General features: G+C 71.3%; 44 protein-coding genes, 2 tRNA genes, 1 rRNA gene and 3 pseudogenes (1 of these 50 only partly in view). 21 read left to right on the top strand and 29 right to left on the bottom strand.

Annotated features, from left to right (window positions below; translation table 11 throughout):
- The first annotated feature begins 207 nt into the window (after positions 1–207).
- From rrf to chrA, 3 genes are all read left to right on the top strand, one after another.
- Positions 208–323, top strand: a 5S ribosomal RNA gene (rrf, locus tag MKK50_RS14775).
- A 110-nt stretch (positions 324–433) separates the two neighbouring features.
- Positions 434–510 (top strand) — tRNA-Met (locus MKK50_RS14780).
- Positions 511–944: 434 nt separating this feature from the next.
- A complete protein-coding gene (chrA, locus tag MKK50_RS14785) occupies positions 945–2,105 on the top strand; it encodes a chromate efflux transporter (protein ID WP_499023358.1) in 1,161 nt (386 codons plus the stop codon).
- A 102-nt stretch (positions 2,106–2,207) separates the two neighbouring features.
- On the opposite strand, the gene bcsN is transcribed toward chrA, so the two are convergent.
- From bcsN to MKK50_RS14820, 7 genes are all read right to left on the bottom strand, one after another.
- Positions 2,208–3,221, bottom strand: a complete 1,014-nt coding sequence (bcsN, locus tag MKK50_RS14790) for a cellulose biosynthesis protein BcsN (RefSeq protein ID WP_499023361.1) — start codon at positions 3,219–3,221, stop codon at positions 2,208–2,210.
- Complete coding sequence (locus MKK50_RS14795) at positions 3,218–5,302, bottom strand: hypothetical protein (RefSeq protein WP_499023366.1); 2,085 nt, start codon at positions 5,300–5,302, stop codon at positions 3,218–3,220. Before MKK50_RS14795 ends, bcsN begins: the two co-directional genes overlap by 4 nt.
- Positions 5,287–6,549: a family 8 glycosyl hydrolase gene (locus MKK50_RS14800; protein WP_499023369.1), complete on the bottom strand. Its 1,263-nt coding sequence runs from the start codon at positions 6,547–6,549 to the stop codon at positions 5,287–5,289. Before MKK50_RS14800 ends, MKK50_RS14795 begins: the two co-directional genes overlap by 16 nt.
- A complete protein-coding gene (locus MKK50_RS14805; RefSeq protein WP_499023371.1) occupies positions 6,549–9,209 on the bottom strand; it encodes a cellulose biosynthesis cyclic di-GMP-binding regulatory protein BcsB in 2,661 nt (886 codons plus the stop codon). The genes MKK50_RS14800 and MKK50_RS14805 overlap by 1 nt, the downstream gene beginning before the upstream one ends.
- The gene (gene bcsA / locus MKK50_RS14810) at positions 9,206–11,671 is read right to left on the bottom strand and encodes a UDP-forming cellulose synthase catalytic subunit (RefSeq protein WP_499023374.1); all 2,466 of its coding nucleotides are present in this window, start codon (positions 11,669–11,671) and stop codon (positions 9,206–9,208) included. Before bcsA ends, MKK50_RS14805 begins: the two co-directional genes overlap by 4 nt.
- Positions 11,672–11,957: 286 nt before the next feature.
- A complete protein-coding gene (gene bcsS, locus MKK50_RS14815; protein WP_499023377.1) occupies positions 11,958–12,770 on the bottom strand; it encodes a cellulose biosynthesis protein BcsS in 813 nt (270 codons plus the stop codon).
- Positions 12,771–12,902: 132 nt separating this feature from the next.
- Positions 12,903–15,329, bottom strand: coding sequence for a response regulator (locus tag MKK50_RS14820; protein ID WP_499023380.1), 2,427 nt, complete (start codon positions 15,327–15,329; stop codon positions 12,903–12,905).
- Between the two features lie 417 nt (positions 15,330–15,746).
- Between MKK50_RS14820 and MKK50_RS14825 the strand changes: the two genes are divergently transcribed.
- Positions 15,747–17,330 (top strand): amidase, encoded by a 1,584-nt coding sequence (locus MKK50_RS14825; protein ID WP_499023382.1) that lies wholly within the window; start codon positions 15,747–15,749, stop codon positions 17,328–17,330.
- A 148-nt stretch (positions 17,331–17,478) separates the two neighbouring features.
- Complete coding sequence (locus MKK50_RS14830) at positions 17,479–18,231, top strand: DeoR/GlpR family DNA-binding transcription regulator (RefSeq protein ID WP_499023384.1); 753 nt, start codon at positions 17,479–17,481, stop codon at positions 18,229–18,231.
- Between the two features lie 24 nt (positions 18,232–18,255).
- On the opposite strand, the gene cydX is transcribed toward MKK50_RS14830, so the two are convergent.
- The 3 genes from cydX to MKK50_RS14845 form a co-directional block, all read right to left on the bottom strand.
- Positions 18,256–18,387, bottom strand: coding sequence for a cytochrome bd-I oxidase subunit CydX (cydX, locus tag MKK50_RS14835; RefSeq protein ID WP_499023386.1), 132 nt, complete (start codon positions 18,385–18,387; stop codon positions 18,256–18,258).
- A 59-nt stretch (positions 18,388–18,446) separates the two neighbouring features.
- Entirely contained in the window at positions 18,447–19,601 is a 1,155-nt protein-coding gene (gene cydB, locus MKK50_RS14840) for a cytochrome d ubiquinol oxidase subunit II (RefSeq protein WP_499023388.1), read from the bottom strand.
- Between the two features lie 67 nt (positions 19,602–19,668).
- The gene (locus MKK50_RS14845) at positions 19,669–21,258 is read right to left on the bottom strand and encodes a cytochrome ubiquinol oxidase subunit I (RefSeq protein WP_499023391.1); all 1,590 of its coding nucleotides are present in this window, start codon (positions 21,256–21,258) and stop codon (positions 19,669–19,671) included.
- Between the two features lie 99 nt (positions 21,259–21,357).
- On the opposite strand from MKK50_RS14845, the gene MKK50_RS14850 reads away from it, so the two are divergent.
- The 3 genes from MKK50_RS14850 (at position 21,358) to MKK50_RS14860 (ending at position 25,774) form a co-directional block, all read left to right on the top strand.
- Entirely contained in the window at positions 21,358–22,992 is a 1,635-nt protein-coding gene (locus MKK50_RS14850; RefSeq protein ID WP_499023393.1) for an ATP-binding cassette domain-containing protein, read from the top strand.
- Entirely contained in the window at positions 22,992–24,623 is a 1,632-nt protein-coding gene (locus MKK50_RS14855; RefSeq protein ID WP_499023396.1) for an ATP-binding cassette domain-containing protein, read from the top strand. The genes MKK50_RS14850 and MKK50_RS14855 overlap by 1 nt, the downstream gene beginning before the upstream one ends.
- A gap of 398 nt (positions 24,624–25,021) precedes the next feature.
- Positions 25,022–25,774 (top strand): Crp/Fnr family transcriptional regulator, encoded by a 753-nt coding sequence (locus MKK50_RS14860; RefSeq protein WP_253373702.1) that lies wholly within the window; start codon positions 25,022–25,024, stop codon positions 25,772–25,774.
- Positions 25,775–25,849: 75 nt separating this feature from the next.
- Here MKK50_RS14860 and MKK50_RS14865 read toward each other — a convergent pair whose 3' ends face one another.
- Positions 25,850–26,176, bottom strand: a complete 327-nt coding sequence (locus MKK50_RS14865) for a c-type cytochrome (protein WP_253373703.1) — start codon at positions 26,174–26,176, stop codon at positions 25,850–25,852.
- The gene (locus tag MKK50_RS14870; protein ID WP_499023400.1) at positions 26,176–26,988 is read right to left on the bottom strand and encodes a universal stress protein; all 813 of its coding nucleotides are present in this window, start codon (positions 26,986–26,988) and stop codon (positions 26,176–26,178) included. Before MKK50_RS14870 ends, MKK50_RS14865 begins: the two co-directional genes overlap by 1 nt.
- A gap of 167 nt (positions 26,989–27,155) precedes the next feature.
- Here MKK50_RS14870 and MKK50_RS14875 point away from each other — a divergent pair, with 167 nt between their 5' ends.
- Positions 27,156–27,992 (top strand): 3-oxoadipate:acetyl-CoA acetyltransferase, encoded by an 837-nt coding sequence (locus MKK50_RS14875; RefSeq protein WP_499023403.1) that lies wholly within the window; start codon positions 27,156–27,158, stop codon positions 27,990–27,992.
- Between the two features lie 12 nt (positions 27,993–28,004).
- Here MKK50_RS14875 and MKK50_RS14880 read toward each other — a convergent pair whose 3' ends face one another.
- Genes MKK50_RS14880 through MKK50_RS14910 form a run of 7 tightly spaced genes read right to left on the bottom strand, consistent with a single transcriptional unit; the run spans position 28,005 to position 34,491 of the window.
- Entirely contained in the window at positions 28,005–28,901 is an 897-nt protein-coding gene (locus MKK50_RS14880; RefSeq protein WP_499023407.1) for an STM4011 family radical SAM protein, read from the bottom strand.
- A gap of 2 nt (positions 28,902–28,903) precedes the next feature.
- Positions 28,904–30,256, bottom strand: coding sequence for an STM4012 family radical SAM protein (locus tag MKK50_RS14885; RefSeq protein WP_499023411.1), 1,353 nt, complete (start codon positions 30,254–30,256; stop codon positions 28,904–28,906).
- A complete protein-coding gene (locus tag MKK50_RS14890; RefSeq protein WP_499023415.1) occupies positions 30,253–31,056 on the bottom strand; it encodes an STM4013/SEN3800 family hydrolase in 804 nt (267 codons plus the stop codon). The genes MKK50_RS14885 and MKK50_RS14890 overlap by 4 nt, the downstream gene beginning before the upstream one ends.
- The gene (locus MKK50_RS14895; protein ID WP_499023418.1) at positions 31,053–32,201 is read right to left on the bottom strand and encodes an STM4014 family protein; all 1,149 of its coding nucleotides are present in this window, start codon (positions 32,199–32,201) and stop codon (positions 31,053–31,055) included. Before MKK50_RS14895 ends, MKK50_RS14890 begins: the two co-directional genes overlap by 4 nt.
- The gene (locus MKK50_RS14900; RefSeq protein ID WP_499023421.1) at positions 32,198–33,124 is read right to left on the bottom strand and encodes an STM4015 family protein; all 927 of its coding nucleotides are present in this window, start codon (positions 33,122–33,124) and stop codon (positions 32,198–32,200) included. The genes MKK50_RS14895 and MKK50_RS14900 overlap by 4 nt, the downstream gene beginning before the upstream one ends.
- Before the next feature lie 38 nt (positions 33,125–33,162).
- The gene (locus tag MKK50_RS14905) at positions 33,163–34,173 is read right to left on the bottom strand and encodes a DUF6745 domain-containing protein (RefSeq protein ID WP_499023425.1); all 1,011 of its coding nucleotides are present in this window, start codon (positions 34,171–34,173) and stop codon (positions 33,163–33,165) included.
- Between the two features lie 21 nt (positions 34,174–34,194).
- Positions 34,195–34,491, bottom strand: a complete 297-nt coding sequence (locus MKK50_RS14910; protein WP_499023430.1) for a DUF8820 family protein — start codon at positions 34,489–34,491, stop codon at positions 34,195–34,197.
- Between the two features lie 457 nt (positions 34,492–34,948).
- Between MKK50_RS14910 and MKK50_RS14915 the strand changes: the two genes are divergently transcribed.
- Together MKK50_RS14915 and MKK50_RS14920 are read left to right on the top strand one after the other, a co-directional pair.
- Positions 34,949–37,141 carry a M48 family metallopeptidase gene (locus tag MKK50_RS14915; RefSeq protein ID WP_499023433.1) on the top strand — a complete coding sequence of 731 codons (2,193 nt, stop codon included), beginning with the start codon at positions 34,949–34,951 and terminating at the stop codon, positions 37,139–37,141.
- Entirely contained in the window at positions 37,138–37,656 is a 519-nt protein-coding gene (locus MKK50_RS14920) for a hypothetical protein (RefSeq protein WP_499023436.1), read from the top strand. Before MKK50_RS14915 ends, MKK50_RS14920 begins: the two co-directional genes overlap by 4 nt.
- Before the next feature lie 18 nt (positions 37,657–37,674).
- Here MKK50_RS14920 and MKK50_RS14925 read toward each other — a convergent pair whose 3' ends face one another.
- Positions 37,675–38,001, bottom strand: a complete 327-nt coding sequence (locus MKK50_RS14925; protein WP_499023440.1) for a hypothetical protein — start codon at positions 37,999–38,001, stop codon at positions 37,675–37,677.
- A 50-nt stretch (positions 38,002–38,051) separates the two neighbouring features.
- On the opposite strand from MKK50_RS14925, the gene MKK50_RS14930 reads away from it, so the two are divergent.
- The 5 genes from MKK50_RS14930 (at position 38,052) to MKK50_RS14950 (ending at position 41,018) form a co-directional block, all read left to right on the top strand.
- Entirely contained in the window at positions 38,052–38,801 is a 750-nt protein-coding gene (locus tag MKK50_RS14930) for a hypothetical protein (protein ID WP_499023444.1), read from the top strand.
- Between the two features lie 68 nt (positions 38,802–38,869).
- A complete protein-coding gene (locus MKK50_RS14935; RefSeq protein WP_499023449.1) occupies positions 38,870–39,370 on the top strand; it encodes a hypothetical protein in 501 nt (166 codons plus the stop codon).
- Positions 39,367–39,987 carry a hypothetical protein gene (locus MKK50_RS14940; protein ID WP_499023452.1) on the top strand — a complete coding sequence of 207 codons (621 nt, stop codon included), beginning with the start codon at positions 39,367–39,369 and terminating at the stop codon, positions 39,985–39,987. The genes MKK50_RS14935 and MKK50_RS14940 overlap by 4 nt, the downstream gene beginning before the upstream one ends.
- 66 nt (positions 39,988–40,053) lie before the next feature.
- Positions 40,054–40,341 carry a hypothetical protein gene (locus tag MKK50_RS14945; protein WP_253373718.1) on the top strand — a complete coding sequence of 96 codons (288 nt, stop codon included), beginning with the start codon at positions 40,054–40,056 and terminating at the stop codon, positions 40,339–40,341.
- Between the two features lie 8 nt (positions 40,342–40,349).
- On the top strand, positions 40,350–41,018 hold the full coding sequence (locus MKK50_RS14950) for an HD domain-containing protein (protein WP_499023456.1): 669 nt from the start codon (positions 40,350–40,352) through the stop codon (positions 41,016–41,018).
- Between the two features lie 170 nt (positions 41,019–41,188).
- Here MKK50_RS14950 and MKK50_RS14955 read toward each other — a convergent pair whose 3' ends face one another.
- Entirely contained in the window at positions 41,189–41,431 is a 243-nt protein-coding gene (locus MKK50_RS14955; RefSeq protein ID WP_015821983.1) for a hypothetical protein, read from the bottom strand.
- A gap of 194 nt (positions 41,432–41,625) precedes the next feature.
- Positions 41,626–42,103 (bottom strand): annotated as a pseudogene (locus MKK50_RS14960) (transposase family protein); the annotation flags it as partial.
- Positions 42,104–42,398: 295 nt separating this feature from the next.
- Here MKK50_RS14960 and MKK50_RS14965 point away from each other — a divergent pair.
- Positions 42,399–45,734 carry a helicase-related protein gene (locus MKK50_RS14965; protein ID WP_499023459.1) on the top strand — a complete coding sequence of 1,112 codons (3,336 nt, stop codon included), beginning with the start codon at positions 42,399–42,401 and terminating at the stop codon, positions 45,732–45,734.
- A gap of 85 nt (positions 45,735–45,819) precedes the next feature.
- Here MKK50_RS14965 and MKK50_RS14970 read toward each other — a convergent pair.
- The 4 genes and pseudogenes from MKK50_RS14970 to MKK50_RS14985 form a co-directional block, all read right to left on the bottom strand.
- Positions 45,820–46,128, bottom strand: a pseudogene (locus MKK50_RS14970) (integrase core domain-containing protein); the annotation flags it as partial.
- Between the two features lie 214 nt (positions 46,129–46,342).
- Positions 46,343–46,459, bottom strand: a pseudogene (locus tag MKK50_RS14975) (IS3 family transposase); the annotation flags it as partial.
- A gap of 262 nt (positions 46,460–46,721) precedes the next feature.
- Positions 46,722–46,798, bottom strand: a tRNA-Arg gene (locus MKK50_RS14980).
- Positions 46,799–47,207: 409 nt separating this feature from the next.
- The gene (locus MKK50_RS14985; RefSeq protein ID WP_499023461.1) at positions 47,208–47,582 is read right to left on the bottom strand and encodes a hypothetical protein; all 375 of its coding nucleotides are present in this window, start codon (positions 47,580–47,582) and stop codon (positions 47,208–47,210) included.
- An 18-nt stretch (positions 47,583–47,600) separates the two neighbouring features.
- Here MKK50_RS14985 and MKK50_RS14990 point away from each other — a divergent pair, with 18 nt between their 5' ends.
- From MKK50_RS14990 to MKK50_RS15000, 3 genes are read left to right on the top strand one after another with little or no spacing between them, the layout of a single operon-like run.
- Positions 47,601–48,224: an endonuclease domain-containing protein gene (locus MKK50_RS14990; RefSeq protein WP_499023463.1), complete on the top strand. Its 624-nt coding sequence runs from the start codon at positions 47,601–47,603 to the stop codon at positions 48,222–48,224.
- Positions 48,221–48,892 (top strand): hypothetical protein, encoded by a 672-nt coding sequence (locus tag MKK50_RS14995; protein WP_499023465.1) that lies wholly within the window; start codon positions 48,221–48,223, stop codon positions 48,890–48,892. Before MKK50_RS14990 ends, MKK50_RS14995 begins: the two co-directional genes overlap by 4 nt.
- Positions 48,889–52,134, top strand: coding sequence for a helicase HerA domain-containing protein (locus MKK50_RS15000; RefSeq protein WP_499023468.1), 3,246 nt, complete (start codon positions 48,889–48,891; stop codon positions 52,132–52,134). The genes MKK50_RS14995 and MKK50_RS15000 overlap by 4 nt, the downstream gene beginning before the upstream one ends.
- A gap of 490 nt (positions 52,135–52,624) precedes the next feature.
- Here MKK50_RS15000 and MKK50_RS15005 read toward each other — a convergent pair whose 3' ends face one another.
- Genes MKK50_RS15005 through MKK50_RS15015 form a run of 3 tightly spaced genes read right to left on the bottom strand, consistent with a single transcriptional unit; the run spans position 52,625 to position 55,498 of the window.
- Positions 52,625–53,416: an ABC transporter ATP-binding protein gene (locus MKK50_RS15005; protein ID WP_253373740.1), complete on the bottom strand. Its 792-nt coding sequence runs from the start codon at positions 53,414–53,416 to the stop codon at positions 52,625–52,627.
- Positions 53,410–54,405: an ABC transporter permease gene (locus tag MKK50_RS15010; protein ID WP_499023470.1), complete on the bottom strand. Its 996-nt coding sequence runs from the start codon at positions 54,403–54,405 to the stop codon at positions 53,410–53,412. The genes MKK50_RS15005 and MKK50_RS15010 overlap by 7 nt, the downstream gene beginning before the upstream one ends.
- 10 nt (positions 54,406–54,415) lie before the next feature.
- Complete coding sequence (locus tag MKK50_RS15015) at positions 54,416–55,498, bottom strand: ABC transporter substrate-binding protein (protein WP_499023473.1); 1,083 nt, start codon at positions 55,496–55,498, stop codon at positions 54,416–54,418.
- Positions 55,499–56,022: 524 nt separating this feature from the next.
- Here MKK50_RS15015 and MKK50_RS15020 point away from each other — a divergent pair.
- On the top strand, positions 56,023–56,538 hold the 5' portion of the coding sequence (locus tag MKK50_RS15020; protein ID WP_499023474.1) for an acyl-CoA dehydrogenase family protein. The gene runs 630 nt beyond the window's last position; only the first 516 of its 1,146 coding nucleotides appear in the window; its start codon is at positions 56,023–56,025; its stop codon lies beyond the right edge, outside the window.

A 56,538-nucleotide genomic window follows, 5' to 3' on the forward strand; every position in this document is an offset into this window, starting at 1 on the left:
ACGCGTTGAGCTGACCGGTACTAATCGCCCGATCGGCTTGATCGCTCTCATGATCCGTGTCCGGTGCTGATCGACAGCCGTAAGGATGACGAACAGACACCACACCAAAACGTCACGACCAAAGACCAACCGACACCGAAACGGACGTCGGTCCCTGCTTGCCCGAACAAACCCCAAGAACACGAAACCCCACTTATGCTGCGCCGGCCTGGTGGCCTGAGCGGTGTGCCCAGAACCCGATCCCATCTCCAACTCGGCCGTTAAACACACCAGCGCCCATGGTACTGTGCCTCAATAAACAGGAGAGTCGGTCGCCGCCAGGCCTGCCCAGCACAAGCCAACCCCCCCACATTCCCTCACACGCGATCCCGGTCGTGACCCGATCCCGCCGCTCGGCACCCCGAGCCGCCAACGGGCCCACGAAACACCTTGGCGCGGGGTGGAGCAGCCCGGTAGCTCGTCAGGCTCATAACCTGAAGGTCGCTGGTTCAAATCCAGCCCCCGCAACCAATACACACACCAGACCAACACACCGACATCCCCGCACACGATCCCAAGCCCGCAGACCCCAGCCGGTCGCGGGCTTCGTTGCGTTCAGGCCAACCGACAGGGCAGACCGCGCCGATGCAGCGTGACGGTCGCCCGATCGCCGAACGCCAATGAATCACCCTGCGCCATGCCCGCTCCGGCAGGGGAGAGGGCTTCAGGGTGTCTGTGCGGCCCTCGCTCTGCACGATGCCCGTACTGCCTGGCATGACCATGGGGGCGTTGGCGGCAAACGCGCGCGCCCGGCGGATCGGCGACTTGGCCGGCCTGCGCTTCGAGCGTTATCCCCCATCATGCGCATGTGAAAAAACGGTGAGGACGTCACGGTGAGCAACGCCCCATCGGCTCCGGCGACAGCGGATGCCGGGCATTCCGCCGAACCGGGAAGCCCTGGGGAGGTGTTTCTCGTCTTCCTCAGGCTCGGCTTCACCGCCTTCGGCGGCCCGATCGCCCATCTCGGATATTTCCGGCAGACCTTGGTGACGCGTCGCCGCTGGATCGACGAGGCCGGCTATGCTGATCTCGTTGCGCTGTGCCAGTTCCTGCCGGGCCCCGCCTCGAGTCAGGTCGGGTTCGCTCTCGGCCTGCTGCGAACCCGCAGCCTGCTGGGTGGGATCGCCGCCTGGACGGCGTTTACGCTTCCCTCGGCCCTGCTGCTCCTCGCCTTCGCCTATGGCGCGCACGCGCTCGCTGGTCCCTCCGCACAGGGCCTAATCCACGGGCTCAAGCTCGTCGCGGTGGCGGTGGTCGCTCAGGCGGTCTGGGGGATGGCCGGTTCGCTCGCGCCGGATCGTCTGCGGGCGTCGATCGCCGTCGCAGCGCTCCTGCTGGCGGTGTTCGTCCCCACAGTGTTCAGTCAGATCCTGGCGATTGCCCTCGGTGCTGTCGCGGGACTCGCGCTGTGCCGCTCGAATGATGCGCCGGGCACCAGCCATCGCGCCGTCCCAATCTCGCGCCGGGCCGGCGGCGTCGCGCTGGCCGTCTTCCTGATCCTGCTGATCGGGCTGCACCTGCTCGCGGACGCCCTCGGCGCCCATACCCTGGCGTTGTCGGATGCGTTCTATCGGTCCGGGGCATTCGTCTTCGGCGGCGGCCATGTCGTCCTGCCGCTTCTGCGATCCGCGCTGGTCGATCCGGGCTGGGTGTCGCCGGATGCCTTCCTTGCCGGATACGGCGCGGCCCAGGCCGTGCCGGGTCCGCTCTTCACGGTCGCCGCCTATCTCGGCGCGGTGGCGCACCCGGCGCCGAACGGTGTTCTCGGGGCCGCCATCGCCCTCGTCGCGATCTTCCTGCCGGGCCTCCTGCTCGTCTACGGGATGCTGCCCTTCTGGGATGCCGTCCGGGCGCGGCCGGCGGCGCGGGCGGCCATGCGCGGCACCAATGCCGCCGTGGTCGGCATCCTGGGTGCTGCCCTCTACGATCCGGTCTGGACCGGCGCGGTCGGCTCGCCCCGCGATTTTGCCCTCGCGTCTCTTGCCTTCGTGCTGCTGACCGTATGGAAGGCGCCGCCCTGGTCTGTCGTCGTGCTGACGGCGCTGGGCGGTCTCGCCATCGGTTGAGTGCGCGCTCCCAAGGCACGCTCGCCTAAGGTGGGGGCTCGGCGCACATGAGCGGCGTGCGGTCTCCCTGTGAAGCACCCGCCCGTCGCCTCGGTCAGCCGGTCATGGCCCGTCGCGGCTCGGGGCGGGCCGGTACGCCTCGGCCGGGAGATCGCGCGACAGGCTCTCGCCGGTCGAGCGGCCTGGAGCCGGGCTCGGCATCAGGCCGCCGCCCGCCCCCTCTGCCGGTTTCGGCACATCGGTGATGTAGCGCTGCGCCCCGCCCGGCGCCGGATTCGCGACCGGCGGTTCGGAGGCCGGGGCGGCGCCCTGCGGCGTGGTGGGGGCGAGGTAGCGGCGGCCACCGCTCTCCGGCGGCGTGGGCGTCGGCGGACGAAGCGGTGGTGCGGCCTGTGGCGGAGCGGCCGGTGCCGGCTTCGGCGCGGCCTCGGCGGGCGGCGCGCTTGGCGCGGGCCGCGTCGCCTGCCGCTTCACGGGGGCGGGCCTTTCGCGCCGGATCGCGGAGGGACGGGATCGGGACAGGGCGGACCGCGCCCCGGGCTCGCCGGGGAGGGAGATGGTCATCCGCTCAACGGCGGCGACGAGATCGTCGAGGCTCGCCTGCGCCGTGCGGCACAGCCGGATCCGCAGGGACAGGGCGCGCCGGCCCGCGGTCGGGGAGAGCGACGCGTCGAACAGGCCGCCGCGGCTCGCGGCGCGCTGGGCCGCGCTCGCCCGCTCGAACCATTGCCACGCGTAGAGGCAGTCGCTCCCGAGCGCGAGGCCGACCGGTCCGTAGCCGTTGCGCCGCGGCGCGACCACGCGCAGCACCTGCCCCGGAAAGCGGACCGCGATCTCGCCGTCGATGCCGAACTGGCTCGGCTTGGCCAGCCGCGGCGGAAAGGCGAGCAGAAGGTCGCCGGTCTCGTTGCGCAGGGCGATCTCGGCATGGTTGCGGCCGTCGCCGCCCTCGAAGCGGATGCGCTGATCGAACCCGTCGCGCACCCGCGTCTCGACCACGCCCGCGACCGTGCCGGCGCCGGGCAGGCGCAGGACCGGCGCGGTCTGCGCCAGGGCCGGACCGGCGAGAAGCAGGGCCGGGACCGCCGCGAGGAGGCCAAGGAGACGCGATCTCACGGAAAACCCTTCCCGTTCGGCCCGTTGCCCGACGAGACGCGGGAGGGCACGGAGAAGCGGTCGCTCTCCGGCGTGGTGGCGGCCCGGCCGCGCTCGGCCTGCTGGTCCTGCCAGAGCGTGCCCGGCGGGGGCGGGGAGAGGCCCTCCGGCTTGTCGAGGCCGTTATAGCCCGGCAGCAGGGCAAAGCCGTAGCGCTCGTAGGGCATCGCGCCCGCCCCGTTGACGCGCCGCGCCACCAGGGGCGGTCGCGCGGTCACGGGCTCGCGGGCGTAGCTGCCGGGCGCGGCCGGCTCGGTGAGCGCCCGCTGCAGCGAGGCCGGCGGGTAGCGTAGGGGATTGTCGAGGGGTACGCTCAGCGGGAACTCGTTGCGCTGCACCGCCGCCGGCACCGCACCGGTCTGGGTGCCCATCGTGGCCGCGTCCGGCCGGGGTACGCGGCCGTAGGAGGGGGCTTCGGGTTTCGGCTCGGGTCGCGCCTCCGCCCGCGCGGGCGGCCGAGGCGGGGGCGGCTGCGGCGCGGCGCAGGGCAGCGGCGGCCCGCCCGTATCCTCACGGAACAGCATGTCGACGACCTTCGGAAACAGGCCGTCGTAGCGGTTCACGGTTTCGAGATAGGGGCGCTGGCGCTTCAGCCGTTGCAGTGTGAGGGCGTAGCCGAACACCGTGGTCTCGCTCGGCATCCAGGCGACGGCGCGCTGGAACCACTCGAGCGCCGTGTCGAACTGGCAGGAATTGTAGGCGTACCACGCCAACCCCTGCGCGCCCTCACCGGAGGCGGAGGCGATGACGACCTTGGCGTAGCGCTCGATCCGCGCGGGCTCGATGAAGGGCGGGTTGGCCAGCGTCAGCTTGCGTTCGAGCACGTCGATGAACAGCAGCTCGTTGCCGACGAAGCGGTCGCGCCAGGCATAGGCGACCTCTTCCGCCTCGCGCAGCATGTTGAGTTCGCGCAGGGTATGGGCGAGGCCGTGGGCGACCATGGCGTCGCCGCCGCGGCCGATGGCGAGCTTGAACCATTCCAGCGCCTCGCGGAACTGGCGCCGCTTGTAGGCGTACCAGCCGAGCAGCCCGGTCTGGCTCGGGTCGCCGCTCTTGCGGGCGTAGGTCTGGAAGGCGGTGAGGTCGGCCAGCGTCGGCGTCTGGGCCGGCTCGTCGTGCAGGAAGGCGGCGATGCGGGCGCGGGTGATATCGAGGCGGATCGCGTCGAATTCCGAGGCGCCCTCCGAAGCGGTGCGCCCCATGGCGATGAGCCGCTCGGCCTGATCCATCTTGAGATGGCTCATCGCCTTCTGGATCGTGGCGAGCCGCGCGCCCGCATCGGCAGGGCCGTCGAGGACAGACTTGTAGAGATCGAAGGCGTCCTCGCCCGCCCCCGTCGTGGCGAGCGCGTCGGCGATGATCCAGAGACTTTCGAGGTCCGACGTCTCGAGGGCGCTGGGATCGGCGCGGTAGAGGGCGACCACCTCGTCGGCGTTCTTGCCGAGTTCGTTCTTGCCCGTCCCGTTCTTCTCCGCGGTGGCCTTGATGCTGTTGCGGAACTCCGCCCGGCGCAGTTTGCGTGCGAGTTCGTCCGAGGGCTGCCAGTTCGGTTCGAGCGAGCGCCGCGCGGCGATGGCCGCGCGCAGATCTTGGAAGCGTCCGGCGGTGAACAGATCCCACAGCGGCGCTTCTTCGGGCGGGCTCGGCTGCAGGGTGTCGAGATCACCCGGCTCGGTCCAGCCGGGATAGAGCCGCTTCAGCCGCGCGATCTCGGCCCTCATCCGGGCGGTCTGCTTCTGCGAGGCGTAGTAGCGCAGCGCGCTCTCATCGACCATGCCGGGCGTGACCCCGGTCTCGGGATCGACCACGATCGCGGGCGCGCGGGCACCGTCGCCGTAGATGAGGCGCGTGGACGATTCCGGCGCCGCGCCGCCCTGGGCCATTGCGGGCGCCGCACCGGCGAGCAAGAGCGCGCCGAGGAGCGCGCCCGACCGCGTGACAACGGCCAGCGGTCCGGCCGTTTGACCCCGGCGCATTCTCTCCCGCCGGGCCGGCAGCCCTTTCGGTGGAGGCCGCCGCGGGGGCGTCAGGATTTCACGCATGACGGATACCGCATCCGGGCCGCGATCAGCGAGAGGAGTTGCAGGGTAGCCGGATAGTAGTTCTGATTGTCCTGCACCGTTCTTAAGGATTCGGGAAAAGGCGTTCCGTCCGCGGCGCAGGCGGTGAGCGCGGGGATCGCCGTGTAGCCCGGCTCGCTCAGCCACTCGACCGGCTGTCCGTTGCGGGTGTCGACGATCGGCAGGCGCTCGCGGTCGATCCCGCCCCAGAGCGTCTTGAACGGCGCGTAGTCCTCCGGCCGCCCGACACCGGCCCAGGCCAGATAGAGCGGCACCCGGATCGCGTTGTAGGAGAACAGCGGCGGGAAGCCGTCGGCGGGGCGTAAGCTGTCCTTGGCCGAAATCCACTCGGTCGGCAGGCTGCTCGGCCCGAAGCGGGACTGGCGCAGGAAATCGACGCCGCTGCGGATCAGCGACGCCCAATCGTATTCGGGGGCGACGATCGGCAATCGCTGGAAGGCAGGGAAGACCCAGTAGGACAGGTTGATGAGCGGGCCGTCGGTGCGCTCGCGGGCCGAGAAGCCGGAGACGGCCGGCAGCAGGACCGGCCCGTGCGGGTCCTTGAACAGGATGGTCTTGCGGCCGAACTCGACGGCGATGCGGCGCGCGGCGGTGCGGTAGGAGGGGTCGCCCCAGGCCTCCGCCGCCTCGGTGAGCGCCCAGGCGACCAGGATGTCGCCGTCGGTGGCGTTGTTCATGTCGGAGACCGCCGGGCGGTGGTCGGGCGCCCAGCGCCATGCCAGCAGCTCGTCGGAGCGCACCATCAGGTTGGCGCGGGTCCAGCCCCAGATCCGCTCGAAGCTGGCCCGGTCGCCGGCCGCGACGGCAAGCAGCATGCCGTAGCCCTGGCCCTCGCTGTGACTGATCAGGCCGTTGGCGGTGTCGACGATCCGGCCCTGCTCGGTGATGAACCGCGCCCGGTAGGCGCGCCACGCCGCGTCGTCGCCCAGCGTGTTGGCGAGCATCGGGCCGGCATCGGTCCGCGCCGTCGTCTCGGCGCGTGGCGGGCTCGGCAGGGCCGTGGCGGGCGGCACCGTGGTGGCCTCCGTCTGCTGCGGCGCAGGTTGGCTCCCCTGGGGCGCGGTCTCCGGGGAGGCCGGCTGCGGCGTCGTCTGTGCCGCGGCGGATCCGGCCGCCGCGAGGGCGAGCGCCGAGGCGACCGCCCATCCGATGAGGCCCAGGGTGGCAGGGCTGCGGCGAGGACGGCACGGCGCGCGGGGGGGCCGCATCAGGAATTCCTCCGACCGAGTTGGCGAACGAGACCCGTCGTGGCGAGGCCGAGGCACAGCGCCATGAACAGGGTCATGCCGACGTAATAGCCGGGATTGAGGGAGAGCCAGGCCGCCGAAACGAGCCGGAAGTTCGCGAGCGACCACGAGCGGGTCTCGATCAGCGCGACGCGATCCGCATCGACCGTGGTGAGGGTGCCGTCCGAAGCGTCGAGGAAGGCGGCGCGCCCGACGAGGCGGGTCCAGACCACGGGATCGACGAGGCAGGACACCGAGGCCTTGAGCATCGACGGGTTCGGCGCGGTGACGAGCACGGTGGTCTCGCTCAGCCGCGTTCGGCCGCTGTCCTCGGCGATGATGAGCGAGGCGCGGGGATTGACCGGCACGTCTGCCGTCGGCGCCTCGATCAGGCCCGTCATGCCGTTGCGCAGCCGCAGCGCCCCGTTCGCGAGCCGGGTCCAACCCTCCCGCAGGACCGTGGGCACGAAGGCTGCGCCCGACAGGGTCTGGTCCCAGCGAGCCACGAGTTCCTCGTCGGTCTCCGGGGCTGCCGGCCGCCGCGGCGTTCGTGGCGCGGGCGCGGGCGCGGGCGCGGCGGGGGCGGCTGCGGATGCCGGGGGTGCCGCGGCCACGCTGACCGGCACCGCGGCGGGCGGCAGGGCGCAGCGCATCGGCAGGTTGCGGCGCAGCCGGTCGAGGGTCAGCACGCCCTCGGGGCCGAACTGGCCCGGCGTCGCCACCGTCTCGGCCCGCCCGCCCCAGATGCGGCGGATCTCCTCAGGATCGAGGCCGACCTCTTGGATCGTCACCGGATTGAGGGCGCGGGCGGGCGCCACCACGAGCTTGGCGCCGCTCTCCGTGCCGCCGGCATCGGGCACGAGTTCGAAGTCGATCACGCGCTTGGCGGCGATGGCGAGGCGGGCGGCCAGCGTCGCGGCCGCATCCGCCGTCTCGCGGTCGCTCACCGGCAGCACGAGGCGCGGGCGCTGGCCCGGTGCGGTGAAGGGCACGGCACCGGCTTTGACCGCCGCGAGATCGGGGCTGCGCACGGCTCGGGCGAGGGACGGGATTTCGAGGCGGGTGCGGTCGAGGAAGAGGAAGCGCGGCTGGCGTGCCGCCGGGGAGAGGGTGTCGCAGACCCTGTCCGCCGCGTTGGGCAACTGCGCGCTGATCTCGACGCTGTTCAGGCCCGGCCGCCACAGGCTCAAGGGCAGCGGGATGGCCTGATCGTCGAACACCTCGCCGCGGGCATAGGGCAGCGGCACGCTCGCGGCGTTGCGGCCGTTGATATCGACGACGATCTGCGCGTTCGAATCGAGCCCCGCGGCGTAGCCGCCGGCCAGATGCAGCATGGCCTTGCCGTAATCGGCGGGCACGAAATCGGGCGGAAAGCGCAATTCGATCCGGGTGCGCAGCAGGCGCCCGTTGAACTCGCGGCTGGTGACGCCGAGGCGTTCCAGCTCGAGCCGCTCGCCGCCCTGCACCTCGTAGCCCCGGATCAGCGGCGCGAGCGCCGTGCCGGGCCCGCTGCCGCCGGCATCGCCGGCCGCGGCGAGCTGGGTGACGGCCGCCCGCACGTCCTCGGGGCCGGTGCCGGTGACGACGAGCGTCGGCGTGCGGTTGCCCCGCGGCGGCAGCAGGGCGAGCCGCGGCCCGGTGATCGGCCCGAGATCCTCGACGCCGTCCGTGCCGCGGATCTCGGCGGCGGTGCCGACGAGCAGGTTGACCCCGCTGCGGCCGGAGAGCGGCGGCCCGAAGCTGACCGCGGGCCGGGCGAGCCGGCTCACGACGGCGAGCGCCTGCACGGCGCCGATCATCCGCTCCAGACGCGGCAGGGTCGGCTTCTCGTTGAGCAGCACGCCGATGGGCAGCGCGCCGCTCTCGTCGGGTTCGAGGGCGGCCAGCGATTTCAGGTCGAGGTCGGGGGCCGGCGCGACCACCAGCCCGGAGCGCGAGGGATCGATCTGGGTCCAGAGCTCGTAGGTTGCCTCGATCGCGCAATCGACCCGGTGGCGCTGGCTCGCCGTCAGGGTCACGGCGTTGTAGCCGGCCTTGAGGACGCCGTCGGGAATCGCGAATTCCACGACCTTGACGGCGCCGGGTGCCTGAATCCGGGTCCAGCCGACCTTGGTGCCGTTGACGAGGCCGGTGAGTTCCGAGCCCTCCGGCGCTACCGAGATCGCCGAGAGGTAGGAGACGCGCAGCCGCGCCGCGCCCCGCGCCTGCCCCTCGGTGAGGTAGACCGGGTATTGCAGCACGTCCTCCTCGCCCGAAAGGCGGAAGCCGCGGGTGCCGGCGGGCAGGCGGCGGGCCGGGGCGATGGTCGCCTGGACCTGCTGACGGCGTCCGGCGTCGGCGCTGTCGGGGGCCGACGGGCGGCCTTGCGTCGTCGGCGCCGGGGTGGCGGAGGGCGCGGGGCCTCGCGGGGGGATTTGCGCCGGAGCTTGAACTGGTGCCGGACCCTGCTTTCGCAGGGCGTCTCCGGTCGGCGGTACCGTCAGGCGCTCGGCCGGCCCGGTCCCGAGGAAGCTCTGCGCGCGGGCCGGCACCCCGCCCATGAGCGCGAGGGCGAGCGCGGCGGCCAGGGCAGGCGTCCGGGGGGCCCGGCGCGCGGGTCCGAGCCCGGATCGTGGGAGAGGCCGCCCCGCCATCGCGCTCATGCCGTGCCGGTGCCGCGGCCGGTCCGACCGGCGAGCGCGCGCTCGTTCTCGTAGTCGAGCATCATGCGCACCCAATCGTTCGAGGCGCGGGCAGGAGGGTTGGCTGATGTGTTGGCCGGCGCCTGAGGCGTTGCTTGGGCCGGCACAGGCTCCCTCGGAGCCTGCGGGGCGGCCTGAAGCGCGTGGGCCTGCACCGCTGGGGCAAGCAGCGGTTCGGGCAGGTTCGCCCCGGTCGGCGCCTGTTCCGGCGCGTCGTAGATCGGCGAGGTGCCGTCGATCACCGGCGCCACCGCCGGCCGCGCATCGGCGGCGAAGGCGTAGCGCACGGCGCGGAACGGCTCGGAGAGCCCCCACCAGATGAATTGCAGCGTGCCGGTCAGGATGTCCTTGTGGCGGCGGCGGCGCATCTGGAAGCGGCGCATCGCTTCCGCGTCGCCGTACATCAGGCCGGCGAGCGCCACGTAATCCTGCGGGCGAAGGCGCCCGAAGCTCAGGCGGGCGAAGGCCTCGTCCCCGGTGCGGTCGATTCCCTCCAGGGTGACCGGCAGGGCACCGGCCGGGCGCGCACCCGGCACCGGGACGACGGTGAGCGCGCCTGTGAGCTTGCGGTGTCCGCCCCCCGTCGGCAGCAGGGCGGCGGGCAGGCGGACGGTGCAGGCCTCGGCCGAGACGCGCTCGATCGACACGTCGATGGCCCGGCCCCCCAGCGTGACCTGGCCACGCCGGTTGATGGCGAGCGAGGGCGTCCGCTCCAGCTGTCGGCGCTCGGCGCAGACCCCGAGCGCCGCGCCCGCGGTGAGCAGGTTGAAGAAGTTCCACAGGCCGACCACCAGCATCAGGTTGGTCACGCCCGGCTCGAACAGGTAGCGCCACGCCGCCACCGCGCAGCCCGCCGCCAGCAGCCCGTAGACGGCGAAGAACGGCAGCGAGGCCGACGAGAGATGGTCGTGGTCGAGGCTGATGCCCTTGTCGGTGACGTTGAAGGTCGGCTTTCGCGGCGACCAGATCACCGAGACGATGGCTTTGGACAGATAGAGGCCCTGGACGTACTCGTAGAGTTCCGAGACGAAGGGCCAACGGAACTTGCCGTAGACGTAGTTCTGCATCATCAGGTTGATGACGATGTAGGTTGCCGTATAGGCGATCGACTCATCGACGCTTGCGACGAAGATCTTCAGGTCGAAGAAGATGTGCAGCAACGGCGCGAACATGAAGATCAGCCGCGGCACGGGGAAGAACCAGAACGTCATGCTCGAGAGGTAGGCGATCTTCTGGATCGGCTTGAGCCCCTTCTGTAGCGCGGGGTTCTTCAGGAGCAGGATCTGGAACATGCCCTGGCACCAGCGCGAGCGCTGGCCGATGAAGGCCGAGAGCGTCTCGGGCTGGAGGCCGGCGATCAGGGGCTTGTCGACATAGGCGCTGGTCCAGCCGCGGGAATGCAGCTCGAACGCGGTCTCGCAATCCTCGGTGATGGTGATGCCGGAGAAGCCGCCGGATTCGTCGAGGGCGGTGCGGCGCAGGAGGGCGGCGGAGCCGCAGAAGAACGAGCCGTTCCACTTGTCGAGCCCGCGCTGCGTCACCGCGTAGAACATCTCGTTCTCCGACGGCATCCGCTCGAAGGTCTTCAGGTTCCGCTCGATCGGGTCGGGATTGAGGAAGGCGTGCGGCGTCTGGACGAGGAAGAGCTTCGGGTCCTCGGCGAAGTAGCCCACCGTCTCGCTCAAGAAAGAGCGGAACGGGACGTGGTCGGCATCGAGCACGACAACGATCTCGCCACTGGCGAAGGCGAGACCGTTGTTGAGGTTGCCCGCCTTGGCGTGCTCGTTGCGGGCGCGGGTAAGGTAGCGGCAGCCGAGTTCCTCGGCCAGCGCCGTCAGCTCCCGCCGCCGGTCACGGGCGGCCTTGGCTTTCTCCGGGTTGGGGTCGGCGCATTTCTGGTCCGACCCGCCGTCGTCGAGAAGCCAGACGGTGAGCTTGTCGGGCGGGTAGTTGATCTGGCGCGCGGCGGCCAGCGTCATCGCCAGGATGGCGGCGTCCTCGTTGTAGCTCGGCACGAATACGTCGACCGTCGGCAGCTCGGCCGCGCTTGCGACCGGCGGCGGGGGCCGCTTGAGCGGATCGGCGTTGATGATCAGGCTCACGAACAGGATGAAGACGCAGTACAATTCGCCCACGAGCAGCAGCAGGCCGAAGCCGAAGCTGATTGGATCGCCGGGGGAGGGCAGCGTGTCGGTGACCCGCCACAGGATGTAGCGGAGCACCACGAGGCTCCCGAGCGCCAGGAAGACGAAGCGGGTGCGCGGCCCGTCGAGGAACAGCCACAGCACGATCATCGCCGCCATGGCGGCGAGACTCATGGCGAGCTGGTTCTGCGTCCCGACCGGTTGGCTCAGCAGGATGAGGCCGGCAACCGTCGTCCCCATCCAGGCCAGCCACCGCAGCGCACGTATCACACTCGCCACCCCTGCCTCGTGGACGGATCCATCATGAAAATACGCCGCTTTCCGGATGCGTTCACGACGCCGCCGCCCCACTTTACCAACAGGGTTGATTTTGCGCTGCGGAGCCTAGCGTCATCCGTAGACAATGTCCGAAAATTCGGATGAAATCTCGCGGAAATGACAGGCGGCGACGAGGAGTGTCTTCCTGGCACGGAAGCCGTTGTTCACGTGAGACAGGGGTACTTTGCCGTGAAACGGGGAGACAAGGCGGCGGATTGTCCGCTGGCGTGACCGTCGGCCCGCCCGCTCAGAAGTTCGCGCGCGCCTCGATGCTGGAATAGTAGCCCGTGCCCTGGACGCGGTCCCGCACGTAGCCGGCGGCGAGCGACATCTGGACGGGGCCGAAGCTGAGCCCCGAGAGATGAGCGCCGACGCGGTACTGGCGGAAGAAGTCGTCGCCGAGGAACAAAGCCTCCGGGCCGATATAGACGCCGTCGGCGACCATGTAGCCGACGCGGAACCGAGAATAGTAGGCGTTGAACTTGGTCGAGTAGGAGCCGTAGGCCGAGACCATGGTCCGGTCGGTCGGCGTCGCGTAGAAATTACCGGCGACCTTCAGGCCCACACCCGTTCCGACGACCGGGTTGCCGGGATCGGGGATCGAGAGCTGGTTGCTGCGGACGTTGAAGCCGACATAGCCGGCGAGCGCCGCTTCCTGCCAGATCCACTCGTAGCCGGTGAGCAGCGAGCCCTCCTGCTGGTAGCCGGTGACGCGGGCGCCGACGGCTTGTCCGGGATAGGAGTAGGTGCCGGCCACAGCCTCGACGCGCACGCGCGCGCCGCTCACCGTCGGCGGGCTGCCGAGTGCCGTCGTCACGGTGACGGAGCCGAAGGCCGAGGAATTGGAGGTGATGCTGGTCGAGCCATCGACGGCCACCGCCCAACTGTCATCCACTGCCTGCGCTTGCGCGCCGGTGTACCAATCGACGCTCGCGGCCGCGGGGGCCGGAGCCGGCAGGTCGGCGGCTCGGGCCGGGGCGGCGAGCACGGCCATGAGCCCGCAGACAAGAATACAGAGATTCCCGGGAGCCCGTTGATGGTTGCGAGAAACCACAGCCATTCGATCCTCGGATACGCACACGCTACGCACCGATTTATCGGGGTCCACGGTTAACAGGACCCTCCCCGAATCCGGAAAAGCCTATTTCATCTCGGACGAGATCTTGTCAGGCGTTCACGATGCCGGGCGATTTCAGGCCGCCCGGGCCTGCGGGGTCGCCGCGCTCAGCACCGCCGCGAGATCGTCGGGGCGGAACGGCTTGTCCAGTTGCAGGAACTGCCGCGCCGCGGCCGGCAGGTGCCCGTGGGGGCTCGCCAGGATGATGCGGATGTCGGGATAGTGCTCGACCACCGTCGCGGCGAGCTGAAGGCCGGTCATCACCGGCATCGACTGGTCGGCGACCATGGCGTCGTAGTCCGCGCTCTCGCCGAGCAGCGCAAGGGCGTGTTCGCCCGAGGCGGCCTGAACCACGTCGTGGCCGAGGTCGGCCAGCGCCTCGGCGAGGCTCGCCCGGACGAGGCTGTCGCTCTCCACCAGGAGGACGCGCAGGGTGGAATACCAGAGGGCCGGATGCTCCGGCGGCCGCTCGGCGGCCCGGAGCCAGATCTCGGCGACGAAGGCGTCCTCGCCGGTCCCGTCCGAGACGGGGCGCCAGCCGGCGCCGATCTCGGCGAGGAGCCGGGCCACCGTCTCCAGCGACCCTGAGCGGGGTGCCCGCACCGTCCGGCCGGGCTCGTGCTGTCCGCTGGCGACGAGGAGGCGCACGTAAGCGCCCGGCGGCAGGCCGAAGCCCGTCTCCGTCTCGGTCATCTCTTCGGCGGCCCCGATCGCGAAGCCATGAAGCCCGTGATCGCGGAAGTGGAAGGCGAGGTTGAGCAGGACGAGTTCGAGGATGCGCTCGGCGCACAGCACCTTCGGCAGGTCGCCGGGAACGCGGTTGATGACCGGCACGTCGCGCAGCACGTTGGCCGCCATGAAGGCGAGGGCGGCCTCGACGCTCGTGCCGAGGTCGCACTCGGCCAAGGCCTCGCCCTCGCCGCGCACGAGCCCGAGCATCCGCCGGGTCAGCGCCGCCCCGCGCGTGGCGCCCGCGAGCGCCGCATCGACGAGGCGTGCCGGCTCGGGGTTCAGGCCGTGGCGTCGGCGCACGGTCGCGAGGTTGGCATGCACGATCGTGAGCACGTCGTTGAAGTCGTGGACGATGCCGTCGGTCACGCGGCGCAGGACGGCGTTGCGCCGCCGCTCGTTCAGGCCCGAGGGCGTCTCCGAGACGCCGCCCTCGATCGCCCGGCTCAGGGCGTGGATGCGGCTGCCGTCGCCCGCCGCGCGCAGGAAGCGCACCAGCACCCGCCGGTCCGCTTCGGGCGCGGGGTCGGCGCCGTCGGCGCGGGCGCGCAGCACCACGTCGTGCGGCCCGTCCGCCCGGCGCGCCGCGTCGAGGGTGAGGTCGAGGAGGGCGTGGTCCTCCGGCTCGAACCATTCGGCGAGGTCGGACAGGTCGGTGGCGTGGTCCGAGGCCGTCGCCGTGCCGGTCCGGTCGGAATCCGACCACACGACCTGACGTGTCTCCGGGTCGATCTCCCAGCAGGTCCAGCCGGACATCGCCTCGAAGGTCTGAAGCCGGCCTTTGATCCGGTCGAGACCGGTTCCCGCCAGCGCCAGCGCCGCCTCGCGGCTCTGGGAGCGGCCGGCGACCGCCTCGGTCAGCGCCGCGATCTCGCGCACCGGAGAGGCCGCAGCCTCGTCCGGCCCGGCCTCGCCCTGGGCGAGGCGCTGCAGCGGCTGCGCGGCGCGGCCCCCCAGGGCGTAGCCGAGCCCGGCGGCGGCGCCGACCACGGCGAGCGCCAGCGCCAGGAGGCGCCCGTTGGGCAGCAGACCCGCCGCCACGCTCGCCGGTGCGTAGGCGGTGACCACCCAGCCGGGAGAGCTGAGTTCGCGCCCGCCCTGGACCGGCGCGGAGGCCGAGCGGTGCTCGCCCCAGGGCGCGGACGCGGTGCCCGCGAGCCGCCGCCCGTCGGCGCCGCTCACGGTGAAGGCGGTCGTTTCGGGCAGGTCGAGCGCCCCGCGCAGGCGGGCACCGATCTCGAGGAAGGCAGGGCCGGCGCGAAGCTGGATCCGGTCGGAGCGTCCGGGCATCCCGAGAGAGAGGACGACATCGAAGGGGGCCGTCTCGTCCCCCTGGGTCGCGATGACGACCTCGGCGTTGCGCGCCCGCGCGAACCAGGGCTGCCGGGCGACGCTGCTGCCGGGCCGGCGCGGATCGGCGGCGGCGCGCACGCTGCCATCCGCACCGATCAGCGCGGCATCCCCGTAGCGCGGGTTGAGCGCGAGCCAGTCCCGCAGCAGGGCCGAGCGATCGGCCTCGTTCAGCGTCGGATCGCCGGGGCGCAGCAGCAGCGCGACGGTGCGCGCATCCGCGACACTGCCATTCAGCTCCGCATCGACTGCGTCCGCGAAGGCACGTGCGCCCGTCATCGCGGCACGCTGCGCGCCGTCCGTGGCGGGACCGGCCCCGAGCACAGCGGTCCCGATCCAGGCGAGCCCGAGCGCCGCCGCCGCGATCAGGGCGAGCTGGGCCGCGTTCAGCACCTTGAGCGAGATTCGGACGGAATCCAGCATGCGGGGGCTCCGCCGGCACAGCTTGCCGGCCGCAGGAAACCGGGATTGGTATCCCTGCCCGTTAGACGAGGCCGCCAAGCGCTTAAGGGCCGGTTAATGCTGGCGCCATTCACCGCCCGTCGGCCCGGTGTTGCCGGGAAGAGCCTCGCCCTGCACGCGTGAACCGTCGAAAGCTACTCCGCGGGCCGGCGAGCCGGCCGTCTCCTCGAATCGGATGCGACAGGGCCCATCCGCCTTTCGAGGGTTTTGTGGCTTTTGTGGCATAGGCGTTGCTAGGACGTGTCCGCCGGCCGTGAGGGCCGGTGACGGCGAGCATGCGAGCCTCCGTTTCGCCCCCGCGCGGATGGCCCGCGTGAGCGATTCCAACGGGATGGAATCGGCCTCGCCGTCTTCAAGGATGCGGAGCGCGAGATCGAGATGAACGCAATGGCCCTTTCCGTCGCCGTCGCCCCCGAGATGGCCGAGGATGCGCTGGCGGACCAATTGATCGAGATGACGGTCGAGGATTGCCAGCGCGCCTTTGCCGAGGGCCGCGTCACCGCCGAGGCGCTGGCGGCGGCGTTCCTGGCGCGGATCGAGACCTACAATCCGCGCTACAAGGCGCTCATCGTGATGAATCCGCGGGCACTCGACGACGCCCGCGCCATCGATGCCCGCCGTGCGGCCGGCGAAGAGCTGGGGCCGCTTGCGGGCGTACCCGTGGTCATCAAGGACACGATGGACATGGCGGGCCTGCCGAGCACCGGCGGCTGGCACTTCCTGTCCGCCGAGGCCGGCGGCGTCGATCTGATTCCGGCGACCGACGCGCCGGTGACGGCGCGGATGCGCGCGGCCGGTTGCGTCATCCTCGGCAAGACCAACGTGCCGGTGCTGAGCCACACCGGCAGCCACGCCAATGATTCCTGGGCCGGCCCCACCCTCAACCCGGCCGCGCCCGACCGCATCCCCGGCGGGTCGAGCGCCGGCACCGCCACGGCGGTGGCCGCGAGCCTCGCCGTCCTTGGGCTCGCCGAGGAGACCGGCGGCTCGATCCAGAATCCGGCCTCGGCGCAGGGCTTGGTCGGCATCAAGCCGAGCTTCGCCCTCGTGCCGAATGCCGGCGTGATGCCGCTGGCCGGCAGCACCCGCGACGTGGTCGGGCCGATCGCCCGCTGCGTGCGCGACGCCGCGCTCACCCTCGACGCGCTCGCCGGCTATTCCTCGGCCGACCCGAAGACGGTGGCCGGCATCGGCAAGCGCCCGGCCGCGGGCTACGCGGCAGGGCTCGACGCGAGCGCGCTGGCGGGCAAGCGCCTCGGCCTCTACGGGCCCGGCTGGCGCGACCTGCCGCTCTCGGAGGAGGCCAGTGCCCTCTACGCGCGCACGCAGAAGGAGTTGGAAGCGGCCGGCGCCACCCTGGTGGCCGATCCCTTCGCCGGCACGGGCTTTGCCGCCCTCGCCGAGCCGACGCCGGGCCTCGTCTACTTCGACGCCCGCGGTTTCGAATCCGCACCCTACGACCTCCAGCTCTACTTAGAGCGGATGGGGCCGGACGCGGCGATCCGCAGCTTCGCCGCCTTTGCCGAGGCGACGAAAGCCGAGGACGCCTTCGCGCCGGGCGGCGTGCTGCACCCGATCACCAACCTGCCTGGGCTCGCGCCCTGCCTCGCCGACCCGGCGAGCCCGCCCGACCTCTCCGGCTTCCTCGCCGCCCGCGAGGCCTATCTCGCGCTGTTCGACCGGGTGATGGCGGAGCACGAGCTCGATGCCTTGGTCTTCCCGCAGATGCGGGCCGAGCTGCCGCCGCTGCACGGGCCGGGCACGCTCCTCGAAACCACGGTCTGCGAGATCAACATCGCCGGCCTGCCGGGGGTGACGCTGCCGGCGGGCGCCTACGCCTCCGGCTCGCCGTTCAACCTGATCTTCGTCGGGCGGATGTGGAGCGAGGGCGAGCTGCTCGCCTGCGCCTACGCCTACGAGCAGGCGACGCATCACCGCCGCGCCCCGGCCCTCGACGCCTGATTTTTTGGAACGCGCGCGCATCCTGTCCGGCTCGCCTGGGCTGGACAGGATCGCGGCGTGGTTGTGCACCCTGTGCACGTCTTGGAAATTGTGCGCGACCGTTCTGTGTCCGCGGCGCTATCCTGATCCCAAAGGGGACAGGGCCGGGATGCTGACCGATCATCGCCACGAGGAAATTCTCTCGCAGCTCGCGCAGACGGGGCGCGTCGGCGTCACCAGCATCGCCGCCACCCTGGCGGTCTCCGACGAGACGATCCGGCGCGACCTGAAGATGCTGGAAGAGCGCGGGCTGCTGCGGCGCATCCATGGCGGCGCCGTGATGCCGCGCCTCGATCAGGAGCGCCCGCTCACCGAGCGCAGCGGGCTCAACAGCCGGGAGAAGGGCCGCGTCGCCGCGCTGGCCGAGGGGCTGGTGGAGGACGGGATGTCGATCTTCATCGACACCGGCACCACCACGCTGGCCCTGGCCCGGCGGCTCACCACTCGCAAGCTCACGGTGACGACGAACTCCATCGACCTCGCGCTGCTACTCGCCGACAGCCCGGCGCGGGTGAACCTGACGCCGGGCCGGCTGCGGCCGAACGACAACGCGCTGGTCGGCTACGACACCGTGGACTACGCCCGGCGCCACTTCTTCGATCTCGCGATCATGGGCATCGCGGCCTGCGACCTCGCCCAGGGCTGGATGGATTACGAGGAGCACGAATCCGTCCTGCGCCGGGCGCTGCGGGGCCAGACGAGGCGGGCGGTGCTGCTCGCCGATTCCCGCAAGTTCGGGCGCCAGGCCAACCTTCAGACGTTCGATCTCTCCGCGCCGCTCACCGTGGTGACCGACCGGGCACCGCCCGAGCCCTTCGCCGAGCGGTTCAGCCGGCACGCCATCGATCTGATCTGCGGCTGAGGCCTGGGGCTCGGAGACGGCGCCTCACGGCGTCGGCAGCGTCGGCGTGACCTCGGGCGGGGTCTCGCGCAAGGCGCGCAGCTCGTACCAGAGGGCGTTGAGCACGCCGACGGCGGCGGCCAGTCCGAGGCCGAGGATCCAGGCGAAGTACCACATCGTCGCGCGTCCTGATGCGAGGCAGGGGGGAGGCCCCGGCGGCGCCGGGGCCGGAAACGTCAGTAGGCGGCCGAGCCCGGCGCGGTGATGTCGCGCTCCGAGACCTTGCCCCACAGCACCCGGTAGACCCAGGCGGTGTAGGCGAGGATGATCGGCAGGAAGACCACCGTGGCGATCAGCATGTTGCGCAGGGTCGCCCGGCTGGAGGAGGCGTCGAACACGGTCAGTGCGTGGCCCGGATGCGTGTTCGAGGGCAGGATGACCGGGAACATCGACAGGCCGACGGTGGCGATGATGCAGGCGATGCCGAGGCTGGAGGCCAGGAAGGTCAGCCCCTCGAACCGGGCGCGGAAGCCGAGCGCCGCCAGCAGCGGGCCGGCGATGCCGAAGAGCGGCACCAGGGCGAGCGCGGGATGGGCCCGGAAGTTCGCGAGCCACGCGCCGGCATCCGTCACGACCGCCTTGGTTAGCGGATTGGACGGGCCGTCGCCGGGAAGCGGGCTCAGCACCCGGTAGCCGCCGAAGGCGCCGGCCCAGATCAGGAGGCCGCCGAGGGCGAACAGGGCGGCGGTGGCGAGCGCGGCCTTGAGCCCGATGGCGCGGGCGCGCTCGGCGACCGGCCCCTCGGCCTTGAAGGCGAGCCATGCCGCGCCGTGCGCCACCAGCATCGCCAGAGAGACGAGGCCGCACAGCAGCGCCAGCGGGTTGAGCAGGCCCAAGAGGCTGCCCGCATAGATCGGGCGAAGGTCGCCCGTGAAGTGGAAAGGCACGCCCTGGAGCACGTTGCCGACGGCGACGCCGAAGATCAGCGCCGGCACCGCGCCACCGACGAACAGCGCCCAATCCCAGCGCGCGCGCCAGACCGCGCTCTCGCGCTTCGAGCGGTACTTGAACGCCACCGGCCGCAGGATCAGGGCGAACAGCACGAGGAACATCGCGAGGTAGAAGCCGGAAAAGCTCAGCGCGTAGAGCGCCGGCCACGCGGCGAAGATCGCACCGCCGCCGAGCACCAGCCAGACCTGGTTGCCTTCCCAGGTGGCAGAAACGGTGTGGATCGCGAGGCGCCGCTCGACGTCGGTGCGGCCAACGAAGGGCAGCAGGGCGCCGACGCCGAGATCGAAGCCATCGGTGACGGCAAAGCCGATCAGCAGCACGCCGAGCAGCACCCACCAGATCAGGCGTAAGCTTTCGTAGTCCGAGAGAAGGGCGAGCATGGAGGGAAACTCCTCGGGCGAGGGGCCGGCGCAATGGCGAGGTCGGCCGGCGAAGGGAGAAGGAGGGCTACTCGGCCGCGACGAGGCCGGCGTCGGTCCGGTTCGTGCCGGCACCGGGAAAGAGGGCGGCCGGGTCTTCGGCGAGCGTCTCCGGGCCCTTGGCGATGGCGCGCAGCATCAATTGCACCTCGATCACCGCGAGCACGCCGTAGACCAGGGTGAAGCCGGCGATGGTGATGAGGAGCGAGGGAATGCCGAGTTCCGAGGTGGCGAGCGCGGTCGGAAGCACGCCCTCGATGATCCAGGGCTGGCGGCCGAACTCGGCGACGAACCAGCCGAACTCGATCGCGATCCAGGGCAGCGGCAGGGCCAGCATCGCGGCCCGGAACAGCCAGCGGGGCGCCTCGGCCTCGCGGGCGGTGTACCAGAGCGCCGCCCCGAACAGGCCGATCAGCAGGAAGCCGCAGGCCGCCATCGCCCGGAAGGTGAAGAACAGCGAGGGCACGTGCGGCACGGTGGACCACGCCGCTCGGTCGATCTCCGCATCGGTCGCCTTCAGCGGATCGCCAATCAGGGGCTTGAGGAGCTGCGCGTAGCCGAGATCCTGTTGCGTCCGGGCGAACTCGGCCCGGGCCGCCTCGTCGGTGCGGTCGGCCTTGATCCGCTCCAGCGCCGCGTAGGCGACGAGCCCGTTGCGGATGCGGCCCTTGGCGTGATCGACCAGTTCGGTGATGCCGGGGATTTCGGTCGTCAGCGAGCGGGTGCCGATCAGGCCCATCGCGTAGGGGATGTGGAGCGCGTAGCGGGTGGTGCGGCTCTCCAGATCCGGGACGCCGATCGCCGTGAACGACGCGGGCGCGGGCTCCGTGTGCCACATCGCCTCCATGGCGGCGAGCTTCATCTTCTGGTGGTCGGTGACGGCGTAGCCGCTCTCGTCGCCCAGCACGACGACGCTGAGGGCCGAGGCGAGGCCGAAGGCCGCCGCGATGGCAAACGAGCGCTTGGCGAGTTCGAGATGCCGCCCGCGCAGGATGTAGAAGGCCGAGACGCTGAGCACGAACACCGCGCCGCAGACATAGCCGGCCGAGACCGTGTGGACGAACTTCGCCTGCGCCACCGGATTGAGGATCACGGCGGCGAAGTCGGTCACCTCCATGCGCATCGTATCGGGGTTGAAGGCCGAGCCGACCGGGTTCTGCATCCAGCCGTTGGCGATCAGGATCCAGAGTGCGGAGAAGTTCGTGCCGAGCGCCATCAGCCACGTGACGATGCAGTGGGCCAATGCCGTGAGCTTGTCCCAGCCGAAGAAGAACAGCCCGACGAAGGTCGCCTCCAGGAAGAAGGCCATCAGGCCCTCGATGGCGAGCGGGGCCCCGAACACGTCGCCGACATAGTGCGAGTAGTAGGCCCAGTTCATGCCGAACTGGAACTCCATGGTCAGGCCGGTGGCCACACCCAGCGCGAAATTGATCCCGAACAGGAGGCCCCAGAACTTGGTCATGTCGCGCCAGATCTTGCGGCGCGTCATGACGTAGACCGTCTCCATCATGGCGACGAGGATCGAAAGTCCGAGCGTCAGCGGCACGAACAGGAAGTGGTACATCGCCGTCAGCGCGAATTGCAGGCGCGACAGATCGACGAGCAGCGGGTCGGTCATGGGAGGCTCCTTGTCCGATGCTGCCTCTCGCGCTGCCGCGCTTTTGCATCCTTGACGCAGATCAAAGCCGCTCGAGCCGCCCCCGCCGCACAAGGCGGCATGACCCGTCGATCCCCCCGCGCCCGTTCCGCCCCAGAGCCCACGGCGCTGACCCTCGCTCGCGGGGCGGCGCGGGCCGGCCTGTCGCGCCTCCACGGGCTCCAGGCCCTGCGCTGCGCCGCGACGCTCGGGCTCGCCGTCGCGCTGGCGCGGCTCGCCGGGGCGCTGATCGAGACGGGCGGGCTCGATGGGCCCGCGCTCGGCCTTGCCGGGGCCTGCCTCCTCGCGGGCGCCGGGCTGGGATACGCGATCGAGGCGCGCAGCGCCGCCCTTGAGGCGGAGGTCGCCGTCGCTCTGGTCGATGCCGCCGAGGCGCGGCTCGCGGCGATGCCGGCGCGCACCGCCGCCGACCTGCCGCGCGGCGCGGTGATCGCCGGGCTGCAGCGGCATCCCGGCGCGCTCGCCCGCCTCGTCGTCGGCCACGCCGTGGCGCGGCGGATGATGGCGCTCGGGCCGGTGCTGACGGCATGCGCGGTCGCCGTCGTCTCGTGGCAGGCGGCCCTGGCGCTGCTCCTCGCCACACCGGTGATGATCGTGTTCTTCGCCCTCGTCGGCGGCATGATCCGCGAGCGGGCCGCCGCCCAGGAGGCGGCGCTCGGGCGGCTCGCCACGCAGTTCGCCGACCGGGTGCGGACGCTGCCGACGATCCTCTCCGCCCACGGCCTGCCCCGCGAGACGGCCAAGCTCGACCGTCGGCTTGAGACTTACGCCGACGGCACCATGGGCGTGCTGGCAGTGGCTTTTCTGAACGCGGGCGTGCTCGACTTCTTCGCCTCGCTTGCCATCGCGATCCTGGCGGTGTTCCTCGGGCTCGGCCATCTCGGCCTTGCCGAGGTGCCGGGCTTCGCAGGTCTGGCGCTGTGGCAGAGCCTGCTGATCCTGCTGCTCGCCCCCGAATACTTTTTGCCGTTCCGCCGCTACGCCGAACTCTACCATGCCAAGGCGGAGGGTGAGGCGGCCGCGGAGGCGCTCGCCTGGGTGTTTTCGGAGGACGCCGACACGGCACCCGAACGCGGCGTGGTTCCCGCAATGCCGGGCGCCCGCGGCCTCGTCCTGCCCCATGCCGGACCCGTCGCCGATTTCGACCTGCCCGCGACCGGCCTCGTCGCGCTGACAGGCCCGAGCGGCGCCGGCAAGTCGACCCTGCTGCGGGTGCTCGCTGGTGTCGAGGCACCCCTCGCCGGGACCGTCCGCGTGCCGGATCAGGGGCATCCCGCGACCTGGGTCTCCTTGGACACGCCGATCCCGGCCGGCACGCTCGCGACCGCCATCGCCGACGGCAGACCGGTGCCGCCTGAGGCGGTTGCCGCCGCCGCCGCGTCGCTCGGCCTGGACGACGATCCGCACTGGCCCGGCGGCCTCGATGCCCCCGTACGGGCGGGCGCCGAGAACCTCTCCGGCGGCCAGCGGGTCCGGGTCGCCGTCGCGCGCCTGCTGCTGCGGCCCGGCACCGCCTTCTGCGACGAGCCCACCGCCAAGCTCGATCCCGACAACGCCGCGCGGGTGCGCCGGGCCCTCGCGCGCGCCGCCCGCGCGCGCCTCGTCATCGTGGCGACCCACGACCCCGCGCTGGCGGCGATCGCCGACCGGCGCATCGCCCTGAGGCCCACCCTTTCCGAGAGGCAGGCGGCCTGATGCGCACACGCTCCGATACGACGCCGGGCGGTTCCGGCCGCGCCGAAACGTCCCGAGCTTGGACCCTCGCCTTCGCCCTCGCGGCTTTGGCGCTCGCCGCGAATCTCGCGCTCGCCGGCACCGCCGTGAGCTTCCTGGCCGCGGTGGCCCTGGCCGGGGCCGGGCCGGCGGCCTTCGCCTTCAACTTCCACCACCCCGCCGCCCTGGTGCGCCTGTTCGCGCTGCTGCGCACGGGCGCGCGCTACGGCGAACGCATGGCCGGCCACCGCGCGGCGCTGACCGATCAGGTCCGCCGCCGCGCCGGCCTGTTCGCGGCGCTTGCGCGGGCGCCGGAGAGCCGCGGCGCCGGCTGGCAGCTCGGGCGGCCGGAGCGGCTCGCCGACTTCATCGACGACGTGGCCGACATCGACTACGCCCGGCTGCGCGTCGGCTTTCCCGTGGCCCTGACCGGCGCGTCGCTCGCCGGGCTCGTATTCGCCACGGCCCTCACGGCGCCGCTCGCGCTCCTTCCCGTCGCGGTGCTCGCGCTGGCGGGCGGCCTCGTGGCCCGGCATGCGCTGACGCGGATCGCGGCCATCGAGGACTGGGCCCGCCGCGCGCGGCGCACCGCTGCCGCCGATCTCGGAGCGGCGCTGGCGGGTGCGGTACCCCTCGACGTCGAGGGGCGGCGCGGCCCGGCCCTGCGGATCGCCCTCGATCCCCTGCGCGATGCCGAGCGCGAGGCCGCCTGCGGAAAGCGGGCGCTGGCCCGGTTCGAGTCCGTACTGGCACTGGCGCTGGCCGGCCCCGCCATCGCCCTAGCCGTGCTGCTCGCCGCCTGGAGCGCGGGTGCCCGCGGCACCGGACTCTTGCCCGCCGCCTTCCTAGCCTTTGCTTGGCTCGCCCTCGCGGAGCCGATCCTGTCCCTGCCGCGCGCGCTGCTCGGCTCCGTCCGCGCCCGGCTCGCCCGCCAATCCCTCGCCGTGGAGGAGGGCACCGCCGCGGAGCCGGCCCCCCGGCCCGGTCCGGCCCCCGGCGCCCTGACCCTGCACGGCCTGCGCCTGCGGGCGCCGGACGGGCGCGATCTCGGCCCGGCACCGGAGCTTGCCGTCGCCCCCGGCACACCGCTGACCCTCGTCGGCGCCAGCGGCTGCGGCAAGACCACCCTGTTGAAGGCGCTGGCTGGCTGGAGCGAGGAGCGGCCCGGCGAGACGGTCCGGCTCGGCGGCGCCGTCCGCCCGGCGGCCGAGCGGCGGGGGCTGACGCATCTGAGCCTGCACGATGCGGCGATCCTGTCCGACACCGTCCGCGAGAACCTGTTCGCGCCTGGCGTCTCCGACGCGGCTTTGTGGGCGGCCCTGGAGGCCGTCGAACTCGACACCCGCATTCGGGCGGCCGGCGGCTTCGATGCCTGGATCGGCGAGGGCGGCCTTTCGCTGGGCGAAGCGCAACGCCTCAACCTCGCCCGCGCCTGCTTAAGCCCGGCCCCCGTCATCCTCCTCGACGAGCCGGCCGAGCATCTCGGCGACGATCAGGCCGCGCGCATCCTCGGGCGCCTGCTCGTGCACTGGCATGACCGCATCGTCGTGCTGACGAGCCACCGACCGGATCTCAGGCTGCCTGGGCGCCGGGTCTCGCTCGGGCTGGATTGAGGCAAGCCCAACCCGAACGCCGGGACTCTCCTTACACTTTGCCAAGTCGGCGAGGGTCGGGCCGCCGGCGAGGCTCTGTGCCGCCGGTTTGCGCCGTCGAGGCATCCGTGCGCGCCGCCTCCGGTGCGCCCTCTCTCGAAGCTGTCGCGGTCGCGAGAAGCGGCATAAATCCCTTTACGACATCCGTTCCGATCAAGAAGGCTGGAAAGATCAGGATAAAGATGTGGCCGCGAAAGAAATCACTTGGCGGGAAGACATCGCCCGCGCCGCCGTAATGCGCTTCCTCGGTCGTCCTTCATTCTCCGCTCGCTTCGGCCCTGTCCGGTTTCGACTTCACAGGCGACGCGGAGGCAGGCTATTGAATCGCCTGGAGCGGGCTACGGGACGGGAGGCTTCCGATGCAAAGCTCTGGCGAGAGCCCCGGTGTCGAGCCGATCCCAGCCGAGCCGCCTTGCGCGCACGACCGCTCGGAGAGTGGCTGCGCCGCGTGCAAGGTCCGCCTCATCAGCGTCTGCGCGGCGCTCACGAGCGAGGAACTCGCCGGCTTGGAGGCGCTGAGCCAGCCCGTCCATCTCGACCCGCGCCAAGCCCTGTTCCAGCAGGAGGGCCGGGCGGGCGCCGTCTACAACGTCACCGAGGGGGCTTTACGCCTGTCGCGGCTTCTGCCGGACGGGCGGCGGCAGGTCATGGGTTTCGCCATGGTCGGCGATTTCCTCGGTCTCGCGCTGCCCGAGCGCTTCACCGTCACCGCCGAGGCGCTGGCGCCGACGACGCTCTGCCGGTTCGAGAAGCGTGCCTTCGCCGGCCTCGTCGCCCGGACGCCACACCTGCTGCAACGCCTCTACGAGCGGGCCGGCCATGAGCTGACGCTGGCTCAGGATCACATGCTGCTGCTGGGCCGCCGCACCGCCGAGGAGAAGGTGGCGAGCTTCCTGCTCGGCCTGCGCACGCGCTACGCCCGCATCGGGCACGATTCCATCACTGTCGAGCTGCCGATGGGCCGGCAGGACATCGCCGACCATCTCGGCCTCACCATCGAGACGGTGAGCCGGATGCTGACCCGGCTCGACCGGGAGAAGGCGCTGCTGATCGTGCCCGGCGGCGTGCGCCTGTTGGACGTTGCCCGGCTCGAACGCATCGCGGCGAGCTGAAACGGGAACCCTTGATCAGAGCGGAAGCCGAATTCCGCTCTCCCGCAGGGATCGACCGGACTTCGTCCGAGCGCCTCACCGTTCGAGGGTCTGAAGGTAGGCGATCAGGGCCTGCGCCTCGTCGGGATCGAGCCGGAATTCCGGCATCGTCGGATGGCCCGTGGTGATGCCCTCCGCCAACGCCTCGGCCAGATCCGTGACGGGGTAGCGGCGGTGCAACGCGCGGAACGGCGGCGCGTCCGGCAACGGGCTCGCGCCGACGCGGCCGATCGCGTGGCAGCGAGCGCAGTTCGTGCGCGCGATGGTCTCGCCACGCTTAGCGCGGGCATCGAGCGCCTGGGTGGCGGCCGGGAGGGCGATCAGCAGGAGGGCCAGGATCGGAAGGGTGGTCGCGATACGCATCAGTGACACATCAGGCAGGGGAGGGGGCTGCGGTGCAGCATCTCGCGGGTGACGCCGCCGAACAGCCACTCGCGCAGGCGGGTATGGCCGTAGGCGCCCATCACGATGAGGTCGGCCCCCTGTTTGACGGCGAAGCGCAGGAGTTCGTCGCCGTCGCTCACGACGCTGCGCAGCAGGTGGGTCGTGATGGCGGCGCCGTGGCGGGCAAGATGGCCGGCGACATCTTCCGCGCCCTCGTTGCGGGCGCCTTCGCCGGTGCTGACGACGAAGACCTGATCCGCCTCGCGGATGAAGGGCAGCGCGGCCGAGACGGCCCGGCGCGCCTCTGACCCGTCCTTCCAGGCCACGACGATCCGGGCGCCCCGAAGGTGCTCGGCGCGCGGGGGCACCACGAGGACCGGGCGGGCGGCCTCCATCAGGACGGGGCCGGGCGACACGCCGAGGGTGGAGAGCGGGATGTCGTCGAGGCCGCAGCGTCCCACCACGAGGAGATCGGCCGCCCGCGCCTGCTCGACGAGGTGGGAGATCGGACCCGCCAGGGCCTCGCGCCAGTCGCGGCGCAGCGGGGCTTCGGCGGAGCGCTCGAACAGGGCGTGTGCCTGTTCGAGCAGGGCCCGCGCCTTCTCCTCGAAATGCGGCTCCTCGTCATAGATCTCGCCGATATCGCGCACGTAATCGGGTGTCGGCACCTTGCAGGCGGCCGCCCCGGTGAGCGTCGCCTCGAAGCGCCGTGCGAGCGTGGCCGCAAGCCGGATGCGCTCGGCGGCGGCCTCGTCGAGGTCGACCGAGACCAGGATGTTCGCGTAAGCCATGCTCGCCTCCCCGGGGCATCCCCTCCGCTCGGCGGGGCCATCCTTCGTGGGAGGCATCCTTGCCGCCGGCCGGTACGGGTGCCTTGATCCAGCGCAAGGCGGGCCGAGTGGCCCCCCTTGCGCCGGCCTGCGGCCGACCGCTTCACTCTGCGAGGCTTGAGAACACCATGACCGGCCAGCCCCCCGTCGTCGTCGCGGTCGCGATCACCGGCTCGGTGCCGCGCAAACGCGACAACCCGGCCGTGCCGATCACGGTCTCGGAGCAGATCGAATCGACCCAGGCCGCCTTCGAAGCCGGTGCGGCGCTGGCCCACATCCATGTGCGCAACGACGACGAGAGCCCCTCGTCCGATCCGGAGAAGTTCGCCGCCGTGCAGGCGGGCCTGCGCAAGCACTGCCCCGGCATGATCGTCCAGTTCTCGACCGGCGGGCGCGGCCGCGACCCGGCGAGCCGCGGCCTCTCGCTCCAGCACCGACCCGACATGGCCTCGCTCTCGACCGGCTCGGTCAACTTCCCGACCATCGTCTACGAGAACCACACCACCCTGGTGACAGAACTCGCCGGCCAGATGCAGCGCAACGGCGTGCGGCCGGAGATCGAGATCTTCGACCTCTCGCACCTGCACGGAGCCAAGCGCCTCGTCGAGGCCGGGCTGATGGATGCGCGCCCGCACGTGCAGTTCGTGATGGGCGTGAAGAACGCGCTGCCGGCGCAGGAGCACCTGCTCGACCTCCTGCTCGGGGAGCTGCGCCGCCTGCTGCCGCAGGCGACCTGGACTGCTGCCGGAATTGGCCGCGAGCAGGCCCGCGTGATGGATTGGGCGCTGGCCCGCGGGGCGGATGCGGTCCGCACCGGGCTGGAGGACAACATCCGGATCACGCGGGAGCAGCTGGCGGGCAGCAACGCCGAACTGGTCGGCCTCGCCGTCGCGGCGGTGGCCCGGCACGGCCGCCGTGTCGCGACCCCGGCGCAGGCCCGGACCGTCCTCGGCCTCCCTGCCTGACGGCAGCTGATCCTAACGCCTCGCGAGGCCGGGCGCGCCTGCTGCGGCGTCGAAGGGCAGCGCCCGCTCCAGCAGCCCCGCCCCGAACCGCTCGCGGAAGCCGAGATGCGGCATGTGGGCGTAGCCGATATGGCAGCGGCATTGCGCCAGCGGACAGGGCCGCGGCGTCAGGGCGGCGTCGAAATCCGGGTCGTAGAGGTTGCCGATCCGGGCCGGAACGACGTGGCAGCGGCGGACCTCGCCGTCGCCATCGACGCTGACCACGCTTTCGCCCGTGGCGCAGGCCCGGCCCCGGCTGCGGATCCCGGTGCGGTTGAGGTCGAACAGCGGATCGAGCGCACGCAAGGTGGCGAGGTCGTCCGGCCCGTAATAGTTCGGCCCCTCGTCCCGGTAGGCGTTCACCCAGAGGTAGGTCTCGGGCCGAAGCGCCCGACGCAGGGCGGCGAGCGCCGCGAAATGCTCGCGCTTGCCCACGATGCCGACGCTGTAGCTGATGCCGCGGGCGTCGAGTTCGGCGCAGCGCCCGAGGAAGCGGTCGAGCGGCGTCTCGCCCGGATGGAAGGTGCACCAGAAGCCGATGCGGTCGGAATCGCAGCCGTCGAGCCAGCCCGTCGGCCAGGACAGGTTGGTCTGCGCGGCGACCCGCGTGACATGGGGCATCCGGCTGAGCCGCGCCATCGCCGTCCGGTAGGCCGGCCGGATCAGCGCCTCGCCCCAGGGTGTGAACAGGATGCCCAGCGTGCGCCGGGTCTGGCTGTCGGCCCAGTCGACGAAGCGGGCGAGTTGGCCTGCGTCGCGCCGTAGGGTCTCGCGGCTGTCCCGGCGCTTGGCGAAGGGGCAGTAGGGGCAGGCGTAATTGCAACTCGCCAGCGGGCCTCGGTAGAGGATGTCGAGATGGGCGCCTGCCATGGTCAGCGCAGCGCGTAGGCGCGCATCCGCTCGCGCACGCCCGCCGTCTGGAGCCAGGGGCCGATCGCGTCGGAGCGTTCGAGGCCCGCCTCGGTCAGCCTGAGACCCTCCGCGTCGAGGGTGGCGAGGCCCGCCTCTGCAAGGTCGGCCAGTTCCGGCAGGTCGGCGAGGAGCGGCGTGCCGAAGCGCTCCGCATAGGCGCGCGGGGACAGGCCGGGAGCCTGGAGCAGATGCATCAGCACGAAGCGGCGGCGCTGGTCCTCGGCGTCGAGCCACGCGCCGTAATCGGCCCGGCCGTGGCGCTCCGCGTCGCGGGCGGTGTAGTCGGCGACGATGGCGGCGACGCCCGGCTGCCCCACGGCGTAGGCGGTCGCGTAGTGCAGGGCGGCGGTGTAAGAGCGCGCCCCGGCGCCGAGCCCGACCATGCCGTCGCGGGCGCAATCGTAGGCCGGGCCCCATGCGGCCTCGGGGGCGCGGCGGAACATCCGCATCGAGATCTGCCGGTAGCCCGCCGCGCGCAAGCTGTCGCGGGCCGCGCGGTAGATCGCGAGGCGGCGCGCATCCCAGGCGCGGTCGTCCTCGGCGGCTCCGCCCCGCCGGCCGAGCCCGGTCAGCGGCCGGACGTAGAGGGGATAGAGGAAGAGCTCTTCCGGCTCCCAGGCAAGGGCCGCCTCGACGGATTCGAGGAAGCTGGCGGGTGTCTGCCCGGCGGCGCCGTAGATCAGGTCGATGTTGAGGACCGGGATGCCGGCGTCACGGATCGTTCTGAGCGCCGCCTCGACGCTGCCTCGGGCTTGCGGCCGGCCCATCGCCCGCGCCTCGTCGTCGCGAAACGACTCGACGCCGATGCTGATCCGCTCGACCCCGTGCGCCCGCAGGACGGCGAGCCGCTCCGGCGTGGTGGTGCCGGGCGCGGTCTCGACCGAGGCCGGAAGCGCCAGGGGCGTGGCCCCGAAGGTGTCGCGCAGATCCGCCAACAGGCGGTCGAGGTCAGGCGCTTCGAGGAAGGTCGGGGTGCCGCCGCCGAGCGCCATGCGGGCGACCCGGAACCGGCCGAGGCTGTCGGCCACCGTCTCGGCCTGGAGCCGCAGGGCGTCGAGATAGGGCGCGACGCGGCCCTCGCCGCGGGTCAGGGTGAACAGGTTGCAGAAGCCGCAGCGCATCGCGCAGAACGGCACGTGCACGTAGAGGAACAGCCCGTCCTTGGCTTCCTCCGCCCAGGCCTCGCGCAGGGGCACCGGATGCCGCAGCGGCCGGTAGGCGGTCTTGTGCGGGTAGGCGTATTGGTAGCCGCCATAGACCGGCCCCGCGAGCAGGGCCGCCGTGCTCATGCCGGTGCCCATGGCGGTGTTCATGCCGCCTCCTGGATGAACTCGGCGTAGGGCACGTCCCACACGGTCGGGTGCGCGAGGCGGTGGCCGCGATAGCCGTCCTCGCCGAAGGCGGTGCCGTGGTCGGCGCACAGGATGCAGAGGGCCGGACCGCGCCGGCTCAGTGCCGCGAAGAGCGGGGGCAGGGCGCCGTCGGCGTAGGCCAGCGCGGCCGCTTGCGTCTCCGCGCTCTCCCGCGTCGCGCCCGGCAGGTAGGCGCGGGTCGGGTGATGGGTCGCCGAGACGTTGAGGAACAGGAACAGCCGCCGCTCGCGCTCGAGCGCGGCGATCCGCTCCACGGCGCAGCCGACCTGCGCCGCGGTCGAACCCTTCGCCTGCACGCCGAAGCCGCCGTGCCAGTGGCTCTCGGCGAACAGGCCCGGCAGGACGCGACCGAGCGGGGTGCGCTTGTTGAAGAAGCCGACGCCGCCGATGCACAGCGTATGGTAGCCGCGTGCGGCGAGGCCAGAGACGATGTCGGGCGCATCGAAGACGGCGGTGTCCGGCCCGGTGGTGCGGCTGCCGTCGAAGCGCAGCGCGAAGAGGCGCGGGTGTGCCCCCGGTTCGGCGGGCGTCGGCAGGAAGCCGGCGAAAATCGCCTGATGCGCGGCATAGGTGAAGCTGCCCGGCGCGTGGCGGCACTCCCAGGCCTCGCCCGGCAGCAGGCGCGCGAGGTTCGGCGTCCGGCCCTCCGCCAGCGCGGTCGCGGCCACGTCGTAGCGGAGCGAATCGAGCGTCACGAGCAGGATGTCGTGCGAGCCCACGCGTTCGGCGGCGCGGATCATGCGGCGAGTCCCACGGGACGGCGCGCGGCGATCCAGCCGGGCAGGCGGGCGACCTGCCATTGGTAGGGGTCGAGCCCCGCGTGCCGGACACGGCGGATCAGGTCGCCGAAGGCGTTGGCCTCGAAGAAGACGTGGCGGCGCAGGCCCACGGTCAGTGCCACGTCGAAGGCGACGTGGAAGGTCTGCGGGAACAGCTTCGCGAAGCGGCGGCAATCCGCCCGCATCGCCTCCCAGACGGCGGGCGGCGCCAGGGCGCGAAGCGCGTCCGCCTCGTCCCGGCGCCCGCCGAGATCGAGGTTGGTGATCGGGCCGCGGGCCTTGCGCAGCACGCTATGGGCGGGCTCGCCGTCGATCACGAGCACGCGCAGGTCGCAAGGCCCGCCGTCGAGCGCCGCCTTCGGCACCCACTGCTCTACATGCGCGTCCTGCGCCAGGATTGCGTCGATCAGCGCCACGGCCTCAGCTCCGCGGTAGCGCCGTAGCCGGTGGGAATGGTGCAGCACGCCGGCCCCTGCGCCCGGCACGTGCTCGGCCGCGGAGTCCGTCACGATCCCGTCGCGGGCGACCGTGAGCGCAGCGATGCCGGCGGCGCCCGAGCCGAAGCGCGGCTTGACGAAGACGCGGGTCAGACCGGCCGCGCGCATGGCTGCCACAAGCGCGTCGAACGAGCCGGCCGGCGGCAGCGCCCGCGGCACCGGCAGGCCGTGCGCGGCCATGGCGGCGTGGCAGGCCCGCTTGTCGTAGAACAGGGTGACCGTCTCGGCCTCATGGGTCAGGGCGACGCCTGGCGGGACGACCCGGCGGGCGAGCCGCAGCGCCGCCGCAAGCCCGCGCTGCAGGCCGTGGTCGGGCCGCAGCCGCGTCGCCTCGTCGTCGGCCTCGTCCTCACCGCCGAGGCGCAACAGGGCCCGGCGGATGCCTGGATCGCCGCCGGGCGAGTCGATGCGCAGCAGGCCGCGCCCCTCCGGGAACAGCGCGCTCAGCCGTTCCGGCGCTTCAATGAAGCGGCCGTAGTCGAGTACGGGCGCGAGCGGGTGCCCGGCCCGGACCAGGGCGGCGCTGAAGCCCTCCGTGCGCTCGTCGCCCGCGACCCCGAGGATGACGCAGGGGGCAATCCCAGTGAGCGGGTCACCGGCGCCCGTCATTCCGAGACGGCGATGTTGCGGTAGATCTCGCCGGCATACTCGTCCGGCTCCTGCTGCTCGGAGAGGTCGACCGCCGGCCCGAGAGCCGCCAGCCGCGTCATCGTCGCCTCGGTGAGGAAGTGGTGGTGCAGGTCGAGCCGCGACAGCTTCGCCACCGCGGGCGAGGCGATGAGCGCTTCCGCGCCCGCATCCGTCAGGTTGCCGAGGGAGAGGTCGAGTGTCGAGACGCGTTCCAGCACGGGAGCGGCGGCGACGGCCGCGGCGAGGTCGTCGGCATAGGCACAGTCGCGGAGCGCCAGGGTGTTGAGCTTCGGGAACAGCCGGCCGGCGAAGAGATCCGCAAAATCCTCCGGCGTGCTGTCGCCGCCATACTCGTCGGTGCCGAGCCAGAGTTCGAGATGGCGCAGCTCCGGTGCCCCGGCGGCCAGCGCCTCCCCCACCACCCGGCGCGGCAGGCCGCCCGATTCGACGATGAGCGCGGTCAGGCGCGGCGCCTCGAACCGCCCGAGCGCGAGGCCGGTGGCGCCGCGCACCTGCATGTGCTCCAGGTGCGGGAAGGCCGGCCAGAGCGCCGAGAGGTCGCTCTGGTTGATCCAGGAAATCTCGTTCTCCTCCGAGACGATGTCGCCGAGGAAGAGCGCGCGCAGGTTGGGAAACCGCTCGGCATAGGAGACCAGCGCCTCGACGACCGCCTGGGACGTGCCCTCGGAATCGTCGCCCTGCCAGTAGCCGATGACGAGGGCGTCGGTCGCCTCGGCGCCGGGCAGCGCCGCGTAGCTCCCGAGCATGGCCGGCACGTTGTCCTCGGAATCGTACGCGACGCGGAAGCGCGGCACCGCGCGCTCGAAGTCCCAGGCCTCCATCCCGTTCTGGAAATCCTCGACCGGCTTGCCGAAGAAGGTCGTCAGGTTCTCGTAGGGCATCGGTTCCGGCTTCTCGTTCGGGCGGTGGCGGGACCGGTTCAGGTCTCGATCAGCGGGGCGTAGTCGGCCGGGTCATCGAAGCCGGCGGTCCAGGCCACGGCTTGGTGGCAGGTCTTGGTGGTCGGCGGAACGCGCAGGAAGTAGCGCCGCCCGGTCGAAGGACAGCCGACCGAAACGCAGACGAGGGGCTCGTCGCCCGCGAGATCGACCCGCAGCAGCCGGCGCTCGCCGCCGGGGTCGCGGTCCCGGTCGAGTTCTTCCGCTTCGGCCGCCTCCATGAAGGTCTCGAAGCCGAAGCGCTCCAGCATCACCCGCCGCCGCTCGGCGTTGCGCTCCCCCAGGATCTCGGCGATCCCGAGTTCGTGCGGCCGGAAGGCGATGCGCGCATCCACCGGCACGCCGCGCCAGCGCAGGCCGATGCCGGGCAGGTGCGGCGGCGGTTCGGTGAGGCCGGAGCCGGCCACGTCGATCCACGAGGTGACGCGAAAACTCTCCGGCACGTGGTCGATCCGGCCGCAGCCGGCGATATCGAGCCCGGCGACGGAGCCCCGCGTCGGTAGGGCGCCGATCAGGGCGCAGTCGCGGATGTTGAGCCGCCCTCCGCGTAAATGGAGATCGTCGGGCAGGGCCTTCAGCGCCGAGCAGCCTTCGAGGTCGAGGAAGGCCGGCGACAGGCCGGGCGGCAGGGTCTCCAAGGCGAGGCAATCGCGCAGATCGACGATGCCGGCGCGCAGGTCCGCCGGAAGGGTCGTCAGCCGGTGGCAGGCGCGGGCGGAGAGGCGATAGGTGATCGCGTTGCCATCCTCGATCCGCGCGATGGCGGAGCCGTCGAGCACGAGTTCGCGGCAGCGGATGCCGTGGCCGAGCGTTTCCAGCCGGCTCGCGGGCGCGAGGATCCGGTGACAGACGAGACCGTCCGGCAATGCGCGGGCGGCCTCGTTGCGCGGCATGTCGAGCCGGTCGAGAACCTGCCCGGCCTCTTGCCCGGCCTCGTCGGCAGAGAGCGTGTCCTGAGGGCGCAGGATGCGCCGGGCGGGTGCGGGGGGCATCGGCGATCAATTCCCCGACACTCAGTCCTGCACGGTGACGATGCGCTGCGGCGTGTATTCGCGCTGCCGCCACACCCGGTAGACGCCGCGGTCGAGGGTGATCGTGCCGTGCTCGTCATGGACGACGCGGGCCCGGTCGGCCCGCACGTCGAGGTAGAAACAGCTGTCTCCGGCGAACAGCGCGGCGGGATCGACGACGCGGTGGCTATGGCCGGTCAACTCGCCATGCGCGAGCACGGTATGCGGCAGCGGCCGGCTGGCGGCCTCCTGCGGAACGGCGGAAATCGCGCGAATGAAGATATCGCCCTGACGCCACATGCCCGTCTCCGCCCAGGTTTCAAGAGCAAGAGCCGACTTAAGAGCCGCTTGCCGCTCTTTGTCCGGCTTATGATCGTGGTGCGCGCCAGGCAAAGGCCATGCCTCGACAGAGTTGCGCCCTAACAATACTCTGTTGACACGAGGCTAGCCCGGCGATCGACTGACGGTCAACCGGTGGCGGGCTGCTACGGTACCTCTGCCAAGCCCGATCCGCCCGCCGGCCGATGTGAGGTCCCGGTGGGCCGAGGCTCCCCCGCCGACAGGACAACATTCGGTTGACCTACGGGCTCAGCAGGGTAGAAATCCTACCAATCCGGGTCTCTCTTGTGTTGCGCACAACTTTAATAGCCTGGAATTGACGACATCTGCGGAGTCGTCATCGCCGTCGTCGGCCGGCATTTTTCGCATGTCCGGCTCATCCGCATGTGGGCCTTGCGGTCGCCCACGCTTCAGGAGGTTGACCATCCCCGAAGCAACGTCTTCGCCCGCGCGCTCGCGTCCGCGTGCCCTGGCGCGCCTCGTCGCAGCCACCGTGCTGCTGCCGCTCGTTCTCCTGCTGCTCGGCCTGTGGGAGGTTCGGCGCGGCGCCGACGATCAAGCCGCGTTCGAGGCCGAATCGCAGCGGCTCACCGGCCTCGTGACGCAGATGGAAGCGCGGGCGCCGCGGGACGGTCGCTTCGATCCCCGCCTTCAGTTCCGCTACGAGGGCCGGCTCTATGGCGGGCCGCTCGCGATCGATAAGGCACGCGAAGCCCGCGACGAGGCTGGGCTCCTCGCCACGCTCATGGATTGGCGCCGCGTGCTGCCGCCGGTCGTCGTCGCGGGCGGCGCGCTGGCCGCCGCGCTCTCCGTGCTCGTGCTGCTCGCCGGCGCCGTCCTGGGGCGCCTCGGCCGCGCTTCGCGCGATGCCCTGGTGCGCGGCTTCTCGCTGATGCGCCGGCTGCTCCCCGCGACGCTCTCGCTCCAGATTCTGGCGGCGACGGCGAGTTTCGTCGCTGCCGTGACCTTCGAGGCGGCGGCCCTGCTTCAGGGCGGCTTCGACGGCGGTGCGCTGAAGCTCCTGGCGATCGCCGTCGTCGCGGTCGGCGCCGTCGTCTTCGTGGCCGGCACGACGGTGCTCGGCCTGCGCCGGGCGCTCGGCGCCTTCGAGCCCGATCCGCTGCCGATCGTCGGCCGGACGGTGACGCCCGAGCAGGCGCCGGGCCTGTGGCGCCTCGTCGAGGGGCTCGCCGCGCGGCTCGGAGCCCTGAAGCCCGAGGCGGTGGTGGTCGGGCTCACCGAAGGCTTCTTCGTCAGCGCCGGGCCGGCGGTGCTGGAACCCGGCGGGGTGCGGGTCACCGGCCGGATTCTCTACCTGCCGCTGCCCTATCTCGCCCTGATGCGGGGCGACGAGGTGGCGGCGATCATCGGCCACGAACTCGCCCACTATGCCGGCGGCGACACCCTCTACAGCCAGCGCTTCCTGCCGATCTATGCCGGCGTCGAGCGCTCCCTCGACGCGGTCGCCGAGGGCCACCAGGGCTCGCTCGGGCTGCTCGGGCCGTCGCTGCGCCTCGGCGTCTTCGTCATGGAGCGCTTCCACCTCGCCGTGCGCCACTGGAGCCGGACGCGCGAGTTCGCGGCCGACGCGGCCGGCGCGGGCGTGACCTCGATCGATGCCTCGGCCCGCGCCTTGCTCCGCGCCGGCGCGGTGGGGCCGCGCATCGCCGAAACCCTTCAGGCCGCGGCCGATGCGCCGGATGCGGCGCCGCCCGACCTCGTCGCCGCCGCCCTCGACCGCGCGATCCGGAACGGGCTCGACGACCCGGCGGCGCATTGGCAGGAGGAGCAGGCCCACCCGACCGACACCCACCCGCCGACCCGCGAGCGCGTCGCCGCCCTCGGGCGCAGCATCGACGTGGATCTCATGGCCGCGGCCGGCGCCGTGCCGCCGCCCCACGCGCTCGGGCAGCTCGCCGCCTATTTCGCCGACCCGACCGGGCTCAGCCGGGCGGCGACCGACGACTTCCTCGGCGCGCTGCGGGCGCAGGACGCGGCGTACCGCGCCCATCTCGAGGCGACGGCGGCGGAGGTCGGCACCGAGGAGCGGGTGCTGCGCGCGAACTACCGTCCGCGCGGGATCGCGCTGGCGGTGGGCGGCGGCCTGTTTGCCGTCATCGCGCTCGCGATCGCCGTGTTCGGCGTGCCGGGGATTTCGCCGAAGGACAACGGCGTCGTCCTCGCAATCGCGCTCGGCTTCGCCGTGCTCCTGAGCGGGGCCGGCGTCCTCATCCTGCGCCGGGGCGAGCCCGTGATGCTGACCCTCAGCCCCGCGGGGCTGAAGGCGCCGGGGCTCGACCGGACGATCCCCTGGGACTCCATCGCCGACCTCGACATGACGCTGAACCAGACCGGCATCCTCACGCGCCTGCTGCTGCCGCCCGAGGCGGACTGGCCGCAGCGCCTGCCCGGCCGGAACGGAATCAAGCTCGACGCGAAGCGCCGGATCATCACGTTCCCGATCGGCCTGCCGCGCGGAATGAAGCCGCCGGACTTCGCCGAGCTGATCGGCCGCTACCAGATGGCCGCGCAGGCCCGGCGCCTCCTCGCCGAGACCGAGGCCCTCGCGCCGCGATCCCCCTCCGAATCCCAACGCGCCGAGGCTTCATGACCGCATCCCCTGATCGCGCCGAACGCACCGAACCCCTGCGGCTGCCGCCCCAGGGCCAGGGCTGGATGGCGACCTTCTGGGTGCTGTTCGGCGTCGTGGCGCTCGGGGCCATGCTCGCGGCCTGCGCCATCTACACGGCGCCGGCCCTGATCTCGGACTGGCAGGTCCGCGAGACGGCCGCGCCGGTGGCGGAGGCCCGGATCAGCGACGGCAAGTGCAGCTCCAAGATCGCGATCCACATCTGCGACCTGACCTTGAGCCTGCGCCGGCCCACCGGCACCGTGACGCGCCGGGTGAACTACGTGTTCGCCGGCCTGCATGTCGGCGATTTCGGCGCCGGGCCGATGGCCGATCCGGCCCGCCCGGATCTCATCACCACCGATCTCGGCCTCGAGCGGCTGTGGAACCGCACGATCACCCTCGCGGTGATCATGGCCGCGCTCGCGGCGACCATCTTCGGGGCGCTCCTCTCGCTGGTGCGCAACCGGCGCGCTGCCGCCAATGCAGCCGGGTGACGGGCTGTCCCGGCCGGATCAGTCCGCATGCTCGGCGGCATCGAGCGCCTTCCGTACCGCCGGATCGCGGCCGTAGCGGCGCCGCAGCCGCGTCTCGTCCGCCTCGATGGCATCGCAGCGCAGGGTCTTGACGGCGGCGGCGATCTGCCGGCCGCGGGCCGCGTCGGAGGCATCCTCTCCGGACCAGTGGTTGCAGCCCCGCCGCCGGTCCAGATAGGCGACGACCGCGGCGGGCAGGCTCTTTCCCTCCGCAGGCGAGAGGGCCGGATCGGCCCAGGCCGGAGCGGGCCGATCCGCGAGAATCAGCGCGGCGAAGAGCGCGGCGGTGGTCCACGGTCGGGTCATCGTCACATTCTTCCCTTCATGGTTGTGGCCCCGCTTAGCAGGGATTCGACGTGAGACGCACACGCACCAAGCCGCTTCTCTCCTGCTCCGCCCTCGCCGGGCTCTTCATCGGCCTCTCCACCGCGATGCCGTCCGCCGCCGAGGGTTGGAACGCGGCGCGGTTCGATCCGCCCGCGAAGGTCGAGACTGTCACGGATGCCGAAGGCCGAGAGATCACCTGCACCGTCTATCCCGATCTTGTCATCCGCGAGAGCGACACCGGTACGCCCGAGCCCGGGGATGCAGCGCTCATCCCGATCCGCGGCGGCCCGCCCGTGGCCTGCCGCGCCGCCCCCGGCGTCAGCGCGCGTACGCTGGAAACCGGCGGCCAGCGCTTCATCGGGCGGGCGGACGGGTTCCTCGTGTTCGAGGATGCGAGCAGCAACGGCACCATGCCCTTCGCGGTGATCGATGCCGGGACCGGCCGCAGCCTGTTCACCGACACGACCACCTACGACGGCATCGACAGCTTCGCGGCCGAGGGCGCGACGCTGCGGCTCGGCTTCCGCCGCGGGGTGCAGGGCAGCTGCTCGATCCCGCAAGGGGGCGCGGCCTGCTGGGCGCGGATCGTGCGCGAGGAAAAGCTCCCGGTATCGGTCGCAGCCCTGCCGGTGCCGGCCCAGGTTTGCGCGCAAGCCTACCGCGCCGGGAAGGCCCCCAAGGATACTCCGAGCATCGTCTCCTTCCCGGTGCGGCTCGTCTGGAGCGGCAGCCTCGCCGTCGAGGCCGACGGCCCGGTGCGATGCCTGCCGACGCCGTGATCGCGCACCCGCCCTTCACCATGCCCGCGCCCGCGATGCGGGCCGACTCTTCGAGGAGAAACCGTCGCATGATCTCACGCCGCAACGCGCTCGCCGCCGCCGCGACCCTGCTCTGCGCTTCCGCCGCCTGGGCCGAGCCGACGATCGGGCTCGCCGAGCGCCGGGCCATCGCCGCCTATCGCGAGAGCCGTTACCCGGCGCAGGAGAAGGCGATTCAGGAGGCCGCGGGCTTTCCCGTGCCGGTCGAGGTGGCGTGGGACCAGATCACTCTTCCCGGTGACGCGAAGTACTATGCCGACGAGGGCTATTTCGAGAAGACGATCTTCGAGCCGATCGCCGCGGGGCTGAAGGAAGTCGGCAAGGACAAGATGGGCCGCGAGGCTTTGCAGGCGAAGCTGAAGTCGATCCGCATCCGCTTCGACGAGAAGACGGCGCCGGCCTCGAACTACCCCAACGGACTCAAGTTCGACGGCGGTGTCCTCGATGTGAACTGGCGGCCCTTCTCGAACGTCGCCGACTTCAAGGACCGGGTGGCGGCAGTGGTGCAGGTGCTGGAAAAGAACCTGTGATCCCGTCGGTCCGGTACGGGTGCTGCGGCTTCGCGCCCCTGCTCGCCCTGTGCGGCGCGGCCGCCGCCGAGCCGCTGCCGCGCTCGGGCGTCTACGACAGCATGACCCTGGCGGTGGAGGGCGAGGCCGTCTCCGGCGTCTTCGTCGAGGAGCGCGGCGGGGCCGGCGGGGGGGCGTCCTTCAGCTGCATCTTCCTGTTGCGGGGCCGGCTCTCGGGCCTGCGCGCTGAGGTCGAGACGTGGTTTCCGGGCGAGCCGGAGCGCATCCGCGGCAACCTCGCCTTCACGCCGGAGGGGGCCGCGCTGACGCTCGCCGAGGATCACGGCGGCTGCCCGATGACCAAGGGCAGCATGACGGCCAAGCCCTACACGCTCCTGCGCGAGGCGGATGAGCCAGCGCAGGGCTGGCGCGGCGTCGCCCTTGTCACCGCCCGGCGTGCCCGATTCCGGCCCGAGCCGGGTCCGGCCCCGGAGCGCGGCGCCTACCTCGTGCGCCACGATCCCGTGGCGATTCTGGAGCGGCGGGACGGCTGGGTGCGGGCGCTCTACCGGCGCGGCGCAAAGCCGATCACGGGTTGGCTGCCGGAGGCCGACCTCGCCCTGGCCGCTGCGCCCTGAGGCGCCGCGGCCGATCACTCCGCGGGCTGAGGCCCCCCCACCGCAAAGGTTTGCATGAGGTTCGCCATGCTCCGCTTCCCCCTTCCCACCCTCGTTGGGCTGGCGCTCGCGGGCGTTCCCGCCGCCTCCGCGCAGACCCCGCCAGCCGCCGCACCGCCGCGCCTTCCGACCACCTGGGAGGCGATCGACCAGCCGATGAGCACCCTCCTGAACGGCGGTCACCGCATCGTCTCGGCCACCGGCCCGAGCTTCACCCTGGAACGGCAGGGCAAGTACGTCGTCTGCGAGGTTCGTCCTCCGGGTGGCCTGCGCGGCAACGCGGAGGCGACCTCGACCTGCTACCGCGTGAACTGAGGCCCGCCGTGAACGATCGCACGAACGACCGCCTGCACGCACGCTTCGACGAACTCTGGGCCCGGACGGTGCGGACGGACGCTGCCGAGGCGGCGTGGCGGGCGCTCGATGCCGGCTACGGGGAGGCCGGGCGCCACTATCACGACTGGCGCCACATCGCGGACCTGCTCGAAGGGCACGACGCGGTGCGGGCGCTTCCGGACTTCGCCGGGCTCGATCACGACGCGATCGATCTCGCGATCTTCTTTCACGATGCGGTCTACGACACCGCCCGCACCGACAACGAAGCCCGCAGCGCCGCATTGCTGCTGACCCATGCCGGACCGGCCGCGGAATCCGGTCCGATCCGGGCGGCCGAGGCGATGATCCGGGCGACCGCCGCGCACGCGCCGAGCGACGACGCGGCCACGCGGCTGATGCTCGACCTCGATCTCGCGGTGCTGGGCGCGCCCCGTCCGGTCTATGAGGCTTATGCGGCGGCGATCCGGCGCGAATACGCTGCGGTTCCGGAAGTGGCGTGGCGGTTCGGCCGCGCGGGCGTCGTCGACCGTTTCCTCGCCCGGCCCAACCTCTACCAGACTGGCCCCTTTCGCGACCGCTCCGAGACGGCCGCCCGAGCCAACCTCGCGGCCGAGGCGGACACGCTCCGGGCCGGCCATGCCGGCGAAGGGGCGTGAGAGATGCCTTCGTGCAGGCCTGGGCCAACTCTTGCCCGGCGCCGTCGGCATCTCGATCGGGTGGTGCTGAGCACGGCCTGTTCCGCGCTCATCTTTTTGACTTTACCGCACTCCGATCCAGGCGGATCGTCTCTATCGGCCCGGTCCAATCGCCGGCCCAAGCCTGAGGCTCAATCGCCAGGTGTCCAGTTGATCTTGGGCTTCTGCGATAGGATCCGCTCGAAGTAATTGGCCACCGCTTGCGCGCCGTCCGCATGCATCATGGCAACCGGATGCGCGAGGTAGGCCCGGGCCAGATCGAGCGGGATCTCGCCCGCTTGGAGCGCAGTGAGCACCGCGTCGATGAAGGCGTCGTTGGCCTCGTTGAAGTCGCCCGACAGTTTCTTACGATCGTTCAGGGCTTTGATCGGCATTGTGTGGCGGTTCCTGTCGCTGGGGCGAGCCGCGCTCCAGCCGCTCCCGTCGGAATGCCCTACTCTCGGCAGACCGAGCCAGCCAGCCCGGATGTGCGAATCGGCGCGTTACCGCCTGTCGCCCGCACGATGCCTCCGTGGTTCCCTGCGACGGGGTGCCGACATGCAGCCCGAAATGCAGCGAAGAGCGCCTGACAGAACCGTCTGATCTGAGCGAGGGTGATGAGGCTTGCCGCGAGGCTGGTGAAGGCCTGGTAGATGTCGGCGCGGGGCTCGTCGCGGACGGGCAGGCGGCGGAATCCGTTGAACCACGCGTGGTTGCGCGCGGCGACCCAGCGGTGGCGCCCGAGCCTCTCGCTGTTTTGGATACCCTTGGGGGCGATGCGCGGAACGATCCCGCGCGCTCGGCACTCTTGCTCAGCACTTTTGCCGACGCACCTTGGCATCGTAGGCCTGGTCGGCGTGCAGCTTGTCGGGGCGCCGACGTCGCCGGCCGCGTCGGCCCGTGCTCAGTGGCAGGTTGGCATCGAGGGTCGGCGCCAGCAACGGGCTGTCGTGCCGGGTGGCGCCCGTCAGCCTCATGCCGGGCGGCGTGCCGCGGGCGTCGGTGACGAGGCGGCGCTTCGTGCCCGGCTTGCCCCGGTCCGTCGGGTTCAGGCCGGTGGCAGGCCCCCTTTATGGATGGCCCGCCCTTCACCGGCTTCCACAGCCAGGGCTTCTCTCTGAGCCACGGGTGCTGACTGTGTCTCACGAGCCGCCCAACTGAGCGGCGTCCGCAACGGCGTTTGGCGGTGGTGTCGAACCGCATGATGGTCGAACCGGCAGCCGGGCCTTCCTCCACCGGTTGGCCCGGTGGTCCCCAGGAAAGTTCGGTGGAAACCGGGGATGGTGTCGCAGAACAGGAACCGCTGGCAGGCCGTGCGGCGTTCCTGGCAGCTGACCCCTGAAGTCGTTCGACGGAACAGAAATGGCACAGCCCAGGACCGCCAAGCCCCGAGACGATCAGGATGCGAGCCCGGATGGCGGCGTCGCCCCGCTCGTCCCGACGGGAGCCCTGGCGGTGGCTCTGCTCGGTTTCGCGCAAGCCGCGCGGCCGTTGATCCACGTGGCCCGCGACGGGCGCCGCCTTGATGAGATCGCCGCGGTTCTGCGCGCGCTGGCGCCGGAGTGGACGGTGGCCGTCTTTCCCGAATGGGATTGCCTGCCCTTCGACCGCGCTTCGCCCTCGCGTGGGGTCATGGGCGCGCGCACCGGTGTGCTGCGCTGGCTGACCGATGACCGGGCGCAACCGGACATCGTCCTCACCACCGCCCCCGCGCTGTTGCAGCGCGTGCCCCCGCCGGAGACATGGGAATCGGCCCATATCGAGCTGCGCGTCGGCGAGCCGCTCGATCCGGAGCAGCTGACGGCACAACTGGCACGGCTCGGCTACATCCTCGACGATCGCGTCGATGAGCCCGGCGAGGTGGCGGTCCGGGGGCGAACCATGGACGTGTTCCCGGCCGCCGCACCGCTTCCCTGCCGGGTGGAGCATGACGGCGCGCGCATCACCGCGATCCGCTCCTACGATCCGGTGTCGCAGCGCTCGCGCGTCGAAACCGAGCGGCTGGTGATCGACCCGGCCACCGAAATCATTCTGGACCCGGATTCGAGCCACGCTCTGGAACCCTTCACCGGGCAGGAGCACCGGCTCGCCCGGTTCTATCCCGCGCTCGTGACGATGCTCGATTACGTGCCCGAGGCGCGTCTCGTGGTCGAGGCCGGGGTGGAAGAGCGGGCCGCTGCGTTCTTCGAGCAGATCGCCGAGGGCCGAGAGGCGGAAGGAGCGGTATTACCTTCCGGGAGCCGGCGGGATGACCGATCCCCACGGAAGCCCGCACCGGATCTCTATCTCGCGCCCGGGGAATGGGCCAAACTGGTCGAAGCACGCAGTCTCGCGGCGGCGACGAGCGCCGAGGCGGAACGGATCGCAGGGCCGGTTTTCACCCGCGAGCGCCGCCCCGAGGCCTCCTTTTCCAAAGCCCTGCGTGCTGCGCTGAAAGCGGGTGAGCGCGTCGTGCTCGCCGGCCCCAAGGCGCCGCTGCGCCGCCTCGTGCGGGCGGCCGCCGCGGTCGACGAGCGGACCGTGCGCCTGATCGATGCCTGGGCCGAGGTCGAGACGGCGGAGCCCGGCGCGATGCTGGCGCTCGAAGTGCCGGTCGAGGCGGGATTCCACCTGCCGGAGGCCGGCGCGACGGTGATCGCCGCGGCCGACCTGTTCGGGGCCCTGGCGGCGGGAGCGGGGCGGCGGGCCGCCGTGCTGCCGATCGGCGAGGTCGAGCTGCGAGTCGGCGATGTCGCGATCGACCGCGATCACGGCCTTTGCCTGTTCGAAGGGCTGGAGGCGATCCGCGGTGGCGAGGCGGACGAGGAGGATGCCCTGCGCCTGCGGTTCGCCGACGATGCCATCCTCATGGTGCCGGTGAGCCAGGCCGACCGGATCTGGCGCTACGGCTCGGAGATCGAGGCCGTGACCCTCGACCGGCTCGACGGCGGCACCTGGGCCCGGCGGCGCCTGGAGGCGGAGGCGACGCTCGCCAGGGCAGCGCGGACGATGCTGACCGCTGCGGAGGAGCGCCGCAAGGCGCATGCGCCGCAGATCGTGCCGCCGGAGCGCGAGATGGAGCGCTTCGCCGCCGGCTTCGGCTTCCCGCTCACCGGCGATCAGGCCGGGGCGGTGGAGGAGACGCTGGCCGATCTCGCCCGCGAGATCCCGATGGACCGGCTCGTCTGCGGCGATGTCGGCTTCGGCAAGACCGAGGTGGCCCTGCGCGCTGCCGCTGCGGCGATCTTTGCCGGACGGCAGGTCGCCGTCATGGCGCCGACGACGGTGCTGGTGCGCCAGCATGTCGAGACATTCCGGCGGCGGTTTGCCCGGTTCGGCATCGAGGTGGCGCACCTGTCGCGCCTCGTCTCTCCCGCCGAGGCCAAGCGGGTGAAGCAGGGCTTGGCCGATGGCCGCGTGCGTCTCGTCGTCGGCACCCAGGCACTCGCCGGGCGCGGCGTGTCGTTCCACGATCTCGGCCTTGCCATCATCGACGAGGAGCAGCGCTTTGGCGCCAAGACCAAGGCGAGTTTGCGCAAGGCGGCGGGCGATGCCCACATCCTCACCTTGAGCGCGACGCCGATCCCGCGCACGCTCCAAGCGGCGATGGTCGGCCTGCAGAGCCTCAGCGTGATCGCCACGCCCCCGGCGGTGCGCCAGCCGATCCGTACGGTCATCGCCCCCTTCGAGGAGACGACGCTGGCCGCGGCCCTGCGGCGCGAGCAGCGCCGGGGTGGGCAGAGCTTCGTGGTCTGTCCGCGCATCGAGGACATCGCGCCGATGGCCAAGCGCCTGCGCACACTCGTGCCGGGGCTCGACGTGGTGACGGCGCATGGCGAGATGAAGCCGGCCGCGATGGACGACGCGATGGTGCGCTTCGCCGACGGCGCGGGCGACGTGCTGCTCGCCACCAGCATCATCGAGAGCGGGCTCGACGTGCCGCGTGCCAACACCATGCTGGTCTGGGACGCGGAGCGGTTCGGCCTCGCACAACTGCACCAGTTGCGCGGCCGCGTCGGGCGCGGGCAGCGGCGCGGGGTGGTGTATCTGTTCGGGCATCCCGACAAGCCGCTGAGCCCCGCGACGGAGAAGCGGCTGCGGACGCTGGAGGCCCTCGATCGGCTCGGTGCAGGCTTTGCCATCTCCGCCCGCGACCTCGACCTGCGCGGGGCGGGCGACCTCGTCGGCGACGATCAATCCGGCCACGTCAAGCTCGTGGGGCTCGGCCTCTACCAGCACCTGTTGCAACTGGCCCTGCGTGCGGCCAAGGGCGAGGCGGCCGAGGATTGGAGCCCGGAGGTGCGGATCGGCCTGAGCGGGCGTGTGCCCGCCGACTACATCCCCGAACCCGAAATCCGCCTGAGCCTCTACACCCGACTCCTGCGCCTACGCGCCGAGGCCGAGATCGATGCCCTGCGCGACGAGATCGAGGACCGCTTCGGGCCCCTGCCGGAATCGGTGGACGCACTGTTCACCCTGGCGCGCCTGCGGATCGGATGCCTCGCCCTCGGCATCGTCCGCCTCAGCGGCGGCCCGCAGGGGATCGCGACCGATTTTCATCCCGACAGGCTGGCGCCGGTGATCCCGGTCTCCGAGGAGATGACGGTTCGGGATAAACGAATCGTCATCCGTGGGGGCTGTGACGACGGGGTCGAGCGCGGCGCCCGCGCCGCCGTCTTCCTGCGCCGTCTCCAGGAAGCCCGCGACCGGCGTGGCTGATCGGTGATCGCATGAACGGAAGCCCTCCCGGTTGCCGAAACCGGGAGGGCACGAGGCGGGGAAGGCCGCGTGTTTGGAAAATGAACTAGGTGTACGGTCCCGGAATGTGGTGTGACGGATTGAGCCTGAAGCGCTCGGGCTCTTTCGTCCAGATCTGGCAGATGAACTCGTAGGGTGTCAGACCCCGCAGCGTCTTGAGGCGGCGGGCGTGGTTGTAGGCATCCACGAAGAGTTGCAGGTGAGCTCTCAGCTGCTCGTGGCTGTCGTAGTGGTAGCGCTTGACCGTCGCGTCCTTGATCGTGCGGTTCATTCGCTCGACCTGACCGTTGGTCCAGGGATGGTTCACCTTGGTCAGCCGGTGCTCGATGTTGTTCTCGGCGCAGGCAAGCTCGAAGCTGTTGACCTGACCGGCTGGCTTTGGCCCTGGCTGATTGAGAGGATCAGCCAGGACCGGAGGAGTTGGTAATGAAGCGAGGTCAGAAGACGAGCGCGGGGCAGGTTGTGCTCAAGCTGCGGCAAATCGAAGTGCAGACAGCGCAGGGCAAGCGTTTGGCTTTGGCTTGCAAGGAGGCGTCCTTTGGCCTGCTGCCGGTTTGGTGGACACCGTCCTAAGCTAACTGGGCACGGTTTTCGAACTCGACAGGGCAGACGTAGCCCAAGGTCGAGTGGCGCCGCGCCGGGTTGTAGAAGCGTTCGATGTAATCGAACACGTCCGCGCGCGCCTCGCGAACCCGAGCATCCAAGTGAAGAAGGCGGATCGGTAGGCCGGCTGATCGAACAACTGCGCGGCGTCGGCGCACGACGTCAGGCCAAAGCCGGCGGCGTTCGCGCCTTCGGCTCTGCGGGGTGCTGCGGCGAGGCAGCCGCACAGGGCCGGCGCCGCGCGCCGCAGAATCAGCCGCGGCCGCCTCGAGCGCCGGAGTGACACTGTCGTGACACCAATCCTGCCAGCGGCAGGGCCGTCGTCAGCTAAGTCATTGAGAAGATTGGCGCACCCGACACGATTCGAACGTGTGACCTTTGCCTTCGGAGGGCAACGCTCTATCCAGCTGAGCTACGGGTGCTGACCGTGGTGCGTGAGTAGCCCAACTGGAGGCGCCGCGCAACGGGGCTGTGCGGGGTGATGAAATGCCCTGATCGTTCAAAGGGATGGCAGCGTGCCCTCCTCAGGCAAAGGTCACACCTTCGAATCGTGTCGGGTGCGCAAGGGGTGGTGGAGGGGCCGCACAAGCGCCGGCAATGTGTCCGCGGATGCGGACGGCCTGCGGCCTGGGTGAGGCGCGTGTGCCGCGAGCGCGCCGCTGGGCTTCTGGTGGGATCATCGAGCGATCGCGACGACGGCTCGAGCACGCAGCGGAGCACCAGACAGTCTCCACAGCACGGGCAACTGAGGATGCGAATCCGCTAGCCAGGATCAAACGCCTGTGCTGGATTGACGAGCGTGAAGGCCGCTCGGCGCTCGAACGTCGGCGCTTACCTCAGTAATGCGGTTTCGGTTTGCAACCGTCCCTGAATCCCGACGCTGCGGCGCGACCGCGGATCACGGCAGGCGATCTGGCTCGAGGCATCCTCCGCCTCGTGCCGGGGCAGCGTATGGTCGTTGTGGGGACGGGCCTCGAAGGCATCGCTGCCCTCGTCTCGGAAGCCTCTGATAGCAGCCGCGGCGCACTCTTGATCTCGTGCGAAGGACTTCCAGCGGTGTCGGCCATCGTCGACCGGCTGCTCGATGACCTTGCCGAACTGGCGCTCCATCGCTGGCCACGCTGGCACGGTCGGGGCGATGGCGTCGATCCGGTCGCGGCTGATCCCTGGCTGAAGGCAGCTGCGAAGCGCGCCCGGCTCGGCCATGCTCCACGCTTCCGACGGATGGCTCACACGCTCGAATTCGGCCGGCTGCTCGGGGCGATTGATCCGGCCGGTATCGTCCTGATCTGGGAGGTCGATCCCGCTTCGGCGATGCGAGCCCGGCCGGTGATCGAGGCGCTGGAATGGTGCCTCCGGCATGGGGCTGCCGTGGTGGTGGCTTTGACCGTGGAGCCAGCGGAGACGGCACCTTACGACCGGATTCTCTACGGCGCCTTCGACTTGGTCCGGGAGGAGCGTGCGGCGGTCGCGCGCTTCATCGCACCGGCCGGAACGCACCATGCCAGCGAGATCGAGCGACGGGTCGCGGCGGCCTTGGAACAGGACGCCGAGCTTGCGGGTCTTTTCGCCTGCAATGCGTCGGTGCCGGTTGGCGCCTGGGGTGCGCGACCGCGTGTCGACTTGTTCTGCCACGCCCATCGCGTCGTCGTGGAACTCGACGGGCCTGAGCACCGGAGCGAACCGAAGTTCGGCAATGACCGCCACCGCGACTACGAACTGCTGACTGCGGGCTACCTCGTGCTGCGCCTGACCAACGAGCAGGTTGCGATCGACCTGCCGCTGGCGATCGAGAAGATCCGCGCCGTCGTTCATCTGCGGCGCGGCACGAGCGAGGATGAGCGATGAGTGGAACGCCGACACCGAAACAGGCCTTGATCCTCTGGTGTCTCCTTGGCCGGCACGGCAGCGCCCTACAGAGCGCCCTCGTGCCGCGGGTAGACAAAGCGGACCGCGAGGCGCTGATCGTCGACCGCTATCTCGAGGCCGAGCGTCAGGGGCGCTCGCTGCGGCTGACCGTCACCGACAAGGGCTGGGCCTGGGCGGGTGGGCACATGCGTGAGCCCCTGCCGCCGAGTTTCCGGGTGCTGCAGGACTGGCTGGAGCGGATGCAGGCCGATCTCGCCGCAACAGGCAGGACACTCGCCGAGCTTGTGGGAACGCCACCTGAGGAACCGGCACCCACTGTGCCGCAGCCGCGCACGCACGCGCGCAAGACCGCCTCCAAGGGATCGAAGAAGCCCACTCCGAAGCAGCTCCGAGCTCGGATCGAGAGCGCCTATCTCGCGTTGACGGGCGGCGAGCGGGCCAAGGCCGTGCGCCTGAGCGCCCTGCGCGCCCATCTCAGTGATCTCAACCGCGCGACGGTCGATGCCGGGCTTGCCGTCATCCTGCGTGGCGATCCGACGGCGCGGCTGAGTCAGTTCAGCGATCCCAAATCGCTCGATAGCGCCGAGCGCGAGGCGGCGTTCAGTCCGGCGGGCGAGCCCTTTCACATCATCTGGATCCAGTCATGAGCGATGCCCTCGACGCCCTGCGTGGGGTCGATTTCGACTGGGTGCGCACGCTCGACAGCATCTGGATCGACACGCCGCCGACGGGCGGCCCGAACGAGCGGCTCGCCCCGGAGATCATCGCCGAGCTGCACCGCAAGGCGCAGGCTCCGGCCGACCGCGCCGCGGGCCGCGTGCTCGTTGGGCAATCCGGTGTCGGCAAAACCCATCTTGTCGGGCAACTGCGGCAGGAAGTCTGGCGCAGGGGCGGCTGGTTCGTTCCCCTCGACGTGCTCGGGCTCACGGATTTCTGGCGCAGCGCGGCTTTGAGCTTCGTCACCGCCCTGCTGCAGACGATGCCGGACGGGCGGCGGCAATCGGACGCCGTCCTCGCCGGCGTGGCGCGCCGCTTCGGCGTCGAGGTCCAAGTTGAGGCCGCGTTCAACACCCCGAACATGGATGCACGCCGAATCGTCGACGTGCTGGTGCGCGCGTTGATGAGCGTGGACGCGCCCCGCGCGCTCAAGCATCTCGACGTCTTCCGCGCGCTCTGCCTGCTGCGCTCGCAGGATTTCAGTGTGGTCGGTCTCGCCCATGCCTGGCTGCAGGGTTACGAGGCCGATCCGGCGGAGCGGGCTGCTCTCGGTTTCCGGACGCCGCCGCCCGCGCCGGTCGAACTCGTGCGCGGCATGTGCTGGATCATGGCACTCAGCGGCCCGACGCTCGTTGCCGTCGATCAGATCGACGGCCTCATCGAAACGAGCCGACTGGCGGCCGAGGACGGGATCGAGGCGGAAGCCGGTCTGGCCGAGGTGCTTGCCGCGGGCCTCCTCGAACTCCACATCGTCTGCGACCGCAGCATGACGGTGGTGACCTGCCTGCAGGAATCCTGGCTGCGCCTCTGCGCTCGCGCCATGACACCCGTGCTGCAGCGCTTCGCCGAGCCGGTCGGCCTTGTCGGCATGAACGAGCGGGCCGCCGCCATCGCGCTCATCGCCGGCCGGTTGGGGCCGGCTTATGCAGGGGCGGATTTCGCGGCAGTATCTCCGACATGGCCGTTCAGCGAGCGAGCCATCGCCGAGGCGTCGGACTCGGCCATGATGCCGCGCACGCTGCTGATGCGCTGCGACGCCTTCCGCCGCCGCTGTCTCGCGGCAGGCGCTGTTTCCGTCTGTGACAGCCTCGTCGAGACCTCGGGAGCCGCGGCACCCCCACCTCCGGATGCCGAGTTCGACCTCGCCGCCGCATACGAGCGGGCCGACATCGCGGGCATCCGCGGCGACGAGGACATTTGGCTCGGGCAGGTGCTGCGCGACGCCTTCGACCTCTACGCCCTGGAGGACGACCCCGACGACGCGCTCGACGTCGCGAGCAAGGGGGAGCCGGACCAGAAGATTCCGCCGCTGCACGGCCGGCTGATCTTCATCCACCGGAACGAGAACGACCGCGAGCGGCACGTTTGTTATCGGGCGCTCCAGCACCAGAACGCCATCGCGTTCCAAGCCCGCTTGCGCGCGGCGCTCACGGCCTCGGGCATCTCGGCGCGCATCCCCGACCGGGCGCTGCTGCTGGTGCGGCGCGGGCCGATGCCCGGCGGTGGCAAGACGCGCCAACTCGTCGAGGCCTTCACGGCAGCCGGCGGTCTGTTGATCGACCCCGCGGACGAGGATCTACGAGTCTTCGTTGCCCTGCGCGATCTTCGCAGGCGGGCGCAGGACGAGGGCACCTCCGATCGGTTCGAACGCTGGCTTCGCGCCGAGCAGCCGGTCGTGCGCACCGCGCTTTTTCAAACCGCTGGTCTCGCGCACGGCTCGAGCCGTGTCGAAGCCCCCTCAACCGTCGATGCGCCGGCTCCTCTAGCGCCGGCCGCCCCGCCCTCTGGCGACGCAAAGGGCATGATTACGGCCGCGGTCGCTCGACCTTCCGGCATCGTGGAGACCTCCGCCGCTCCGACGACGCCCCCGGCTGGACCCGCCGATACGATCCCGACCGATCGCGCCCCGCCGCCGGAACGTCCGAGCGCACCGGAGGCAATCCCGGTCGGGCACCGCCTCGCACCGGACGCGCCCGGCGTTAGCCTGCCGCTGCGCCTGCTGCCCCGGCACACCGCGATCATCGCCGGCTCAGGCTCCGGCAAGACCGTGCTCCTGCGCCGCCTCGTGGAGGAGGCCGCGCTGGCCGGGCTTCCGGCCATCGTGATCGATCCCAACAACGACCTCTCACGCCTCGGCACGCCTTGGCCCAAGCGGCCGAAGGGGTTTTCCGACGAGGATGACCGCAAGGCCGCCGCCTACCATGCCCAGGTCGAGGTCGTGGTGTGGACGCCGGGCGTGCATGCCGGCAATCCGCTCTTCCTCTCCGTTCTGCCCGACTTCTCGGACCTGACCGGGGACCGCGACGAGCGCCAACAGGCGATCGAGATGGCAGCCGAAACTCTCGGACCGCTCGCTGGTGCCAAGACGAACCTGCTGCGTGGCGTGCTGGCCGGCGCGCTCCATCACTTCGCCGACCGAGGCGGCGGCAAGCTGGCCGACTTCACCGCCCTGCTGGCCGACCTGCCCGACGGGATCAGCCCCATCGGCAATGCCGCACGGCTCGGGGCCGGCATGGCGGACCAGCTTCACGCCGCCGTGGCGACCAATCCACTGCTCAAGGTCGATGGCACGGTGCTCGACCCGCGGCATCTGTTCTTCGGGCCGGACCCGACCCGCACCCGCATCTCCGTCATCAACCTGTCGGGGCTGGGCTCGGACGCAGCTCGCGAGGATTTCGTGAACCGCCTGCAGATGACCCTGTTCGGCTGGATCAAGAAGAACCCCTCGCCCCGCGGCATGCTTTACGTGGTCGACGAGGCGCAGACCTTCCTACCCGCGCAGAAGAGCTCGCCGAGCCTCGGCAGTGGCATCAAGCTAGTGGCGCAGGGGCGCAAATACGGGCTCGGGATGATCGTGGCGACGCAGGTGCCGCGTGGCATCCACAATCAGGTCGTCTCGAATTGCACCACGCAGTTCTTCGGCCGGCAGAGCGCGCCCGCAACCATCGCGGCGGCCCAGGAGATCATCGCCGCGAATGGCGGCGCGGCGTTAGACATCGGCAAGCTCGGCGCGGGCGAGTTCTACTTCGCGACGGAGGGCTCGGGACGACCGGCCAAGCTGCGCACGCCGATCTGTCTGAGCTACCATCCGGCCAACCCGCCAACACCCGAAGAGGTTGTTCGGCAGGCCAGGGACTCGGTGGAGCGGGCAGAGTCCCGTCCGAAACCATAGATGGCGGTCACCATTACTCGAGTGGATCCTGGCATGACCTTCTTCCGGCAAAGGAGACAGCCTCAAATCGTGGCGGGTGCGCCGTATGCAGCGGAGAGGTGGCTCGATCGAGCGATGTGTCCCCGGATGCGGACGGCGTGCGCTGTCGAGGAGCATGCGCGGGGTAACCGTCGCCGATCATGTCCAGATAGGTCTTGTGCCCGTCGCTGCGCGGCTGGGCGCTCGTGAAGTAGCCCTGAGTCAGGGGCTGACGCGAGACGGCGGAAGCGGGTTGAGGCGGCACCGTTGCGGTGTGGCCCGGATGAGGTAGCGAAAACTAACAACTCTAGAACCTGTCTCAACGGTCGCCTCGCGCATGGGCGTCCTGGTCTCCTCCGGCGCCGACCGAGGCCCTGCGGGCGGTCGTGCGCGTCTCGCTGAGCGCCTTCCCGAAGCCGGACGCGTCGTCCTAGAGCAGCGGGCCGGGGACCGTCCTGGCGCGGCCAGCCGGTCAGATCGGCTGGCCGAGGATGCCGAGGATGGTGCGGCGCAGGCGCACCAGTTCGGGATCGTCGCGGTGGCGCGGATAGGGCAGATCGACGGACAGGTCCGCGCGGATCGCCGCCGGGCGGTCGGACAGCACGATCACCCGCTCGGCCAGCACCAGCGCCTCCTCGACGTCGTGGGTGACGAGGAGCGCAGTGAAGCGCGTCTCCCGCCACAGGCGCAGGATCTCGGCCTGGAGCGCCAGCCGGGTCAGGGCGTCGAGCTTTCCGAGCGGCTCGTCGAGCAGCAGCAGGCGCGGCGCGTTCACCAGCGCGCGGGCGAGCGCTGCGCGCTGGGCCATGCCGCCGGAGAGCTGGTGGGGAAACACCTCGGCGAAGCCGTCGAGCCCGACGAGGCGGAGCGCAGCTTCGACCTTGGCCGCGCGCTCCGATTTCGCGACGCCGCGAGCCTCTAGCCCCAGCCTCACGTTCCCCTGCACGGTGCGCCAGGGATAGAGCGTCGGGTCCTGGAACACGAGGAGGCGCGAGGGGTCGGGGCCTTCGACCCGCCGGCCATCGACGGCGATGCGGCCCGCACCCGGCGGCTCCAGCCCGGCGACGAGGCGCAAGAGGGTGGACTTGCCGCAGCCGGAGGGGCCGAGCAGGGCCACGAAGCCGCCCGGCGCCACGTCAAGGGAGATGCGGTCGAGGACGGGCAGCGCCGCGCCGCGGATGTCGAAGGCGTGGGAGACGGCCTCGACCGCGAGGCGCGATCCGGCGGCGGCCGTGGCGGGGCGTTCGAGCGTTGCGGCTACCATTGCACAAGCCCCTTCTGCCAGGAGAGCACCCGGTCGCGCAGCGAGAACAGCAGGGAAATGAGCCCGGAGCACATCAGCGCCATCACGATCAGCGCGGCGTAGAGGTTGGCGTAGGCCGCCCAGCCTTGAGCCCATTGTAGGTACCAGCCGAGGCCGGCCTTCACGCCGAGCATCTCGGCCACAACCAGCACGGCGAACGAGCCGCCGAGGCCCATGAAAAGCCCGACGAAGACATGCGGCAGCGCCGCCGGCACGGCGACCCGCAGCACGAGGAAGGCGGGTGAGGCCCCGAGCGTGCGCGCCACGTCGAAATAGGCCTTGTTGACCCCGGCTACCCCCGACCACGTCAGCACCGTGACCGGGAAGCCGGTGGCGAGGGCGATCAGGAAAGTGCTGGCCGACCACGAGGAGGGAAACACGAAGAAGGCGAGCGGTAGCCACGCGGTCGCGGGCAGCGGCCCGACGAAGCGCAGCACTGGGTGCGCCCAATAGCCCACCGCCTTCGACCAGCCGATGGCGACTCCCAGCACGAAGCCGAGGCTGGCGCCGATGAGATAGCCGCCCGCGAGCAGCTTCAGCGAGGCCAGGATGCTGCCGCCGAGCCGGGGCCAGTCGTCGAGAAAGACCTCAAGGATCGCCTGCGGCGGCGGGAAGAACGGCATCGGCAGCAGCGCGAACTTCGCCGTGATCAGCTCCCAGGCGAGGAAGCCCAGCGCCACGAGCGTCAACCAGGGCGCCCAATGCGCGAGCGAGGCCCCGCCCCGGCCGAGGCGGCCTGAGAGGGCGGCGAGCGGCGCCAGGACGAGCCCGAAGGCGAGTGCCCCGGCGGCGAAGGTCGCGGTGTAGGGGAAGTCGCCCTCTTCCGGCAGGGCGTAGGTCACCGCTGCCAGCGCGAGCCACGCCGCCCCGAGGGCGAGCGCCCGCAGCGGCGGGCCTGGGAGGCGCGCCACAGTGGGCAAGGTGCCGGCGAAACCGGTGAGACTGGCCATGGGGGCGCACCTAGCTCAGCACGTCGGCGTAGACGCGCTCGGCGAACTTGGCCGTGTCGGTCGAGCGCTTGAGGACGTTCACCTGTTTCAGTTCGTCGCCGTAGAGCACGAGCTGGCGCTTGAGGTCGGTGCCGACCGGGCGGTCGCCATGGTGCTGGCTCCGCAGCATCGCGGCTAGATCCTCGACCGAGCCCCGTCCGCCGTAACCGGAGAAGATGCGGGCGGCGTCCTCCGGGTCCGCGTGGACGCGGTGGCCTGCCTCCAACACCGCGCGGGTGAGCGCGGTGGCCGCCGTGCGATCGTTGCGGATCAGGCTGCCCCGCACGGCGACCACGCAGCAGGTACGGTCGGCGTAGTCGCCGGACAGGTTGGTGGCGACCTCGGTGAATTTCGGATCCTTCAGCCAGATCCATGTGCGCGGATCGGAATCGGCAAGTGCGTGCGCCTCGCCCTTCTCGACCGCGAGGTTGAGGAGGTCGGCCGGATAGGGCCGCCACTCGACGCCGGTCTCGGGATCGATGCCGGCCTTGGCGAGCAGCAGGGCGAAAAAGTTCTTGGCCGGACTGGCGTGATCGCTGATCGCGATGGTCTTGCCCTTGAGCGCGGCGATGTCGGTGATGCCGGCCGATTTCGCCCCAAGCAGGCGCAGGCAGCCGCCGTGCAGGCCGGCAGTGATCTTCACGTCGAAACCCTGCTCCAGGGGTTTCAGCCAGCGCAGCGCCATGCCGATGCCGGCATCCGCCTTGCCGGTGGCGATGGCCTCCAAGAGCGCCTCGGTCGAGCCGCCGAAATTGACGAACTCCACGTCGAGCCCGTGGGCGGCGAAGATGCCGCGCTCCTTGGCCAGCGGCGCGGCGGCGGTGCAGATCGCGGTGGCGTTCCAGGCGAGCTTGATCGGTTTCAGCGGGCCGGCAGCCCCCTCCGCGGCGGTGGGGCGGCAGATCGGGCCGGGGTCGAACGGCACTGGGCCGGGCCCCCAGGCCCGCACGCCACTCATCCCGAACCCGAGCGGCAAGGCCGCCGTCGCGGCGCCCGCGCGCAGCAGGAACCGGCGCGACGGCAGAAGGCCGGGACGCTGGGGCTCGTCGGTCATGGTCGTCTCCGAGTAGGGCACGCGCGCGGACATCCGCCCGGTGAGCCGGGACGGCGTGGCGCATCGATATGGGGGGCGGCCTCGTTGTTCGGACCGATGTATTCAATCTTCAATCGCGCGCCGGCGAAGTCAATCGAAGCATCTTCCCAAGATGGGCCGGGTCTTGCGATGGAATTTCTCGGAGACGGTTCGGGCGAGAAGATTTTCCATTCAAAGGGTCGGCCCGGCGGCAGGCCGACCTGAGGCATCGAACATCGGCGCCATACTCAAAGAGTATGTGGAGAGAGGCGCGGAGACTGCGTCCGCAGCAGATGTCCTGCGCGTCGGCGGCAGGGTGAAGCCTGATCTTCCGGGATTCCGAGGCGGGCAGGCAGAACCTCCTTCCGGCGGCTCCGACTTTGGAACCACGTTTCGTTGACCGCGCGAGGCCGCGCGCCGAGCATAGGGACACGGCCTGCCGATCGTCTCTGCACGCCGCCCGGCCGCCGCCCCAAGGCTCCTCAACCGCACCCCATGCTCCCTCGATGACCACGGCCGCCGCGCCCCTCGACACTGCCCGGACTCTCTCCGAGCGCTTTGCCGCGACGGCCGGCGAGCGCGACCGCAGCGGCGCCTTCCCGCACGCGCCCCTCGCGGCTTTGCGCGAGGCCGGCCTGATCGGGCTCGCCGTGCCGGAGCGGCTCGGCGGCGGCGGGGCCGGTCTGGCGCGGGCGGCGCAGGTGGTGGGGGCGGTCGGTGCGGGCGATCCGGCGGTCGCGCTCGTCCTGGCGATGACGCTGCTCCAGCACGGGCTGATCCATAGCGAGGGCACGCCCTGGCCGCGCGCGCTCGCCGACCGGGTCGGGCGGGAGGCCGCGGCGGACGGGGCCCTCATCAACGCGCTGCGGGTCGAGCCCGATCTTGGCACGCCCGCCCGCGGCGGCCTGCCGGCCACCATCGCCCGGCGCGACGGCGGCGACTGGCGCCTCACGGGGCGCAAGATCTATTCAACCGGCGCGCCGGGGCTCGCCTACGGCCTCGTCTTCGCCCGCACCGACGAG

The organism is Methylobacterium sp. J-043, from assembly GCF_022829505.1.
GTDB classification, from domain to species: Bacteria; Pseudomonadota; Alphaproteobacteria; order Rhizobiales; family Beijerinckiaceae; genus Methylobacterium; species Methylobacterium extorquens_A.

Coding starts and splice junctions, on each gene's coding strand:
- MKK50_RS14795 (WP_499023366.1), bottom strand. CDS start 5,302: ATGCGTGAAATCCTGACGCCCCCGCGGCGGCCTCCACCGAAAGGGCTG.
- MKK50_RS14800 (WP_499023369.1), bottom strand. CDS start 6,549: ATGCGGCCCCCCCGCGCGCCGTGCCGTCCTCGCCGCAGCCCTGCCACC.
- MKK50_RS14805 (WP_499023371.1), bottom strand. CDS start 9,209: ATGAGCGCGATGGCGGGGCGGCCTCTCCCACGATCCGGGCTCGGACCC.
- bcsS (WP_499023377.1), bottom strand. CDS start 12,770: ATGGCTGTGGTTTCTCGCAACCATCAACGGGCTCCCGGGAATCTCTGT.
- MKK50_RS14820 (WP_499023380.1), bottom strand. CDS start 15,329: ATGCTGGATTCCGTCCGAATCTCGCTCAAGGTGCTGAACGCGGCCCAG.
- MKK50_RS14825 (WP_499023382.1), top strand. CDS start 15,747: ATGAACGCAATGGCCCTTTCCGTCGCCGTCGCCCCCGAGATGGCCGAG.
- MKK50_RS14830 (WP_499023384.1), top strand. CDS start 17,479: ATGCTGACCGATCATCGCCACGAGGAAATTCTCTCGCAGCTCGCGCAG.
- cydX (WP_499023386.1), bottom strand. CDS start 18,387: ATGTGGTACTTCGCCTGGATCCTCGGCCTCGGACTGGCCGCCGCCGTC.
- cydB (WP_499023388.1), bottom strand. CDS start 19,601: ATGCTCGCCCTTCTCTCGGACTACGAAAGCTTACGCCTGATCTGGTGG.
- MKK50_RS14845 (WP_499023391.1), bottom strand. CDS start 21,258: ATGACCGACCCGCTGCTCGTCGATCTGTCGCGCCTGCAATTCGCGCTG.
- MKK50_RS14850 (WP_499023393.1), top strand. CDS start 21,358: ATGACCCGTCGATCCCCCCGCGCCCGTTCCGCCCCAGAGCCCACGGCG.
- MKK50_RS14855 (WP_499023396.1), top strand. CDS start 22,992: ATGCGCACACGCTCCGATACGACGCCGGGCGGTTCCGGCCGCGCCGAA.
- MKK50_RS14860 (WP_253373702.1), top strand. CDS start 25,022: ATGCAAAGCTCTGGCGAGAGCCCCGGTGTCGAGCCGATCCCAGCCGAG.
- MKK50_RS14865 (WP_253373703.1), bottom strand. CDS start 26,176: ATGCGTATCGCGACCACCCTTCCGATCCTGGCCCTCCTGCTGATCGCC.
- MKK50_RS14870 (WP_499023400.1), bottom strand. CDS start 26,988: ATGGCTTACGCGAACATCCTGGTCTCGGTCGACCTCGACGAGGCCGCC.
- MKK50_RS14875 (WP_499023403.1), top strand. CDS start 27,156: ATGACCGGCCAGCCCCCCGTCGTCGTCGCGGTCGCGATCACCGGCTCG.
- MKK50_RS14880 (WP_499023407.1), bottom strand. CDS start 28,901: ATGGCAGGCGCCCATCTCGACATCCTCTACCGAGGCCCGCTGGCGAGT.
- MKK50_RS14885 (WP_499023411.1), bottom strand. CDS start 30,256: ATGAACACCGCCATGGGCACCGGCATGAGCACGGCGGCCCTGCTCGCG.
- MKK50_RS14890 (WP_499023415.1), bottom strand. CDS start 31,056: ATGATCCGCGCCGCCGAACGCGTGGGCTCGCACGACATCCTGCTCGTG.
- MKK50_RS14895 (WP_499023418.1), bottom strand. CDS start 32,201: ATGACGGGCGCCGGTGACCCGCTCACTGGGATTGCCCCCTGCGTCATC.
- MKK50_RS14900 (WP_499023421.1), bottom strand. CDS start 33,124: ATGCCCTACGAGAACCTGACGACCTTCTTCGGCAAGCCGGTCGAGGAT.
- MKK50_RS14905 (WP_499023425.1), bottom strand. CDS start 34,173: ATGCCCCCCGCACCCGCCCGGCGCATCCTGCGCCCTCAGGACACGCTC.
- MKK50_RS14910 (WP_499023430.1), bottom strand. CDS start 34,491: ATGTGGCGTCAGGGCGATATCTTCATTCGCGCGATTTCCGCCGTTCCG.
- MKK50_RS14920 (WP_499023436.1), top strand. CDS start 37,138: ATGACCGCATCCCCTGATCGCGCCGAACGCACCGAACCCCTGCGGCTG.
- MKK50_RS14925 (WP_499023440.1), bottom strand. CDS start 38,001: ATGACCCGACCGTGGACCACCGCCGCGCTCTTCGCCGCGCTGATTCTC.
- MKK50_RS14935 (WP_499023449.1), top strand. CDS start 38,870: ATGATCTCACGCCGCAACGCGCTCGCCGCCGCCGCGACCCTGCTCTGC.
- MKK50_RS14945 (WP_253373718.1), top strand. CDS start 40,054: ATGCTCCGCTTCCCCCTTCCCACCCTCGTTGGGCTGGCGCTCGCGGGC.
- MKK50_RS14955 (WP_015821983.1), bottom strand. CDS start 41,431: ATGCCGATCAAAGCCCTGAACGATCGTAAGAAACTGTCGGGCGACTTC.
- MKK50_RS14965 (WP_499023459.1), top strand. CDS start 42,399: ATGGCACAGCCCAGGACCGCCAAGCCCCGAGACGATCAGGATGCGAGC.
- MKK50_RS14985 (WP_499023461.1), bottom strand. CDS start 47,582: ATGGCCGAGCCGGGCGCGCTTCGCAGCTGCCTTCAGCCAGGGATCAGC.
- MKK50_RS14990 (WP_499023463.1), top strand. CDS start 47,601: ATGGCTCACACGCTCGAATTCGGCCGGCTGCTCGGGGCGATTGATCCG.
- MKK50_RS14995 (WP_499023465.1), top strand. CDS start 48,221: ATGAGTGGAACGCCGACACCGAAACAGGCCTTGATCCTCTGGTGTCTC.
- MKK50_RS15000 (WP_499023468.1), top strand. CDS start 48,889: ATGAGCGATGCCCTCGACGCCCTGCGTGGGGTCGATTTCGACTGGGTG.
- MKK50_RS15005 (WP_253373740.1), bottom strand. CDS start 53,416: ATGGTAGCCGCAACGCTCGAACGCCCCGCCACGGCCGCCGCCGGATCG.
- MKK50_RS15010 (WP_499023470.1), bottom strand. CDS start 54,405: ATGGCCAGTCTCACCGGTTTCGCCGGCACCTTGCCCACTGTGGCGCGC.
- MKK50_RS15015 (WP_499023473.1), bottom strand. CDS start 55,498: ATGACCGACGAGCCCCAGCGTCCCGGCCTTCTGCCGTCGCGCCGGTTC.